Genomic DNA, 56,642 nt, shown 5'->3' on the forward strand with positions numbered 1-56,642 from the left:
CTCGGGGCGGCAGCACGCCGAGCGCATGACCGTGCCCCAGGGGGTGCGGGCGCTACGGGATGGAGCCGTCGGGAACACGCGGACGGTACGGGAGGTCAACCGGTTTCTCGGCGCGGTGCACGCGGTGGGGCGCTTCGCGCGATGACGGCGGACGTCGTCAGCTCACCGGCAGGGTGAGCGCCCCTCGGCCACTCACCTCCTGGGCAGCTCACCGGCAAGGTGAGCGCTCCTCGGCGGCTCACCTCCTGGGAGGCTCACCCGCAGGGGAGGCACTTCTCGCTCTCGCGCTGCCGCCAAAGCTCCGCCGCGTACGCCCGTAGCAGCCCGTCCAGCACGTACGTGTCGGGCGCGGGTCGCGTCAGCAAGTGGGCGCCCACGAGCTCGTCGAGCAGCAGACGCGCTCGATGTACGGCCAGGTTGGTCAGTTCCGCGGCGTGTTGCGCGGTGGCGGGGCCCGGATGCGGCCCGAGAGCGCGGAACAGCCTGGCCGCGTCGTACCCGAGTGATCGGTACGACCAGGAGAAGACGGCGCGCAGGTCCGTGGCGGGATCACCGCCGGTGAGAACGTCCAGGGGCGCCAAGCCCATGTCGGCGGCCAGCCGCGCGAGCGGCCGCACAGGGTAGGCGGCGGCCCGTGCGGCGACGATGGCCAGCGCCAGCGGTAGCCCGCCGCACCCCTCGATGATCTCCTCGGCGGCCTCGCGCTCCGCGCGCACTCTGTCCGCGCCGAGCCGACCGGCCAGCAGCGTGTACGCCTCGGCGGGCGGCAGCAGGCCGAGGGTCAGCTGCTGCGCGCCCTCGGTGATGACCAGCGGCGTCAGGTCGGTCCTGCTGGTCACCACGGCCACGCACCCGGGCGAGCCGGGCAGCAGCGGACGGACATGCGCCGTGTCCCTGGCATTGTCGAGCACCACCAGGATGCGCTTGCCCGCCAGCAGGCTGCGATAGAGCCCGACCTGGGCCTGGAGTCCGACGGGACTGCCGTGCGGCGGCACACCGAGGGCGTCGAGGAGGCCGCGCAGGGCGTCGGCCGGATCCATCACCGATCCGCTGGGATCGAACCCTCGCAGGTCGACGTAGAGCTGCCCGTCGGGGAACTGCCCGGCCACCCGCTGCGCCCAGTGCACGGCGAGCGCCGTCTTGCCCACTCCCGCCGTTCCCGACACGGTCAGGATGACGGTGCTGGGCAACTCGATCCCGCAGCCACGGCCCCGCGCCATCGCCTGGTCGAGCTGGTCGAGCTCGGCCAGCCGGCCGACGATCCGGCCTTCCCTGGGCGGCAGCTGCGCCGGGATGACCTGGCCGGGCAGGACGGGGAGGAGGTGCCCGGCCGTGACCGGGGCGGCCGGGCTCCCCGCGCGGGCGACGGGGACGGACATGGGCGGGTCCAGGGCGGCGTCGTGGTGCAGGATCGCCTCCTCCAGCGCGCGCAGCGACCGCCCGGGTGCGATGCCCAGCTCATCCCCCAGCCTGCTCCGGACCTGGTGGAAGACGGACAGGGCGTCGGCCTGCCGTCCGGTCCGGTACAGCGCGAGCATCAGCTGCCGGTGCACGGCCTCGTCGAACGGGTAGCGCCGGGTGAGATCCTCCAACTCGGGAATCAGTGAGGCGTGCTCGCCCAGGTCGAGCCGGGCGTCGGCGAGCATGTTGACCGCCATCAGCCGGACCCGTTCGAGGCGCTCGGCCTGCTCGTCCAGCCAAGGGTGGGCGCTGAGGTCGTCCAGCGGCCGTCCCCGCCACTGGGAGAGCGCGTCCCTGAGCCTGGCCGCGCGACCGCTCGCGTCCGCCGACTGCCGCGCCTGGTCGATGAGCTGCTCGGCCCGCTGCACATCCGTGGTGATCTCGCCCTGCTCCAGGCAGTATCCGGCCGGGCGCGTGACGATCGACTCGTTCGTCCCGAACAGTCGCCGCAGGTAGGAGATGTGGCTCTGCAAGGTGTTCACCGCGGTGACCGGCGACCGGCCGCCCCACACGACGTCGATCAGCCGATCGGTGCTTACCACCTCGCCCACCCTCAGGGCGAGCGTGGCCAGCGCGGTCTTCCTGCGCATCCCCGAGACGCATCGCACGGTGTCGCCGAAGATGACGTCGAGCGGCCCGAGCAGCCTGATCGTCACCGGTTCCGCCCCCGAGGCCGCCGATGTCGTCGTCACCGGCGGAGCCAGGAGGGCGGCCGTCGGCCCGGACGCCGCGTCCTCCGGGAGCAGCCTCCGGTCGGGTGATGCGAGAGCAAGGCGTCTCCTCATTCTGGTGGTCAAACCACGTCAGAATGTCGCCATCTACTTGCAACCGTCTTGAATGTCACTGAGCATCGCAAACCAAGTCCACCAGTGGGCCCAGATACGCGCCCGCCACCGGGATGGTGCACGAGGCGGGCTCACGGGCGCGCTCGGCCTCGATCTCCCGCAGGCGTTCGACGCACTCGGCGAGCGTCCGGGCGTCGGACTGCAGCACCACGGCATGGGCGGCGATCGCCGCGGCTTCGTCTGACATGGCTCCTCCAGCCAGAAGATCGGAACCAGGCAGCCGTCGCCGGGTTCGCCTGAGATGGGTCGTCGGCTCAAGGAGCGGCAGGACGACGGCCGCAACAGCCATCGCTCGCTTGCTGGGCGCCTTCACTACTCTGTGATACGGTATAGTGGTACTCGGTGGCACAGAGTACTAATGCCAGGAGGACCGGGGTGGACGACCTGACGGAGATGCTGAAGGGCACGCTTGAGGGTTGCGTGCTTGAAATCATCGGCAGCGAGGAGACCTACGGATACGCCATCACACGTCGGCTGAACGAACTCGGCTTCACCGATGTCATCGAGGGGACGGTTTACACCATCCTGCTGCGATTGGAGAAGAAGAGGCTCGTCCAGGTGACCAAACGACCGTCCGGGCTGGGCCCGCCGCGCAAGTTCTACGCGCTCAATGACGCGGGGCGCGAAGAACTCGCGACGTTCTGGGCGAAATGGGAGTACGTCTCATCACGGATCGACCACCTCAAGGAGGTGCGATGAACTTCTGGGAGACCATTACAGGCAGCGATCTCACCAGGGAATGGAAGACGTTCGAAGCCCGGGCCGCGACATTGCCGGCCGACTACCGGGCGGCGTGGGAGAAGATCAAGGGTCATCTTTTTCTCTACGGGGACTTCACTGGCCGCAACCTGATGCCGATTCTCGACGGTGCTCTGGGGCTACTCGAAGAGACGGCGTCCGATGGGCAGAGCATTCATGAGGTGCTGGGTGACGACATCCAGGGCTTCTGCGCGGCGCTGGCCGGCGGAGAAGGGGCCCGGACCTATCGCGACCGGTGGCGCAAGCAGTTGAACAGGAACGTCGCAAGGAAACTGGGCCGGCTAGGAGGCTGACGTGGGCATCCAGGACATCATCGAGGGTAAGAAGCAGTGGCGGGCGCACATGGCGCGGGTCAAGGCGCTCCCGCCGGATTACCAGATCGTCTACAAGGAGATGCAGAGGTACTTCTTCAAGGTCGGGCCGGTCGGGCTGGCTGACGGGTCCCTGCTCTCAGGGATCCTCGAGTTCTTCGAGGAGGGCGTCGCGGCCGGCAAGGGAGTCCTGGAGCTCATCGGCAACGACGTCGCTGCCTTCTGCGACGACCTGGTCAAGGACTCGCGCACCTACGCGGACCTCTATCAGGAGTCCATCAGCGGGGAACCCGGCACGGCCGGGAAGTAGCACCTGTCGACCCAAGGCGCTGGCGGACGCTGCTCATGCCGCCGAGCGCGCCTTCGTCAGGCCGGGTCGCCACCGCTGTGGGCGCAGTGGCGATCCCACCAGCAGGTCAGGCGGGCCGGGCGGAGGGCTCATCAGGAGGCGCCCGCCACGAGCGGTGCGGCTGGGCAGGCTCACGAGCGTGCCCGCTCGGCGTAGCGGTGCAGGTGCGCGGCGGCCACGCTCAGATCGGCGGCGGCGGCCGCACAGGCCGCGAGATGTGCGGTCACCGCCTCGCGCAGCCATGGTGGCGCGACGCCGCCGGCCTCCAGCCCGGCCTCGATCTCCCGCAGGCGTTCGACGCACTCGGCGAGCGTCCGGGCGTCGGACTGCAGCACCACGGCATGGGCGGCGATCGCCGCGGCTTCGTCTGACATGGCTCCTCCAGCCAGAAGATCGGAACCAGGCGGCCGTCGCCGGGTTCGCCTGAGATGAGTCCTCCGGTCAAGGAACGCAGGACGACGGCCGCCGGGCTCGCCTGAGATGGGTCCTCGGGTCAGGGAGCGGCAGGACGACGGCCGCCCGGCTGACAACGGCATTCCGGTCAGGGGGGCGGCATCGGGGTGGCGGCGGACCGGAGCGTCTGGCGGGCACCGGCCGACAGGCACAGCAGCGGGCGGGCGCCGTCGAGACCCAGCTCGCGAAGCCGGCGGGCCAGTGGGTGAGCCGACCGCGGCTCCACGGCCAGCCGCAGCCGTGGCACGGGATGCAGTCGGCCAAGGCCGCGGGTCCGCAGGCAGGAACGCAGCGTGGTGCCCGCTTCCCGCGTGTAGCCGACCAGGTCGGGGTCGCTCGCGGGCAGCCCGGGGCCGAGGAGGCCGCGCAGGGTCAGCACCCGGTCGTCGGCCGCGCCGGCGGTGACGCGCGCGGACCTGGCGGTGAGCTCGAACTCCAGAGGCGCGAGGTACGGCTCGCCACCCCACAACCGCGGCCCGATGGCCGAGACTGCGGCGTCGTCGACCACCGAGCCGGCCAGATAGCTGCCCGAGCGCCGCCGGTCGGCGCCGCGCAGCAGGTCGGGCCAGACTCGGGGCGACCGCGACCGCCACGGGCCGGGCACTACGACCCCCAGGTGGAGCTCGCGGTAGCCGCCCACGCTGGTGCGCCGGTTCCAGGACGCGTACAGGGCGACGAGGGCGCGACCCGCGAGCCGCACGGCGGGGCCGAACCCGGTGCCCGCCAGCAGACCCGCCGCCGCCTCCGGATCCGCGGCGAAGTAGGCCGTGAGCGCGCTGCCGTCGTGGCACCTGATCGGCAGCTCGACGGGGCCCTCCGGGCCGTCCACCGGGTAGGTGGGCACGGTGAGGAAGGGGAACCCCTCGGGGTCGGGCGAGCGGTCGAACAGAAGGTACGCCTGCGAGCGGACGACCGGCCCATGGTAGAGCGCGAGCTGCCCGTCGATCCGGTCACGGGCCTCGATCAGGTCGTCGGCGAGGTTGGCGATGTAGTGGTCGATGCTGTGGCAGAGCGGGAAGAGGTGGGTGGAGTCGAAGTAGTCGACCACATACCAGCCGGGGTGCAGGTCGAAGCAGCCGCCCGCGCCCTGCCCGTCGAGGGTGGGGATGATGTCGTGCTGGTTGGTGACGCTGGCGACCCAGGTGCGGGGGTCGGCGGGTGTCTTGAAGTCGATGGGCGAGCCGACCGCGACGGCGTGGGTGACGGTGTGGCGGGCGCAGAACTCCGGATCCTGGGCCAGGTTCATGATGGCCGCGCCGCCCGCGCTGTGCCCGATGAGAGCCAGCTCCGCGCCCTGGGGCAGGCCGTAGTCGGCCACGGCCTCGGCCAGCGCGCGACTGTAGGGGCTGCTGGCCAGCACGGCGCTGCTGAAGGCGCCGAGCAGGTCCTGGGGCGAGTCGTGGTCGGGCCGTCCCGCCCGCATGCCGGGCGCCTGGATGACGTGGCGTACCACCCCGTCGGGGCCCTCGACGCTCTGGATGAGCACCCGTCCCGTCGTGCCCACCGCGCTGATGTCGCGCAGGAACCCGAGCAGCGACCCTCGCGAGCACAGCCGCGCGGACTCGGCTTCGGTCAGGTCGACGCGGCGGGCGGCTCCCTCCCCTGTGTCGAGGACGGCGATGGCCCTGTTGCTCATGCCGGTGATCGGGTCGGCGGTGGCGTAGCCGCCTCCGGTCGCGATCAGCCAGGCGGCGGAGTCGTTGAGTGGGTTCTCGTCCAGTAGCGCCCGCAGCGCGAGGACCTCGCCGAAGACCGGGGCGAGCTCGCTGAGCGCGCGCACCGCGCCGCGATCCTTGAGCAGGGCGCGCAACGCGCGGAAGGCCGCCAGGTCGCGGTCGGCCGCGACCGCCTCGATGAGCCGGCCGAGCATGGGGTCGCCGGTCAGCTCGGGGTGGTCGACGGCCACGGCGGCGATCCGCAGCCGCAGCGAGGTGGCCAGCACGCGCACGGCCAGGCTCTCCGTGCCCGCCATGGCGCCGACCGCGGCCGCCAGCGCGCCCAACCGGCCGCCGGCGAGCGCGTATCCGAGGCCGTCGCCGTTGACGATCGAGCGCAGCAGCGCGCGGTGGGCCAGGAAGGCCGCCGAAGGGGCGTGTGGCAGGGCCCGGAGCAGGGCGCCGTCCGTGAGCGCGGCCGTGGCGTGGACCGACGCCTCCCTGATCACGACCCCGAGGTCGACCAGCTCGCGGGCCGCGGCGCGCAACGGCCCGGCGGCCGGACCGGTCTCCCCGCTCACCGCTCGGCCCGTCGGGACATGCTGACGAAGCGGGGGCGCGGATCCTCCGGGACGTTACGGCGCAGCACGTCGGACAGGGTCCGCGTGGTCGCGATGATCCGCAGGCCGTGCGGGGTGAACGTCTCGGCGTTGAACACCCGCGAGGACAGGAGCGGGTTGGTCAGCGCCTGGGAGAAGGCGTCGATGGCGATGATCTTCGTGAGGAGCGGCGGCAGGATGGCGTCGGGCGCGCCGGGTTCCTCGGCGAACAGGCCGACGTACAGATCGAGGTCGTCGACGCCGCGGTAGAGTTCGCGCAGCGCGCCGCTGACCTGCTCGTCACCGGAGACGTGCTCGAAGCGGCGAACCCGGGGAAAGCGGCAGTGCTCGCGGTAGCTGTTGTAGGAGGCCAGGCTGAGCGCGCGCGAGTCGGCGATGCTGGCCACGTCGACCTCCCGCAGGACGGGGTCGGTGTTGAACAGGCCGATGCGGCCGGCGCGCTGGCGGGAGGCGTCGTCGAACAGCCGGCCGAGGCCGGGCTCGGGGATCAGCGCACCGGCGACCAGGGTCTGCTCCATCGAAAGCTCGCGCCCGCCCACGGACAGCCGGGAGGGGATCAGGCTGTGCCAGCGGTAGACGAGGTTGAACTCCACCGAGGCCCAGTTCTCGCGGTGCCAGGACGCGCGCGCCAGCATCGACGACAGCCCCGAGTCCAGGGTGAAGCGGAAGTGGTAGGGGGTGATGTGATTGATGTACTCCTCGACCACCAGCTTGATCAGCAGCACGATGAGGATGTTGCGCGCGGTCTGGAACAGCCGCTCGTCGTCCCAGTGCGGATAGCAGGCGGCCAGCAGGCGGGCCACCCGGTTGTGCTCGCGCAGGAACAACACCGTGAGCATGGTGAAGCCGATCTGGATGTTGCCCCGGTCACTCCCGGTCGCGAACAACGTGTCGCGCTGCTCGTCGGTCATCTCCGCGAAGCGGATGACGCTCAGCGGCGCGAACTCCGGTTTGATCTTGCCGTTCTCGCACAGGTAGGGCGGGAACTCCCCGCCGTTGATGAGCTGGCTCTTGAGCAGCCCGCCCTCGAACGTGCGCAGCGCGGCCGTCATCTCCGCGTGCAGGCCGTAGACCTGGTTGAGGTCGATGTGGTGGTTGGAGGTGTTTCGGCGCGGGTCGCGCGGGATGTTGACGTCACCGCGCAGGAAGCCGTCGGTGAACCACTGGGCGAAGTAGGCGAACAGCACCGTGGAGCGTGGGCAAGGGATCATGGTGTCGCCACGGGTGAAGAGGTCGGCGGCGCGCTGCGGGCTGGGCCGGCCGCTCTGGTCGCCGGCGGACGGGGGCAGGTGCCTGCCGCTGAAGGTGCGGTCGGTCAGCGAGGCCCACGACGTGTAGTCGGCCATCGTGCTCAGCGGCTCCGGCCGTGGCGGCATCTCGCGGATCGCGTGGTCGATCAGCGAGGCGTTGAGCCGCCGCCGTAGCGGCTGAACGGTCTGTACGAGATCCCAGAACGGCCGGCCGCTGGTCAGAGCCAGAAACCTGAGCCGGTTGACCGCGCCGTCGGTGGCGATGCCGCGCGCCTTCGTCCTGCCTGCCGCCATCGTCATCCCTCCTGGCCGTCGGCACCGAACTGACCATCGGCACCGAACCGCCCGTCGGAACCAGGCTGCCCACCAGCACTGGGCCGCCCGTCGGAACCAGGCTGCCCATCAGCACCGAACCGCCCGTCGGCGCCGAGGCCGAGGAGGAACCGGTCGGGGAAGATCCCTTGAGACCGGGCGACCTGTCCTTCCGGTGGCGGCAGCAGGCGCACGCCGGGGCGCAGCAGCAGGCGGCGTACGGCCTCGCAGACGATGGCCCTGGCGGGATGCACGCCGAGGCAGGCGTGATGGCCGTAGCCGAAGAACAGCTGCTGGTGGGCCGGCCGGTCGAGGCGGAACTCGTCGGGCTCCGTCACCACGTCCGCGTCGAACATGGCCGAGGCCGGAGCCGCGAGCACGACCGTGCCGGCGGGGATCAGTGTGCTGCGCGGGGTGCCGGCGGCCAGCACGTAGTCGCGCTCGCACAGCCGGGGAAGCAGCTTGAAGAACGGGTTGAACCGCAGTGCCTCCCAGACGTAGCGGTCGAAGTGGCCAGAATCGGGGTCGGCGGCCGCCTTGACGGCCTCCGCCAGCACCTGGGGACGCAGAAGGAGCTGCTCGACGGCCTCGACCATGGCTCCGGGCCCGCTCTCCACGAACCCCAGGGGCAGGCCGGCCATGTTGATCAGGATGCGCTCGTCGTCGACGCCGATCCCGTCCGGCAGGGTGGTGCGGGCGAGCCGGGTGAAGACGTCGTCGGGCAGGTCGAGCCCCGCCCGCAGCGCGGCCCTGTGCTCGGCGAGCCGGCCGCGCAGGTAGTCGATCATCTCCGTGCCCGCACGGACCGACGCGGCCTGAATCTCCGGGTCACCCAGGAAGTTGGCGAAGCCGTCGGTGACGATGGCCCGGGTCCACCGCGACAGTGTCTGCTGGTCCGGGCCGGGGAAGCCGAAGTAGGTGGCGCACACGCCCAGAGCGACGGGGCGGAACAGCGCCTGGACCGCGTCGACGCGACCGTAAGGCAGGGCGGCGTCGAGCAGCTCGTCGGCCATGCGACCCGCCAGCTCGCGCGCACCGGCCGTGTCGCGCGGGTCGAGCATGACCCGCATCAGGCCCTTGTCTCGCCAGTTCATCGAGGTGGCGTCCCGGCCCAGCATGAACGGGCCACCCAGCGCGGCGTCGAGCCTTGGGCCGAAGATTCGGACCGAGAAGACCTCCTCGCGGGACAGCACCTCGGCGACGTCGGCGAAACGGGTCACGACCGTGAAGGCGGGGGTGACGAAGACCGGGCGTCGCTCGCGCAGCTCGGCGAACAGGGCGCGCCAGTCGGTGCGCATCCACTCGCGGACGAGGCCGAACGCGGACATCGGGTCGCGGGCCAGCGCCTCGTCGTATCTCTCCAGATGACTGCCCGTGGTTGCCTGATCGACAGCGCCCATGCCGTGGCCCCTTCCGTTGTGACGTCGGACCGAACAGAGATCATCACGTTGTGTGGCCACCACAATCTAGGCGGCCGAAACCCTCCCCCCTGATGGCTACCGTATGGAGTGTTTTGGTTCCTCTTAGTGACGACTTCGTCACTTGACGGCCATTGCCGTGGTCCGGGGAGACGGCCGTTGAATGAGGAGCCGTATCGTCCTCGCCGATCACGGGAGCAAGCGTGAACTCGTCCTCCATCCCGCAGCCGAGTTCGGGCACGGCGGAGACGGTGCTGGTCACCACCGGGCGCCGGACCGTCTACCTGGTCGTCCTCGTGGTGCTCCCGGTGCTGCTCCTCGCCCTGGCCGTGCCCGCCGCCTGGGGCTGGGGCATCGGTCCGCGCGACGTGGTCATCGCGGTGGTGATGTACCTGGTCAGCATCTTCGGGATCGCCATCGGCTATCACCGGCTCTTCACCCATCGGGCCTTCAAGTGCGCCAGACCGCTGCGCGTCGCGCTCATGCTGGCCGGCGGCCTGGCGGTCGAGGGCCCGGTCACCCTGTGGACGGCCGAGCACCGCCGCCACCACAAGTACGCCGACCGCGAGGGCGACCCGCACTCACCGTGGCGCTACGGAGACGACAGCCTGGCCCTGCTGCGCGGCATGCTGCACGCCCACGTCGGCTGGTTCTTCACGGCGCGCCGGCGCTCCAGCCCACGGCACTGGGTGCCCGACCTGCTGGCCGATCCGGACGTGCGCCGGTTCGACGCCGCCTACCCGGCCGTCGCGGCGCTGTCGTTCGCGCTACCCGCCGTGGTGGGCGGGCTGTGGTCGATGTCATGGACGGGCGCGTGGACCGCCCTCTTCTGGGGCGGGCTGGTCCGCTACGCCGTGGTGCACCACGTCACCTGGTCGGTCAACTCCGTCGCGCACACCTTCGGCGACCGTCCGTTCCGGACCAGGGACCGCTCGTCGAACGTGCGGTGGGTGGCGTTGCTGACGCTCGGCGAGGGCTGGCACAACTGGCATCACGTCGAACCCACCTGCGCCCGGCACGGGGTGCTCAGGGGCCAGCTCGATCCGAGCGCCCGGCTGATCCGCTGGTTCGAGCGGGCGGGCTGGGCGCACGACGTGCACTGGCCGTCCCCCGACCGCGTGGCCGCCCGCCGGGCCGACCTGCGCGACCCGACCGACCGAACCGACCCGGCTGACCGGACCGACCGGTGCGACCCGACCGACCGAACCGACCGGGCCGACCGGCGCGGCTGACCGTCTCTCCGATCACTGTCCCGGGCGCCGGAGCCGCAGCGGCCACTTTCCTCTACAACCTGTAGAGTATGCGCGGTATTCGACGGAAAGGGTGAAGCATGCTGCGCTGGTTCCGAGTCGTGGCGGTGGCCGAGGCGTGCTCGTGGGCAGGACTGCTGACCGGGATGTTCTTCAAGTGGGTGATCGCGACCGGGGAGCTCGGGGTGAAGGTGTTCGGGCCGATCCACGGGGCGCTGTTCGTGCTGTACGCGGTCGGTGTGGTGCTCGCGGCACGAGAGGCGGGCTGGAGCCGGGGCACGGTGCTACTGGGCCTGGCGTGCGCGGTCCCGCCGTTCACCTCGCTGTGGTTCGAACGGCGGATGGCGTCGCGCGCGGCCCGCAGTCCGTCCCCCGCACCGGCTGCCGGCTAGCGGCCGGCTCCCACCACGGCTGGGCTGGTCGTGTCGAGGATGTCGCCGGGGCGTACGAGTCCGTGCGTGACGTACGCCGTGGTGATCGCGGCGGCGACGGTGTGCGGGTCGAAGACGCCCGTCTCCTCCTCGACCGTGCCGATCGTCGAGGGGTCCAGTTCGAGGTTCAGCGCGTCGTAGCAGGCCAGGGCCACGTCGCGAAGGGCGGGGCCGCCGTGGACCTGCACGACGGAGCTGACCGGCCAGGAGCGCCCCCGGATGCGCTGGGCGATGCCGGCGATCTTGACTTGGCCGTCGGGCGTTGACGCTGTGGTCACCCGGGCAATACTCCCGGGGCACGGGACCGACGCGGGCATCAGCAGGACTGCGGCCCGCGAGGCGCGATCACGCGTCAAATAGGAAAAATGCCTAGCATCATGAGCATGAACGAGCCTCAGCCCGTGACGCTTCCCCACGGCAACCTAAAATGCGACACGTGCCAGAACGAGCTGTTCGAGCGCCATCAGTGGAAGCTCCAGACCACCGGAATGACATTCTTCAACCTTGACTGGGCCAACCGTGATGCGACCTGTTTCGTGTGCTCCACGTGCCGCCGTATCCACTGGTTCCATGTGTGATCGAGGACCGCTTGACTTACGGCGCGAACGCCCTGCTCACCGCCATTTCCCGGTGTCGCGCCGGCTTGTTCCGTTGCGCATCCCGAGCGGATGGGCGGTGGTGTTCAACATCTTCGTCGCATTCGATGACGACGAACCGATCACCTCACACGACGCCGACGCGTATCTCAGTGACGACATTCTGTCCATCGAAAGAATGGCCTTCTCCGGCGATCACTGGACGAGGCATCCGAGCGACTGGCTCCTCGATCTGAGTTGGAGTGACCCCGGTCGCGTCGAAGGTGAGTACGTGCTCAAAGCCTTACGCGGCGGCTGGGACGAGCCCACCGCGGGCTTTCGGAGCCGCAGCCGGCGCGCCGTCCAACAGGCCATCGATCTTACTTTCGAAATGATCGCCGATGGTTGCGGCGTGGAGGAGCTGTCGGAGGCGTACCGCCGGCTGGGCTAGCGGGCCACCCCGATGGTGACCATTGGTAGTACGGCGGCTTCGTTCCATAGTGCCGCCATACCCAAACGGTCATGGCTTGAGGAAGATGGACATCGCCGTACGTACCTCCCGATAGCAGATTCTGGTCTTCGGGAGGTACGTCATGCACCGCAGTGTCGCCCTGCTCTCCGCTGTCACGGTCGCCGTGGCAGGCGCCCTGGTCTCCACGGGCACCGCCCAGGCCAGCGGGAACGGGCTCGACCCCACACCCGCCAGGTGGTCAGCCACGGACTCCTGGTCGGAGCGCAGGACCGTGCTGTCGTACTGGACTTCACGGCGCATGCTGGCGGCGCAGCCGCTGGCCGCGCCCGCGCCCCGGCGCACGGCGCGGTCGGGCGGGCCGACCCAGGGCAACCCGTGGGCGACCCGGGGCGGCTCGGCGGGCGCGGGTCAGGGCACGAAGCAGGGCACGGGCCAGGGCACGCCGTGGACGATCCGCCGCTCCTCAGCCGGCACCGCCCAGCTGCAGGCCGTGGTGCCCAACAGTCCGGGCCTGCGCTGGACCGACGGCGGGGCCGTCGTGCGCACCGTCGGACGGGTCTTCTTCACCACCGCGCAGGGCCGCAACTCCTCCTGCTCCGGAACGGCCGTGACCAGCGCCAACGAGAGCGTCGTGATGACCGCCGGGCACTGTGTGAAGCTGAACGGCGCCTTCCACCGCAACTGGGTGTTCGTCCCGGCCTTCGACAACGGCCGGCGCCCGTTCGGCACCTGGGTGGCCAGCAGGCTGCTGACCACCCAGCAGTGGAACGTTCGCGAGGACATCAACTTCGACGTCGCCGCCGCCGTGGTCGCGCCGCTGCAGGGCCGCACGCTGACCGATGTCGTGGGCGGGCAGGGGGTGGCGTTCAACCAGCCGAGGCAGCGGCAGATGTTCTCGTTCGGCTATCCGGCGGCGGCGCCCTTCGACGGCTCGGCGCTGATCTACTGCAGCGGGCGCGCGTTCGACGACACCGTCATGACCAGGGACCTGGGGTTACGCTGCAACATGACCGGCGGGTCGAGCGGCGGCCCGTGGTTCCAGGGGTTCGACGAGTCCACCGGGCTCGGCTGGCTCAACTCCGTCAACAGCTTCAAGTACAACTTCGCCCCCGACTTCATGTTCGGCCCCTTCTTCGGAAACGAGGCGATGGCCGTCTACCAGGCCGCGCAGCGCACCAACGCGCTCTGACCCTCCCGGGGCGGCGTCAGCTGGTGCTGATCCGGTGGCGGAAGACCCAGTAGGTCCAGCCCTGGTAGATCAGCACCAGCGGCAGGAAGAACACCGCGACCCAGGTCATGATGCCGAGTGTCTTGTCGGTGGCCGCGGCGTTCTCGACGGTCAGGCTGTAGGCCGGGTTGATCGTCGACGGCATGACGTTGGGATAGAGGACCGCGAACAGCCAGATCACGGTCATGCCGATGGCGACCGCCGACAGCAGGAACGCCCAGCCCTGCCGGTGCCGGGCCAGGGCGACGAGCCCGAGCACGAAGGAGACGGCGACGACGGCGCCCAGGATCCAGGTGACGAGGTCGCCTCGCGTGAGCTGGGTCCAGACCAGGAAGACCACCCCGGCGACGGCGGCGGCCGCGCCCGTCTTCAGGCCCATGGCGGCGGCCCGCCGGCTGATGTCGCCTTTGGTCTTCAGCGCCAGGAACACCGCGCCGTGCGTGACGGACAGCGTCAGCGTGGCCAGCCCGCCGAGCAGCGCGTAGGGGTTGAGCAGGTCCCAGAACGTGCCGACGTACTCATGACGGGAGTCGAGCTTCACGCCGCGCACGAGGTTGGCGAACGCCACCCCCCACAGCAGGGCGGGCACGAACGAGCCCACGACGATGGCCGCGTCCCAGCGCCGTTCCCACCTCTTGTCGTCGTGTTTGGTGCGGTACTCGATCCCCACCCCGCGAATGATCAGCGCCAGCAGGATCAGCAGCAGCGGGATGTAGAAGCCGCTGAACAGCGAGGCGTACCACTCAGGGAAGGCGGCGAACGTGGCGCCTCCCGCAGTGATCAGCCACACCTCGTTGGCGTCCCAGACGGGGCCGATGGTGTTGAGCATCGTCTGGCGTTCGGCGTCGTTCCTGCCCACGACGGGCAGCAGCACGCCGACGCCGTAGTCGAAGCCCTCCAGGACGAAATAGCCCAGCCACAGGACGGCGATCGCCACGAACCAGACGTTGGTGAGCTCCATTATCCGATCTCTCCTGGTGGGCCTAGTAGGCGAACGACTCCTGGCCGGACTCGCCCGGCTCCTCGTCTTCGGGGGACGGCGGGGTCTTCCGCCCGTACTTGATCATGAGGCCGAGCTCCACCAGCGCCAGTGCGCCGTACAGGGCCGTGAAGACGATCAGCGAGGTGAGCACGGTGCCGCCGCCGACGCTGGGTGAGACGCCGTCGGCGGTCTTCATCTGGCTGAAGACGATCCACGGCTGCCTGGCCATCTCGGTGAAGATCCAGCCGAAGCTGTGGGCGAGGAAGGGCAGCGCGACGGACCAGACCGCGACGCTCCACATCCAGCCCCTGCCCCGGATCCCTCCTTTACGGGTCAGCCAGAGCACCACGAGCGCCACCAGCCCCGCGAGCATGCCGAAGCCGATCATCAGCCGGAAGCCCCAGTAGGCGACCGGGATGAAGGGGCGGTAGTCGCCGGGGCCGAACCTCTTCTGGTATTCGGCCTGGATGTCGTTGATGCCGTGGACCTTGCCGTCGAACGAACCCGTGGCCAGCTGCGACAGCACCCCCGGGATCGTCACCTGGAAGACCGGCTCGGTGCCGGAGAGGGTGCCGATGGTGAACAGGGAGAACGGCGCCGGTTGCTCGGTCTGGTAGAGCGCCTCGGCGGCGGCCATCTTCATCGGCTGGGTCTGGGTCATCACCTTGCCGAGGACGTCGCCGGTGATGAGGGTGCCGACCGCGCCCAGCACCACGACGACCGCGCCCAGCCGGAGGCAGGGGCGGAACACGTCGAGGTCTCTCTTCCTGGCGACATGCCAGGCGGAGACCGCCATGAGGATCGCCCCGCCGGACAGCCAGCTGCCGACGATCGTGTGCGGGAAGGCGGCCAGCAGGACCTTGTTGGTCAGCACCTCGCCGAAGTCGACCAGCTCGGCCCGCCCGTCGACCTTGAAGCCGACCGGCCACTGCATGAACGAGTTGGCGGCCAGGATGAAGTAGGCGGACAGCGTCGTGCCGATCGCGACCAGCCAGATGCAGGCGAGATGGACCAGTTTCGGCAGCCGGTTCCAGCCGAACAGCCACAGGCCGAGGAACGTCGACTCCAGGAAGAACGCCGTCAGCGCCTCCAGGGCGAGCGGGGCGCCGAAGATGTCGCCGACGAACCTGGAGTAGGTACTCCAGTTCATGCCGAACTGGAACTCCTGCACGATCCCCGTCACCACGCCCATGGCGAAGTTGATCAAAAGGAGGGTGCCCCAGAACTTGGTCGCGCGCAGGTAGGCCACCTTGCCCGTACGCACCCAGACGGTGTTCAGGATGGCCACCAGCAGCGACAACCCGATCGTGACCGGCACGAACAGGAAGTGGTAAACCGTGGTGATCCCGAACTGCCAGCGCGCGAGGTCCAAGGGATCCATGCCGCTGACCCTACGTGTCCGATCACGTACACATTGTCATGACACGCCGGTTGACCTGCCCCACACCGGACAAGAGTTACCCAGCTGGTCGGCTGAACCCGGTCAGTGCAGCTGGATGGCGACGATGCAGGTGTCGTCGTCGGTGTCGGAGTTGTTGTGCGTGAGCAGGTAGTCGAGGCGGTGCTCCAGCGTCTCGGTCGCATGCCGGGCCGTGCGCAGGAGTTCGTCCTGGGAGTGCTGGAGGGTCTGGTCGCGGCGTTCGATGAGGCCGTCGGTGTACATCAGGAGGATGTCACCCGGCGTCAGCTGGATCTGGCCCTCCACGTAGTCGCTTTCGGAGATGGCGCCCAGCAGGATCCCGCGTAGCAGGTCGAGCTCCTGCGCGTCGCCCTGCCTGACCAGGATGGGCGGCAGGTGACCGGCCCGGGCCCAGCGCAGGATGCGGGTCTCGGGGTCGTACAGGCCGAGGATCGCGGTGGCCGTCACGGTGTCCGTCAGGTAGTGGGCCACCAGGTTGAGCCAGGTCATGAGCTGGGCCGGCCCGGCTCCGGTGACGGCCAGCCCGCGCAGCGCGTTGCGCAGCACGACCATGACCGTGGCGGCCTTGATGCCGTGTCCGGCCACGTCGCCGACCGAGATCAGGATCTGCTTCGAGGGCAGCATGACGACGTCGTACCAGTCGCCGCCGACGAGGTGCTCCTTCTCGGCGGGGCGGTAGCGGACGGCGATGTTCAGGCCGGAGATCTCGATCGGCTCCCGGCTCGCGGGCATGATCGCCTGCTGGAGCTGGAGGGCCAGCCGGTTCTGCTCGGCAACCTGCTGCTCGGTCTCGGCGAGCTGGTCACGGGTGGCGGCGAGCGCGACCTCCGTCCAGTGCTGGGAGGAGATGTCCTGGTACGCGCCTCGGACGGCCATCAACCGGTTGTCGGCGTCGAAGACGGGCTCGGCGACGACCCTGATCTGCCGGGTGATGCCGTCGGGCCGCTGGAGACGGAACGCCGTGGAGGCCGATCGCCGGTGGTGCAGCACCGCCGCCAGGAACCGGCCGATGGCCACCCCGTCGTCTGGGTGGGCGTGGTCGGCGAGCCGGTCGAGCGGGATGGGCTGCTCGCCGCTCTCCATGCCGTACAGCGCGTAGAGCTGGCTGTTCCAGGTGATCTCGCCGGTCAGCGTGTTCTCCTCGAACCCGCCGATCCGGCCCAGGCGCTGCGCGTGGTGCAGGATGCTGGCCAGCCTGGCGGCCTCGTCCTGGATGCGCCAGATGAGCAGCACGTTGTCGCCGTGCCGGGTGATGCTGATGGCGGCGACGCTCGGCAGCGGCACCTGGTCGACCAGCGCGGTGAGCATCATCTGCTCGGAGCGGAACGGCTCGCCGGTGGCGTGCACGTACTCGATCTTGGTGAACAGGCCGTCGTCCACGGCGGCCAGCGGGTACGCCTCCAGGAGCAGCGAGCCGGTGACGGCGCTGCGCGGCCGGCCCGCCGGGTCGACGAAGTGGCCGTTGGTGTGGTGGACGCGGAAGTCGGTGAGCCGCCCGTCGGCGTCGAGGTGCGGGCGGAGCACCAGCGCCGGGTCGGGCAGCGCGTCGGCCAGGTCGATCAGCTCGGGCAGGACGCGCGGCTCGTGCTCCTGCCGCATGGGCGTGTCGAGGGTGTGCGCGCACAGCTCCGCGAGCGCCTCGATCTGCTTGCGGATCTGCGGCGGCTGGGGTGGCAGCGGGTGCGGCCAGGCGATCTCCAGCACCCCCATCACCCGCCCGCCGGTGCCCGCCGGCACGGTGACCCGGCCGCCCGAGGTCTCGCGTTGCCCGATCGAGGGCGGACCGCCGTCGGCGCTCTCCTCCATCCACACGGCCTGCCGCTCCACCAGCGCGCGACGGGCCGGCGTGACGACGCCCGGCGGCACGTAGCGCCACCGCCGGGCCTCCTCCTCGCTGAAGCCCGCGTAGCCCACCAGCGTGAACGAGGCGTCCGGCCCTGCCTCCCACACGGCGACGGCGGTCGCGCCGAGCGGCGCCAGGGCGTGCTCCAGCAGGGACTCCGCGACCGCCTGCGTGTCGGGCGCCTTCAGCGCGCCGCTCTCGGCGGCCCGCAGCCGGATCGCCACGTCCGACGCCTCGGGCGTCACGGTCCCGGACTCGGCGGCGGTCAGGAAGTCGCGCACCACGTCGCTGATGCGGTCCTGGGCTGCCTGGTTGATGATGTCGGCGGCCAGTTCGAGCTGCGTCACGCCGGCCTGTTCGGCCAGCGTGGCGAGCTGCTGGGCGGCCTTGGCCACGCCGCAGCGCAGCCGCTCGATGAGCACGCCCTTGGCGAGCTCGATCAGGGCCCGGCCCTCGGCGGCGTGCTGTGCCTCCTCGATCTCCCTGCGCAGCCGCTGGATGGTGGCCGCGAGCCGGCTGACGTTGGTGTCGGGCTGCGCCCCGGTGAGCTGGTACGCGAGCAGCGCGGAGTCCACCGGGTGCTGAGGGATGTTCACGGTGTGCGGCTCCTCGCGGGCGATACGGCGACCTGTGGCATCCCGGACTACGCGCTCATCCAGTGGCGAATGCAGGTGATGAGCTGGTCGGCGTCGACCGGCTTGGTCACGTAGTCGCTGGCTCCCGCGGCCAGGCTCTTCTCCTGGTCACCGGGCATGGCCTTGGCGGTGACCGTGATGATCGGCAGCTCCGCGTATTCGGGCATCTCCCGGATCTTCATGGTCGCGGTGTAGCCGTCCATCTCCGGCATCATCACGTCCATCAGCACCAGGTCGATGTCCGGGTGCGCGAGGAGCGCGTCTATGCCCATGCGGCCGTTCTCGGCGTGCCGTACGCGCAGCCCGTGGATCTCCAGCATGCTGGTGATCGCGAACAGGTTGCGCGCGTCGTCGTCGACCACCAGCACCGTACGCCCGGTGAGTGACCCGTCGACCGCGGCCTCCGGAGCCGCCACCTCGACGGTCTCGGTCCTGAGCAGCGGCAGGACGTCTCCCGGCTGGTCGGCCGAAAGGTGCAGCGCGATGCGCTCGCGCAGCTCGTCCAGGCCGGAGAGCAGTTCGAGCGGCTGGCGCGCGGCCCGCGCCTCCAGGTCGGCCTCGTGCTGCGGGTGCGCCCGCCGGTTGTGGTACGCCAGCACCGGCACGGTGCGCAGGGCCGGATCGCCGTCCATCGCCTCCAGCAGCCGGTAGGCCGCCTGCTCGGGCATGTCCAGGTCGAGCACGATGCAGTGGCACGGCTCGGCGGCCAGCGTGGCGGCCGCCTCCTCCCCCTCCGCGGTGACGATCTCGATGGACTTGTCCCGGTCGGGGGACAGCTCCGTCACCACGCTCTCGGCGACCAGCGACAGCAGCCCGCGGGGCCGGTGCTCGATCACCAGCAGCCGCCGCTGCTGCTGCGCCGGCCGCGGCGGGGCGGGCTCGTGCGTCTCGTCCTGCCCTTGCGCCGTGTCGGCGGACTCGACGGCGGCGGGCTTGATGGAGCCCTCCGCGAAGTCGGGCCGCGCGATGGGCAGGTAGAGCGTGAACTCGCTGCCCTGGCCCGGTGTGCTCCGCGCGGTGATGGCGCCGCCCAGCAGGTAGGCGATCTCGCGGCTGATCGACAGCCCCAGGCCGGTGCCGCCGTACTTGCGGCTGGTGGTGCCGTCGGCCTGCTGGAACGCCCCGAAGATCACTTCGAGCTGCTGCTCGGGGATGCCGATGCCGGTGTCGATGACCCGGAAGGCGACGGCCGCGCCGTGCGGGCGTACGGACACCGGCAGCTCGGACTGGGCGGCCGGCTCGATGCGCAGCTCGACGCTGCCCGTCTCGGTGAACTTGACCGCGTTGGACAGCAGGTTGCGCAGGACCTGCCGCAGCCGCGAGTCGTCGGTGACCACGTCGACCGGGACGCCGCTCGCGGTGGTGATGCGGAAGTCGAGGTTCTTCTGCGTGGTCATCGGCTGGAAGGTGGCCTCGACGTAGTCCAGCAGGTGGCGCAGCGACACCCGCTCGGGGTTGATGTCCATCTTGCCGGCCTCGACCTTGGACAGGTCGAGGATGTCGTTGATCAGTTGCAGCAGGTCGGAGCCGGCCGAGTGGATGATGCCGGCGTACTCCACCTGCTTCGGGGTGAGGTTGCGGGTGTGGTTCTGGGCGAGCAGCTGGGCCAGGATGAGCAGCGAGTTGAGCGGGGTGCGCAGCTCGTGGCTCATGTTGGCGAGGAACTCGCTCTTGTACTTGGAGGCGATCGAGAGCTGCTGCGCGCGGTCCTCCAGCTCCTGGCGGGCCTGCTCTATCTCCAGGTTCTTGGCCTCGATGTCCTGGTTCTGGCTGGCCAGCAGTCTGGCCTTCTCCTCCAGCTCGGAGTTGGAGTGCTGCAGCTCCTCCTGCTGGTTCTGCAGCTCCTCGGAGCGGGCCTGCAGCTCGGCGGTCAGCCGCTGCGACTCGACCAGCAGCTCGTCGGTACGCGCGTTGGCGACGATCGTGTTGAGGTTGACCCCGATGGTCTCCATCAGCTGGTCCAGGAACGCCCGGTGCACCGGGGTGAACGCGTACACCGAGGCCAGCTCGATCACTCCGAGCACCTGCTCCTCGACCACGATCGGCAGCACGACGACCGAGGCGGGCTGGGTGCGGCCGAGGCCGGAGGCGACCGTGATGTAGCCGGCCGGGATGTCGGTCATGGCGATGGTCTTGTGGCTGCGGGCGGCCTGGCCCACGAGCGTCTCGCCCATCCTGAACCGGGTGGGCCGGTCGGGGTCGGCGGGGTAGCCGTAGGCGCTGATCAGCTCCAGCTCCGACTCCTCGGCCAGGAAGAACGCTCCATACTGGGCGGAGACCAGTGGCGCCAGGTCGTTGAGCACCAGCTCGGCGACGGTGGCCAGGTCGCGGTGCCCCTGCATCAGCCCGGAGATGCGGGCCAGGTTGGACTTCAGCCAGTCCTGTTCCTCGTTGGCCCGGGTGGTCTCGCGCAGCGACTTGACCATCGAGTTGATGTTGTCCTTGAGGTCGGCCAGCTCGCCCTCGGCGTCCACCGTGATGGACCGGGTCAGGTCGCCGGAGGTGACGGCGCTGGTCACCTTGGCGATGGCGCGGACCTGGCGGGTGAGGTTGCCGGCCAGCTCGTTGACGTTCTCCGTGAGCCGCTTCCAGGTGCCGGAGACGCCCTCGACCTCGGCCTGGCCGCCCAGCCTGCCCTCGCTGCCCACCTCGCGCGCCACCCGGGTGACCTCGGCGGCGAACGACGACAGCTGGTCGACCATCGTGTTGATCGTGGTCTTCAGTTCGAGGATCTCGCCGCGGGCGTCCACGTCGATCTTGCGGGTCAGGTCGCCCTTGGCGACGGCCGTGGTGACCTGGGCGATGCTGCGCACCTGGTTGGTCAGGTTGTCGGCCATCGAGTTGACGTTGTCGGTGAGGTTCTTCCAGGTGCCGGACACACCGCGGACGGTGGCCTGGCCGCCCAGGTTGCCCTCGGTGCCGACCTCGCGGGCGACCCTGGTCACCTCGTCGGCGAACGCGGAGAGCTGGTCGACCATCGTGTTGATGGTCTCCTTCAGCTCCATGATCTCGCCGCGCGCGTCGACCCGGATCTTCTGCGTCAGGTCGCCCTTGGCGACGGCCGTGGTGACCTGGGCGATGCTGCGCACCTGGGCGGTGAGGTTGTCGGCCATGACGTTCACCGACTCCGTCAGCGCCTTCCAGGTGCCGGAGACGCCCTTGACGTCGGCCTGGCCGCCGAGCCGCCCGTCGGTGCCCACCTCGCGCGCCACCCTGGTCACCTCGTCGGCGAACGACGACAGCTGGTCGACCATGGTGTTCAGGGTGTTCTTCAGCTCCAGGATCTCGCCCCGCGCCGAGACGGTGATCTTCTGCGACAGGTCGCCCTTGGCCACCGCGGTCGCCACCTGGGAGATGTTGCGCACCTGGCCGGTCAGGTTGCTGGCCATGAAGTTCACCGAGTCGGTGAGGTCGCGCCAGGTGCCCGCCACGCCCTTGACGTCGGCCTGGCCACCGAGCTGACCCTCGGTGCCCACCTCGCGGGCCACCCGGGTGACCTCGGCGGCGAACGACGAGAGCTGGTCGACCATCGTGTTGACGGTGTTCTTCAGCTCCAGGATCTCGCCGCGCGCGTCCACGGTGATCTTCTGCGACAGGTCGCCCTTGGCCACCGCCGTGGTCACCTGGGCGATGCTGCGCACCTGGCCGGTCAGGTTGCCCGCCATGGCGTTGACCGACTCGGTGAGGTCCTTCCAGGTGCCCGACACCGACGGCACGTCGGCCTGGCCGCCGAGCTGACCCTCGGTGCCCACCTCGCGCGCCACGCGGGTGACCTCGGAGGTGAACAGCGAGAGCTGGTCCACCATCCCGTTGAACACCGACGCGATCTCCCCCAGCAGTCCGTCGGCGTCGGCCGGCAGCCGCGTCCGGAAGTCTCCGTCGCGGACCGCCGTCAGTCCGGCCAGCAGCTGCCGCAGCTCCGCCTCACCGACCCCGGTGCCGTTGGTGGTGGGACGTGGGCTGTCAGCCATGGTTCTCCCTATGTCCTTCCGTTCTCCAGGGGCCACCACAGAGACCAGCGGCGGAGCTAGCAGAATATGTGAATCCAGATCATAGGCGGCCAAACCAGACCCTTTTGCGGTGTATTGCACAATCGGATCACCACCGTCGGCCGTGCGCCGCGGGTGTCCGCGCGCGGCTGCCAGGCTTCCGCGTTGATCGTGACATTTTCGCTGATCAGGAGGGCCATCATCGGCTCTCCTTCCAGCTCTCCCGCCGTCACCCCGGCCCCCGACCTCACCCTCTGGTACGACGGGCCCGCGACCTCACCCTCTGCTACGACGGGCCCGCGACCGACCGGGAGAGCCGGGCACTGCCGATCGGCAACGACGCGCTCGGCGTGATGATCTTCGGTGGCGTGGCGGACGGCCGCCTCCAGGTCAACGAGAAGTCCCTGCGGACCGGCGGCCGACCGAGGCCTGATCGCAGGAGTCTCCCTCGCCGGTCCGGTCAACGATCGGCTTGTCACCTCGTGACCGTCGAGGGGTCACGGGCCGGTAAGGCGGCGCTCTCCGGTGGTGGTGATGACGTAGACCTGCCAGGCGTAGTAGGCGTAGAAGTTTCCGGCGTCGCGCTTGATCTGGCGGGCGTGCAACAGGATGGCGTTCACGTACGCCTGCGACGGGTTGTAGGCGTGCAGCGCGCGCCGGTAGTCGCCGGGCGCGCCGGTCGCACGCAGGTAGTTGGCGGCGGCCATCACGGCGTCGCGCGCGTTCTGGATGTCGCCGCCCATCCCATACGCCTTCCAGGTGGCGGGCATGAACTGCATGGGCCCCTGGGCGCCGACGTGACTCGCCGAGCACACCCGGCCGAACTTGGTCTCGGCGAACATCACCGCCGCCAGCACCTCCCACTCCACCCCGAAGCGGCGCTCGGCCTTCTTGAAGTAGCCGAGCAGCGTGCCCGCCGGCAACGGGTCCCGGACCTTGAACGTGGCCGAGCCCTTGATGGGGTGGGCCAGGGAGAGCAACTCGCGGATGGCGGCCGTGTTGTCCCTGGCCTGGGCCGCCGGCCCGGCGGGCAACCGGGCGAAGGCCCGGGCGGCCACCTTGGGATGGCGGGCGGCGTAGCGGTAGATCCGCTGCTGGTGGAGGGCGAGGAGTTCGACCTCCTCCGGAGGCGGGCCCTTCGCCGCCTTCCCGCCGGCGGTCCAGGCCTCGATGGCCTCGTCGAGCCGGCTGGTCGTCCGCTCCAGGGCCGCCGCCAGCTTCGCGGCGTCCGTGGGGATCTTGGCGTCGGGAGCCGGGAGGTCCGGCGGCGCGGGTGATCCTGTCGAGGCGGGAGTGGGGGTGGATGATCGTGTCGGGGTCGGCGCGGTGTCCGCCGTACGCGCTGGACCGGCATCACCGCAGCCCGCGGCGGCGACGAGAACGGCGACCGCCACCGCGGCGAGGGGCCTGGCACGTGTGCGGCGCCGGTCGCGAGACCGGGTGATCTCCGGGCGTTCTCCCATAGCGGGCCAACCTACCCGCATCGGGGTGTGAAAGGGCGTCACGGTGGTAGCCCCTCAGCGAGAGCGGCGAACACGAACACGGGGGGACATCATGCGTCTGACCAACGATGAGATCGACACCGCGCTGGCAGCCCTGGAAGGGTGGCACCGGGAGGAGAACGCCCTGATCAGGGACATCTCCATCACCCCCGACAGCTACCGCTGGCTGAGCGAGGCGGTGATGAACGAGGCGAACGCGCTCGACCACCACCCCGAGATCGAACGCACTCCTGACGGCATCCGGTTCCGGCTGTGGACGCACAGCGAGGACGGGGTGACGGCCAAGGACGTCGAGCTGGCCGCGCACATCGACCACGTCATCGACGGCGCGGCCCGCGATCGGGGCTGAGCCAGGCACGGCCCCGCACCAGCGGGCGCGGGTGCGATCTATGCCGGGGTGCGTGAGTCATGGCGGAAGCGTGCGCGGGATTCGTCCGGTTCGGTAGCTTACGTAGCCGACGTTTTCCACAGAAGGGATCAGCGCGTGCTCGACGATGCCGGCCTCCAGGCGCTTCGCGAGGCAGCGCTCCTGTCCCCGGACAACCTCCCTCTGCGGCGACACCTCGCCGGGCTGCTGCTGGAGAAGGGGTACCTCGCTGAGGCGGAGACCGAGTACCGCGCCGCGCTCATGCTCGCGCCCAAGGATGTGGACCTTACGACCGGGCTGGCGGAGGTGTTCGTCCGGCAGAGCGCCCACGGCTCCGCGCTGGCGGCGCTGGAGCCGTTCCTGGCCTCGCCCGGCTACCCGCCCCGGCTGGGCGTGATCGCGGCCCGGGCGCTGCTCGGCGAAGGCGACCCGGGCCGTGCGGCCTACCGCTATCACGAGGCGGTCTCCCGCGATCCGTCCGTCGGCGACCCCGGCCTGGCCGCCCGGCTGGCGTTGCCGCCCCTCCAGGCACCGGCCGCGTCCCACCCGGCAGCCGCTCCAACCGGATCACCGTACGGGACGCCTCCTCCGGCCGCGCCGCCGTACGGGACGGCGGCGTACGGGACGGCGGCGCCGCATTCCGGGGCGCCGGGCGGTGGGGAGGTGGAGCGGTCGGGGGTCACGTTCGCGGACGTGGCCGGGATGGAGGCGGTCAAGGAGGCGCTGCGGGTCAAGCTGCTGCTGCCGCTCCAGCAGCCGGAGCTGTTCGCGGCGTTCGGCAAGCGGGCCGGCGGCGGGGTCCTCCTGTACGGGCCACCCGGGGCGGGCAAAACCCACCTGGCCAGGGCCGCCGCCGGAGAGCTGGGCGCGTCGTTCGTGAACGTGGGGCTGGCCGACATCCTGGACATGTACATCGGCTCCAGCGAGCGCAACCTGCGGGCCACGTTCGAGCTGGCCCGGCGCAGCCGCCCGTGCGTGCTGTTCTTCGACGAAGTCGACGCGCTGGCGGCGCGCCGCTCCGACATGCGCCAGGCGCACAACCGGCAGTTGGTCAACCAGTTCCTGGCCGAGCTCGACGGCGTGGACCAGAACGCCAACGAGGGCGTGCTGGTTCTGGCCGCCACCAACGTCCCCTGGTACATCGACGTCGCGTTCCGCCGCCCGGGACGGCTGGACCGGCCGGTTTTCGTGCCGCCGCCCGACACCGCGGCGCGCGCGGCCATCCTGCGCATCCTGTGCCGTGACAAGCCGCTGGCCGAGATGGACTTCGACGCGGTGGCGCGGATCACCGAGCACTTCGTCGGCGCGGACCTGAAGGGCGTGGTGGACCGCGCGGTGGAGGCCAAGCTCCACCAGTCGATCAGCGCGGGCCGTCCCATTCCGCTGACGACGGCCGACATGGTGGCCGCCGCCAGGAGCACCAAGCCCACGGCGGTGCGCGAGTGGATGTCCACCGCGCGCAACTACGTGATGCACGCCAACGAATCGGGTGCCTGGGACGAGCTGATGCCCTGGATCAAGGGCAACAGGTGGTGATCGCCGCTGATTCGATCGAGCGGGCCCGCGCCCTGCTGGAGCTGCGCCGGCCCGCCGAGGCCGAGCGCGAGCTACGGGGGATGCTCGCCCGGCAGCCGGAGCACGCCGGGGCGCATTCCTTACTGGCCCTCGCCCTGTCCGCGCAGGGCAGCACGGCCGAAGCGATCGCCGAGGCGTCCGAGGGGGTACGACTCGCGCCCGAGCACTGGTTCACCCACTACGTGGCCGGACAGGTCTACTGCCGTGCCCACCTGGCCGACCAGGCGCTAGCCGCCCTCCAGGCGTCGTTGGCTCTCTCTCCCGAACAGGCGTCGAGCTGGGAGCTCCTGGCCCGCGCGCACCTGCTCAAAGCCCAGTGGCACCAGGTGATCGACGCGGCGCGGCGCGGCCTGGCGATCGATCCGCAGCAGTCGGACCTGACGAGCCTGCTGGCGCTGGCCCTCACCATGCTCGGCGAGAAGGAACCGGCCAGGGCCGCCGCCGCGCAGGCCGTACGGCTGGATCCGGAGAGTGCCGGGGCCCACCACGTGTACGGCACCGTGGCGCTGACCTTCGGCGAGCCCCGGCAGGCGGCCGACGCCTTCCGGGAGGCACTCCGCCTCGATCCCGGCCACGGCCAGGCCAGGGACCTGCTCGTCACCGCTCTGAAGCGGCGCAATCCCGTCTACCGGGTGCTGGAGCCGCTGCGAAACCGGTTCCGGGGCGGCTGGCGGCTGGTGTTCCTGCTGCCCGTCGCGCCGCCCATCATCGCCGTGTTCGTGCTCGTCGCGGTGCTGCACTGGGCGGCGTGGGTCGCCGAGTCGTGGACCACGCTGCGCCTGGCCCGCACCAGGGCCACCCGGTTGCTCTTCGAAGGCGTCGAGGCCCGAGTGGCCGTGCTGTGCTGCGGGCTGCTGGTCGCGGGCGCGGCGCTCCTCGGGCTGGGGATCGCGCTCGGGAACGAGGTCGTCGGCACCGCCGGTGTGGCCGTGATGGCGCTGATCACCGCCGTGCAGGAGGCCGCGCACACGGGCTCCGCTCGCGGACGGGCGATCCTGTACGGCTGGGCGAGCCTGCTGGGCCTGGCCGTCGCCGCGTCGGCGCCGCTGAACTCAATGGGCACCGCACTGTTGAGTGTCTACGCCGGACTGGCCACGATCTGGGTGGCGGCGGGCGTTCGGCGGGTGCTCCCGGCGCCCGCCTGAGCCCTGGAGTGACGGTCAGAGGTTGGAGTGGAGGACCTTCCACGTGCCGGCGTACAGGCAGATGTCGGACGGCTTGCTCGCCCTGCGCTCGTTGCAGACCTTGAGCTCGACCAGGGCCACGTTGCGGTCGGTGAAGGAGAAGGGCTTCGGCGTGCCGTAGGAGCAGTCGAGGTAGCTGCGGTGCTTGAACGGCACGCTGCCGTCGGACTTGCGGTAGGTGACGCGGAAGACGGCCCAGCCGCAGCCGCCGCCACGGGTCAGGTCGGTGACCTTCCCCTTGACCTTGACCTGGCTGATGTTGGGGATCGTCTGCTTGTTCAGCTGGGAGCTGGTCAGGCTGCCCTTGGCCACGGCCCGCTTGCCGGGCGCGTACTTCGGCCCCCAGGTGGTCGGCGCGCTCTGCTCGGTCGTGGTCGTGGTCGGGGTCGTGGTGGGGGCGGTGGCGGCCGAGGCGGCGGTGGCGGTGCCCGCGGCGGTCGCTGCCAGGAGCGCTCCAGTGGCGACGGCGATCGTGATCGTACGGCTGGCCTTCATGGGGGGTTCCTCTCTCTCTTGACGAGAGTGTGGAACACACCGCTTTCAAGCCAATTGATGCCCGCCGTACCTTGAATAACTTTCGCGGGAATTAGCGGCATTGGGCCTGTACGAACTCGCGCAGCCTCGTCACTCCGGGGCGGCCCACACTGTCAGCGTCTCAGCGGGTCCGCCGATGCGGCGCCAGGTTGGCAACATTCCCGACGATGGGCGCATGGCAGGTGTCCATATCCGCGCCTACGGCGGCTCGAAAGGCTTCGACCACTGCGGCGGAGAACATGCGGCTCGAAGGGGCATCCGCTAGGCACTTAGCTCGGGTCGTCGCGGCCGGACGAAGGCGGGGTGCCGTCAGGGGTGTCGTCGGGGGTGTCGTCGGGGGTGTCGTCGCGTTCGTCCTTGAGGTCCTGGGCGAAGCCGCGGGCCCACGCCAGCCGGTCCTCCTCGGACATGTCGAAATAGCCCTCAGGCGGCTGCGTGTGGACCTTCCTGCTCTTCCTAAAGAAAGCCACCGGCACCTCCCGTATCGATGGTGGTTCCCGCTCTGACATCGTAAATCGCGATCTGATCGGTCTCCCGGGCCAGCCTGACCGCGGCGGCGCGGTCCCGGACGTTGCGTGACGGCTCCAGCCAGAGCTTGCCGTCCTCGATCCAGCCGCCCAGGTAGACGTCTCGGTCGTTCTCGAACAGCGACCGCCTGCGCATGAGGTAGTCGTCGATGGCCACGGCCGAGGCGTCCAGGTCGTCGAGCAGGCTCGCGGGGTGCTGAACGGTGTGGCCGGTGAGCGCGACCATGTAGCCGTCGTCGGGCGGCCTGCGGGTGTGCGGCGACCAGGTGAACCCGCCGCGTTCCCTGGCGTCCCTGAGGAAGCCGCGCGGAGTGATCTCCTCGCGCTTCCGGGCCCGCCGGAAGAACCGCCCCGCCCGCCGCCCGAAGAAGCCGCCGACCAGCCTGGCCGCCTTGCCGCCCCTAGCCATGCCCGGCGCCCTCGGTCCGGCCGTTCTCAGCCAAGGAGGACCGTCGCCGTACGGTTGAACAGCGCGTTCAGCGCCATCGCGGTGAACTTCCGGTACACCGGGATCAGCAGGGCAGAGCCGGGCCCGGCGAGGAGCGCCTGGATGACCTGGGCGAGCAGCATGCTGAGCAGCACGATCACGGTGATCTTCAGGGCCAGGACGAGGCCCGCGCAGGCGAAGAGGCAGGCGCCCACGACGTACGCGCCGGTCGCCCCGTCGGCGAGGATCGCGTGGGGCGCGTCGTCCTCGGCCCAGGCCCCTGTGAACGCCTCGACCGACGACCCCGTGTTGACGGCGGACACCCGCAGCGCCGCGTCGTTCGCCTGCCGCGCCACCGTCCCGGCGTCCCCGCCGAACCGAACCCACAACAGGCCCGCTTCGTAGAGCTTCTCCTCGTCGACCGCGGGCCACAGGAAGCCGAGGTCGTAGAGCAACCCGGCCAGTTGGTCCGGAATCTGGAGTCCCATGCGTCATGTCCTCAGGGAGTCGATGCTCTGCTCGGTCGATCGCTCCTGGACGCGGAAGGTCACGCGCATCGCGTCGAGCGTGTTCCCGTCCTGGGCGAGGGCGTCCATGGCGGTCTGGAGGGACTCGAACGCGGCAGTGTGGATGGCCTCGTAGGCTTCGCCGATCAAGGCGCTGATGTCATCGGCACCACCCAGCGGCCCCAGAGCCTCGATCGACGTGGCCAGCGCCTCGATCCGCGATCTCAGCTCGGTGGCCGCCGTGTGCAGCCCGTCGCGTCCGTCCCGCAGGCTGGAGTGGTGAACGCCGAGCTCTGGGGGTGTCGTGCTCATCGCGCCTCGACTCGGGCGAGCGCGTCCTCGACGGCCTTGGTGAAGACGTCGAGGCGGAGCACGGCCTCGTCCTGGATCCGGCGCAGGTGCGCCGCCGGATCGCCCTCCCCGGAGGAGGCGGGCGCCGCGCGTAACTCGTCGAGGGCGGCGTTGACCGCGATCACGATCTGTTCGCCGAGCGTCTCGGAGCCCAGCTTCATCGCGCGAGGGTCGATGCGTACGGCCGCCAGCCGCCCTCCCGCCACCACGGTGGCGCGCACCCTGCCGTCGTCGGCCGTGCCCTCCGCGCGCGCCGGCGCCTCCCCCTCCGGCTCCGCCGTGGACTTCAGCGCGCGCAGCGCGGCCCCCACCAGGTTGTCGAAGCCCTGCGCTTCCAGGTTCGCGTCCAACAGCCCTCCCCAGCCGGGTTCGCGTGCAGCCCAAGATCATGCTGGGAGGAGAGTAGCATATTCATATATTTTCGGTAGGAATACTTCATAACCCGAAATAGGTGGCTCTGATCTGGTTCGAGGGTTCCTTCCTGACCGGCAGCCCGCCCGCGGCAGGATGAGGGGTTGACCTCGACTTTGGTTGAGCTCTCATCCTGAGATCATGAACGTCATCACCACGGGAAGGCGGGAGTGGATCGGCCTCGCCGTGCTCACCCTGCCCGCCCTCCTCGCCTCGCTCGAACTGACCGTCACGAACCTCGCGTTACCCGCCATCGGCCGGGATCTGGGCGCGAGCGGCACCCAGTTGCTGTGGATCGTGGACATCTACGCCTTCCTGCTCGCCGGGTCGCTCATCACCATGGGCGTCCTGGGCGACCGGATCGGCCGCCGCCGACTGCTGCTCATCGGCGCGGCGGCATACGGGACGGCCTCGGTCCTGGCGGCCTGCGCCCCCGACGCCGGGAGTTTGATCGCCGCCCGGGCGCTGATGGGGGTCGCCGGGTCCACCCTCATGCCGTCCACCCTGTCGCTGGCCACGGCCCTGTTCCCCGAGCCGAGGCGGCGGGCGGTCGCCATCGGGGTCATCGTCGCCAGTGTCTCCGGAGGGACCGCCATCGGCCCGCTGGTCGGCGGCTGGCTGCTGGCCCACTTCTGGTGGGGGTCGGCGTTCCTGCTCGCGGTGCCGTTCATGGCGGTGCTACTCGTCATGGCGCCGCTGCTGCTGCCGGAGGTCCGTGACCCCGGCGCCGGGCGGCTGGACCTCGTCAGCGCGCTGCTGTCGCTGGGCGCGGTGCTGCCGTTCGTGTACGGGCTCAAGCAGATCGCCGCCGACGGCCCGGACGTGACGTCGTCGGCCGCGGTCGCGGCCGGGGTGGTGCTGGGCTTCGCGTTCGCACGCAGGCAGCGGGGGCTCGCCGTACCCTTCGTCGACCTGCGGTTGTTCGCCGACCGGACGTTCGGCGTGGCCGCCGCCACACTGGCGCTCGGCATCTTCGTGCTGTGGGGCTCCAACTACGCCATCGCGCAGTACCTGCAGCTCGTGCATGGCCTGGCCCCGCTGGAGGCGGGCCTGTGGACGGCTCCCTCGGCGGCCGGCGTCATCGCCGGGTCCCTGCTGGCCCCCCGCCTGGCGCGGACGATCCGCCCGCCCGTGGTGATCGGCACCGGCCTGGCCATCTCCGCCGCCGGTTACCTCGTACTCACCCAGACCGGCGGGCTGGCCGTCCTCGTGACGGGGGCCGTCGTCGTCTCGGCGGGCCTCGGCCCGATGATGGCTCTCGCCACCGACCTGGTCGTCGGCTCGGCGCCGCCCGATCGGGCAGGCGCGGCGGCGGCCATCTCCTCGACCGCTCCCCAGCTCGGTGGCGCGCTCGGCATCGCGCTGCTCGGCAGCGTCATCACCGCCGTCTACCGGGACGAGGTCTCCTCGTCCGTCCCGCCGGCCGCCCGCGACAACCTCACCGCCGCCGTGGCCGTGGCGGACGGCCTTCCCGAACGGCTCGCGGCCGAGCTTCTCGGCGTCGCCCGAGCCGCCTTCGTCCAGGGCTTCCACCTGGCCGCGGCGATCAGCGCCGTCCTGATGGCCGGCATCGCCCTCCTCGTCGTCACCCTCCTCCGGTCCCGGCGGTGACAGGGGCGCGGGCACAATCGTTCAAGACCGGCCGCCGCGTCCCCGGATAGAACCGGGCCGGGAGGTGGGTTCATGGTGTGGGATGGCCGGCGACGTCTCGCGGGTGAACGCGGCCAAGCTGGTCGGACGGGACTTCGCCGCGCAGGCGTCGATCGCCGACGTGCTGATGAACAACCGGCTCATCGCCGAGGCCGCCCGTGCCTCCGGCCTGGCCTCACCCCTGCTGGACGTCTGCCACGCTCTGTACGGCGAGGCCCTGGCGCTCGGGCACGGCCGGTTCGACATGGCGGTTGTGCCGGGAGGCGGCCCGGCGCTGGACCGGCGGGGACGAGGTGATCGTCAACGTCTCCTCCGTCGCCGCGCGCACCGGGTCGCCGCACGAGTACGTCGCGTACGCCGCCACCAAAGCCGCGGTCGAGACCCTGACGATCGGGCTGGCCAAGGAGCTCGCGACGGCGGGCATCCGCGTCAACGGCGGGCTGTGACGCGGCGAGCGCGGCGGGCGTGAGGCCGTACGCCCGCTTGAACATCCGCATCAGGTGGCTCTGGTCGAGCGGCGACCGCCTGCGCACGGGCACGGACGCGTGCCTGTTCAACGCTCCCGCGACCAGCAGGGTGACCTCCAGCCGCTCGAAGTCGCCGATCGGCTCGTCGATGTCGCGCAGGCACGCCCCGAGGGCCGGAACCATCTCCCGGCGGCCGACGACCGGATCCGCCACGAACGGCAGCGGCGCCCCGCCCAGCGCCTCCTGAACCAGGAACGGATCAAGGTAGATGATCCGGTAGCCGAACCCCTCCTCCGTGCCCGCCACCCCGCTCCGGGCAGAGCCCCGCAAGCGACGGTAGGGACATATGAGCAGACCGTCATCGTCGTCGCGGACAACCCGGATGGCCTACTTCAGGTTGATCTACCTGGATGTCCCCCTTGCCGACCGTCATCCTGGGCGTAAGTAATCACCACTTGAGGAGTCAGAATGCGCAAGCTGACCGTCGTCGCCCTCGCCGTCGCAGCCTTTACCGCTCTGGTCGCCAGTCCCGCCTCGGCGGCGGTGGCCACGTTCATCTACATGGTCTGACGCCAGGTCCGGTGGATTCGGCGATTCCTTGCCGAATCCACCGGCTGGACATCTGCGTCCCATAGGGTCCCGTCACGACCAGGGCGATGAGGCACACCCCCTACCCATGCGGGGTTTCGCGTGCTTCGGTGCCTAGTGTCCGATTTGCGGGTAAGAGGGAGGTGTGCGCACCGTAACCGGAGTTAACGCTCCGGAACAGACGAGGCCGGACCGTCTCTGGGGGCTCGTGCCGTTCACGCTGGCGAGGATGGCCGCGTGGTGCGCGTGCCTGATCCTCATCGGCATCGTGGCCAACTTCGTGGTCAACGTCGTGTCCACGATGCGGCTGGTCGCGCTTCCGGTCGCCGTCGCCCTGTTGCTGACCGCGCTGATGTTCCCGCTCACCGGGGCACTGCGCAGGCGGGGGCTCCGGCCGATCTGGGCCACGTGGGTCACCATGTTCGTCGCGTTCGCGTTGCTCGGCGGAATCGGATCCATCATCGGAGTACGGGGCAACGCGGAGTTCCCCGGCCTGGTACGGCAGATGCGGCAGAGCGTCAAGTCGGTGGAGAACTGGCTCTACACCGGCCCGTTGCACCTGAAACCGAGCCAGCTCGGCACCTGGCTCGACGAGGCGGCCAAGCAGGTGACCGAGCGGCAGCAGCAGATCACCTCCACGGTGCTGGCCGGCACCGTGGTGCTGATCGAGGCGCTGGCCTCCATCGTGCTGCTGCTCTTCGTGACGTTCTTCCTGCTGAAGGACGGTGACCGGATCTGGGCCTGGTTCCTCAAGGCCTTCGGCGGGGCGGCGCCCCGGGTCGACCGGGCCGGCCGGACCGCCTGGAGCACGCTCTCCCACTACGTGCAGGGCACCGTGGCGGTGGCCGCGGTGCACGCAGTTCTGCTGGGCATCACCCTGGCGGTCATGGGAGTGCCGCTCTGGGCCCCACTCGCCCTGCTGATCTTCGTGTCCAGCTTCATCCCGATCATCGGCATCTTCTTCGCCGGAGCCGTCGCGACACTGGTCACGCTCGGCACGAAGGGCCCGATCTACGCGCTCATCTTCCTCGGCCTCCTGATCCTCGAACAACAACTGGAGAACCACGTCCTCCAGCCGCAGATCGTGGGCCGGCGCCTGCACTTCCACCCCTTGGCGATCATCCTCGTGCTCGCCGTCGGCGGCCTCCTGGCCGGGATCGCGGGCGCGGTCGTGGCCGTGCCGATCGCCGCGATCATCTATCGGGCGATACCGGAGCTCTTCCGGTCCGAGCCGCGCGCGCTCCCACCTGGATCGAAGGAACCAGAAGAACCGGCCGAACCCGATGGACCAGGGACGCCTGGCGACCGGCCGCGAGGCGTACCGGACGAGAGCGAGCCGCGGCAGGAGGGCGGCGAGCCGCCCGCGCCCGCGCCGGCGTCCTGATCGCCGTCCGGCGCCCACGTCACGGCCGCTCGGACGTGCGCGGCAGGAGGCCCTGGGTAGGAAGGTGGATGCCGCGCAGACCTCGCACGAAGACGACGGGAGGACGTCTCATGGCGAGCGGATCCCTCGACTTCGATCCGTCGGTCGTCGACGCGCGCACCGTCGCCGAGTCGATGGGCACGGATCCCGAGCGGGGCCTGACCGGGGGCGAGGCCGCACGCCGGCTGGCGTCGGGCGGCCCTAACGAGATCACCTCCACCAGGCCGGTGCCGAAGTGGCGCAAGTTCGTGGAGCAGTTCCGCGACCCGCTGATCTACCTGCTGTTCGCGGCGATCGTCATCTCGCTCGCGGCCTGGCTCATCGAGGGGGGCGAGGGCTGGCCGTTCGACGCGATCGTCATCACCGTCATCGTGGTGCTGAACGCGATCCTCGGCTACTGGCAGCAGGCCAAGGCCGAGCACGCCGTCGAGGCGCTGCAACGGATGAGCGCCAGCACGGCGACCGTGCTGCGCGACGGCGCGCAGTCGCGGGTGCCCACCCGCGAGGTGGTGCCCGGCGACATCCTGGTGCTGGGCGAGGGCGACACCGTGGCGGCCGACGCGCGGCTGCTGTCGGCCGCCACGCTGAAGGTCTCGGAAGCCTCGCTCACCGGGGAGAGCGAGGCGGTGCTCAAGGACGCCCACACCCTGCCCGAGCCCGCGGCGCTCGGCGACCGGCTCGACATGGTGTTCAACGGCACCGCGGTCACCCAGGGCGTCGGCCGGGCGGTGGTGACCGCCACCGGGATGGCCACCCAGATGGGGCAGATCGCCGACCTGCTGCACGCCACCCGCGAGGACCCCACTCCGCTGCAGCGGGAGATCGCCCGCGTCGGCCGGATGCTCGGCATCGCGGTGATCGTGATCGCCGTGGTGGTGATGGCCACCATCTTCCTGTTCTTCGGGGTCAACAGCATCGATGACGTCGTCACGGCCCTCCTTCTCGGCGTGTCGCTCGCCGTGGCCGCCGTGCCCGAGGGGCTGCCCACCGTCCTGTCGGTGGTGCTCGCGCTGGGCGTCCAGCGGATGGCCCTGCACAACGCGATCGTCAAGAAGCTCTCCTCGGTCGAAACGCTCGGTTCGGCGTCCGTCGTCTGCTCGGACAAGACCGGCACGCTGACGAAGGGCGAGATGACCATCGGCCGGGTGGTGACCGCGTCGGGCGAGGTCATGGTGACCGGCGCGGGCTACCGGCCCGAGGGGCGGATGACCCACGACGGCGCGCCGCTGGAGGAGGGCGGTGTCCTGTGGAGTCAGACCGCGTTCGTACTGGTCGGCGGCAGTCTCGCGAACAACGCCACCCTGCGCGAGGAGGACGGCGAATGGCTGGTCCAGGGCGACCCGACCGAGGCCGCGTTCCTGGTCGCCGAGGCGAAGCTCGGTGCGAGTGACCGGCGTACGTCGAGATTTCGGCGGGTGGGCGAGATCCCGTTCACCTCCGAGCGGAGGATGATGACCAGCGTCGAGGCCGACGCCGAGCGGGCCGGCAAGCTGGCCGTGGTCGCCAAGGGCGCCCCCGACGTGCTGCTCAGGCGCTGCACGCACGTGCGGGTCGGCGACGCGGCCGAGCCGCTGGACGACACCTGGCGGGCCCGCATCCTGGACGACGTCGAACGCCTGTCCGGCGAAGCCTTCCGCACCCTGGGCGTGGCCTACCGGCGACTGGAGGTGACCGAGCCGCCCGAGCTGGACGATTCGCTCGAGGAGAACCTCGTCTACGCGGGCATGGTCGGGATCATCGACCCGCCGCGCCCGGAGGCGGCCGTGGCCATCGCCGAGGCGCACCGCGCGGGCGTCCGGGTCATCATGATCACCGGTGACCACCCCCGCACCGCGGCGCGGATCGCCGAGGACCTCGGCATCGTCGAGCACGAGGCGGTCGCCGTGTCGGGAGCGGAGCTGGACCGGCTGGACGAGGAGGGGTTCCGCGAGATCGTCCGCCGGAGGTCGGTCTACGCCCGGGTGACGCCGCACGACAAGCTGCGCATCGTCGACGCGCTCCAGGACGACCACCGGGTGGTGGCCATGACCGGAGACGGCGTCAACGACGCGCCGGCCCTGAAGTCGGCCGACATCGGCATCGCGATGGGCCGCACGGGCACCGAGGTGACCAAGGAAGCGGCGAAGATGATCCTCGCCGACGACAACTTCGCCACCATCGTGCAGGCCATCCGGGAAGGCCGCCAGATCTTCCTGAACATCAAGAAGTTCCTCCGCTACCTGCTCTCCTCGAACATGGGCGAGGTGCTGACCGTCTTCCTCGGCGTCGTGCTCGCCGGGGTCATCGGCCTGTCACACGGCGAGGACACGATCGTGCTCCCGCTGCTGGCCACCCAGATCCTGTGGATCAACCTGCTGACCGACAGCGCCCCGGCCCTCGCCATGGGCGTCGACTCGGAGATCGAGGACGTGATGAACCGTCCGCCGCGTTCGCTGCGGGACCGGGTCATCGACCACCGGATGTGGGCCGGCGTGATCGTGATCGGCCTCGTCATGGCGGTGGCGACGCTCGCCACCATCGACCTCTTCCTGCCCGGCGGGCTCATCGAGGGCTCGCAGTCACTGGACAACGCCCGGACGGCGGGCTTCACGGTGCTCGTGCTGGCCCAGCTGTTCAACGCCCTCAACGCCAGGTCCGAGACCGGCAGCGCCTTCCACCGGCTGTTCGCGAACCCGTGGCTGTGGGGGGCCATCGGGCTTTCGCTGCTGTTGCAGATCGCCGTGGTCCACGTGCCCTTCCTCAACACCGCGTTCACGACCTCGCCGCTCTCGTTCGGGCAGTGGCTGGTCTGCGTCGCGATGGCGAGCGCGGTGCTGTGGGCCGGCGAGCTGCGGAAGCTGATCCTGCGGCGGGCCGGCGCTCAGCCGGGCTGACCTCCCGCTCGCGTACGTCCGCCCGGCGATGCGGGCGCGCGGGGCCTCAGACCAGGCGGAGGCCGGTGGGGCGCAGGGTGGACGTGACGAAGGCGTGGACGAGGCGCATGATCAGCGCTTCGAGCAGCAGGAACGCCGCCTTGGCCAGCACGGAGGCCAGGAACTCGGACATAGAGCACTCCATCGGGAGGAAATAGCTTTTACTGGCATATTTCACCACAAGATGGTTGTGGAGAGGAAGGCCAGGCGACGACCGGGTGAACTGATGGTGTCTATCCGGCGACGGCCTTCTCGATAAGACCGGCCACGACCGCCGCCACCGCCCCGCAACCGAGGCCGATCCCCCAGCCCACCGGGCCGACCGGACGGCTGCCGAACACCTGGCTGACGCCCGGTATCGAGATGATCAACCCCAGCGCGGCCAGCGACGACAGCGAGGCCAGCACCACCGTGCGGTCGCGGTGCCCCAGGGCCAGCGTCTGCAGGAGCTGAGCCGCGACCAGGCCGATGAGTCCGACCGTGTCCGCCCGGCCCCGGGTGCCGGTGGCGCGGGCGAAGATCCACGCCGCGATGGCCCCTCCTGCCGTGGCGAGGGCGCGCAGGTAGATGTCGCGGGTCAGCGCGGCGCCGAGTGAGGCCTCCGGCCCCTCGGCGAGCAGCTTCTCGGGGCTGGTGGCGCTCGGCGGCCGGACGGCCACGGCCATCGCGGGCAGCATGTCGGTCAGCAGGTTGACCAGGAGCAACTGGCGGGCGTTCAGCGCGCTGCGCCTGGTCAGCAGGCTGGACCCGAGCGTGAAGACGATCTCGCCGACGTTGCCGCCGAGCAGGATGCCGAGCGAGTCGCGGACCGAGCCCCACATGGCCCGGCCCTCGACGATCGTGTCGATGATGGTCTCGATGCGGTCGTCGGCGACGACGATGTCCGCGGCCGACCGGGCGGCGGGAGTGGCGCGGGCGCCGAGGGCGACGCCCACGTCGGCGAGCCGGATCGCCGGCACGTCGTTGGCGCCGTCGCCCGTGACGGCCACGACCTTGCCCGTGCTCCGCAGCACGGTGACGATCCGCGCCTTGTGCTCGGGGGTGGTCCGCGCGAAGACCGCCACGTGCGGCAGCACCTCGGCGAGCGCGTCGTCGTCGAGACGGTCGATCTCGGGACCGGTCATCACCCGCAGCCCGTTGACCGCGTTGATCTCGGCGGCGATGGCCTCTGCCGTACTGGGGTGATCTCCGGTGATCATGACGACGCGGACGCCGGCCCGCACCAGCTGCTCCACGCTGCGCTTGGCCGTCGGCCGCACCGGATCCGCCAGGCCCAGGAAGCCGAGGAAGGACAACCGCTCGATGCGGTCCTCGTCGAGATCCGCGCGGCTGGAGGCCGGCCGCTCGGCCACCGCGAGCACCCGGTAGCCCCGCCGGGCGAGCCGGTCCACCTCCTGCTCCAGCTCACGCATGATCGCGTCGTCCAGCGGGATCGTCCGCCCGTCCCTGACGAGCGACGTGCAGCGGCCCAGCACCACCTCGGGCGCGCCCTTGACGCTCAGCAGGTGGCCGGTGCCGGACAGGCCGAGCACCGCGTGATAGCCGCGCGCCGGCTCGAAGTGCAGCTCGTCGACCCGGCGCCACTCCGTCAGGCCCTCGTCGGGGGTGACGCCGGCGCTCTGGGCTCCCTCCACGACGGCCCGGTCCGTGGGATGGGGGATCACCCGCCCGCCGCCGAACCGGGGCCCCGCGCGGAGCGCCCCGGCGACGATGCCTCTCATCTCGGGCTTCAACTCGGCCAGCGGCTGCTCGTACCACCCGTCCGACACCTGGCCCAGGCTGATGTGGCCCTCGGTCAGGGTGCCGGTCTTGTCGAAGCAGAGCACGTCGACCCGGCCCAGCGCCTCGATCGTCGACGGGTTGCGTACCAGGGTGTTGTGCTTCGCCAGCCGCTTGGCCGAGGCGAGCTCCGCCACAGTGGCGACGAACGGCAGTCCTTCCGGCACCGCGGCCACCATCATGCTCACCGCGGGACCGAGCGCGGTGGCCAGCGGCGTGCCGCGAACCAGGTCGATGCCCATCAGCGCCACGCCGGAGCCGACGGCGGCGGGCAGGATGCGGCGGCTCAGCGCGCGCAGCCTCAGCTCCACGCCGCTGAGCGGCGCCTCCTGCCGGGCCAGCCGGGCGGTCCGGCCCGACTCGGTCAGGTCGCCCGTGGCCACGACCACCGCGCGGCCGCTGCCCGCCGCGACGGTGGTGCCGAGGTAGACCATCGAGCTCCGCTCGGCGACGGCCGCCGCCGCGGTCGGCGTCGTCGTCTTGGACACGAGCTGCGACTCGCCGGTGAGCGTCGACTCGTCCACCTCCAGGCTGGACGCCTTGATCAGCCTGGCGTCCGCCGGCACGGCGTCGCCGGCCCGCAGCTCGATCACGTCTCCCGGTACGAGGTCATCGGCCAGGGCCTCCTCGACGCCGCCGGGCCGGCGCAGGCGCGCGGTCACCGCCGTCGCCTCGGTGAGGCGGTGCAGCGCCCGGTCGGCGCCCCGCCGCTGAGCCCCGCCGATCAGGGCGTCGACGCCCAGCACGCCGCCGATCAGGAGCGCGTCCACGACCGAGCCGACCAGGGCCGACACCCCGGCGGCAGCGCCGAGAACGGGGGTCAGCGGGTTCGCCAGCTCCTCCAGGGCCGCGCCGAGCAGCGACTTGGGATGGAACTCGTCCTTCATCGCCGGTTTCACCCGGCGGCTCGCGGCCTCCGCCTCGGTCAGGCCGTTGGGCGAGGTCTCCAGCCGGGCCAGGACGTCGCGGGCGGCCATCGCGTGCCAGGGCGTGGTGTCGGCGTAGATGGGCGGCGCTCCCCTCCCGACGACGCGGCCCGCCCAGTGGCCGACGACGAACGCGACCGCCGACGTGCAGTCACGCACCACCTGGGCGCGCCAGACCACCCTGGGCGCGGGCCCCGCGAACGACAGAGCCGTCCCGACGACCGCGCCCGTCGCGGCCACCCATGCGGCGCGCCCGCTCACCCGCCGGGCCAGCGGGAGGTTCCGGAGCAGCAGATGCACCCCGTCGAGCTCCCCCATCACGTCCGCGTCCCACGGGATCCACCGCGACCGGCTGAGCACCCCGATGGCCAGATCGGCCTGGGTCAGCCCGCGCCTCGACCGCTGCGAGACCAGGGCCACGCCGCGGCCCTCCAGCTGGAGCTCCCGCACCGACGTGACCAGCCGGGATCCGCCCTCGACGGTCCGGCCCACGCCGAGCCGTCGGCCGATGCCGGGCTCCCCACCGGCCAGGATCACCTCACAGACGTCCTTCGGCGCGGCGACGAGGGCCTCGGCCATCGGGTGGAGCTCCCTGGCCAGGCCCACCAGGGCGATCTCCGTGCCCTCGTGGGACACCACGACCGTGCGGCTCCCCTCCTGCCACCGCTCCGGTGGCGCGGGGCCGTCCGAGGCGTCCCACGGCACGGCGGTCCACCCGTCGTGCTCGCGCCGCGCCGAAGGGTCGGCGAGGTCGAGAAGCGTGTAGAGGCGGGCGTGCAGATCGTCCAGATCCACGTCCGGGAGCAGGGTGTGGACATCGTCGATCGTCCACGCGCCCGTCATGAGCGCGGTGGCGTCGATCACCACCGTGTCGACGCGGTCCATGCGGTGCAGCGCGTACAGGTCGAGCACGATCGCGCCGCGCGCCGACAGGGCGCGCACCAGCCCGCTGACGAAGGCGTCCCTGCAGATGCGGGTCGCCTTGGGCATGCCCCCGATGAGCAGCGACAGCCCTTTCTCGTGGTCGCCGCCCACCGCCGCGGTGACGGTGTACACGGCCAGTGCCGTCGCGCTGGCCAGGTCGGCGTACCGCTCGACGGGGCCGCGGGCGAGCGGGACCGGGCGCGGCAGTTCGGGCACCGGGATGTTCCGGTACGTCCCGGTCATGGCGGCCAGTTCCTCTTCCCGGTCCGCCCAAGCTCGGGCACCGGCGCGCATGGCGAGGTACCGGCTCATGGCGGCGGTGGAGTCGATCAGCATCGACACGGGCCGCGCGGCCAGGGTGGTGCCCACGATCCGGCCCGTGGCCAGCACCGTGTCCGCGACGGGCTTGCCGAGGCGACGCTCCAGCTCATGGCGCAGGCGCGGGGTCTCGTCGACCGCCGCGAGAAAGGTGGGCACCACCATGGGCAGCATCGAAACGCGCGCGAGCCGGCCGGTGACCGCCAGCCCGGTGCCGACGAGGTTCAGGGCCAGGCTCGCCGCCGCACGGGCCTGCTGCTCCATGCCGTCGAGCACCCGGGCGACGCCCGCCGTCCCGCCGTCCTCGTCGTACTCCTCGATCACCGCGAGGAGCTTGTCCAGGTCGACGTCGCCCGCCTCGCAGCCCACGAAGACGCCGCCGAGCGTGCCGTTGACCTCGGCCCGCGCCACCCCGAGCGCGAGCAGCCGCTCCTCCAGAGCGCGCGCCTCCCGCTCGGTGCCCGGGCCGCCGATGTTCCGCAACTCGACGCGGACTCCCCCCGGGCAGTCCCGTACGTGGCGGGGGCGCGGGACGAGGCCGCGTATCGGCTCGGGGAGGATGTTCAGCAGGGTTTCGACGGACAACAGATCGAACACCGCCATGCGGCCTCCTGTCGACGGTGTTCTCGTATCGGATCGGCTGCCTCAGGTTCAGCCGGCCGTGCGCGCGGCCGTTCGCTTCTGCCCGCTCGTGGTGGCCGAAGCGGGCTTGGCGGAAGCAGGCTTGGCCGATGCGGGCTTGGCGGAAGCGGGCTTGGCCGAAGCAGGCTTGGTCGAAGCAGGCTTGGCCGATGCGGGCTTGGCCGATGCGGGCTTGGCCGATGCGGGCTTGGCCGATGCGGGCTTGGCCGATGCGGGCTTGGCCGATGCGGGCTTGGCCGATGCGGACTTCCGCCGTGCGGTGGACGCGGTCTGCTTGGCCTGTCCCGCCGCCTTGCGCGCGGCGGCCGTCGCCCTGCTCCGTACGGCCGACGTCCGGCTCGGGGACGAGGAACCGCTCCGCGCGGCCGGCGTTCTGGTCGTGGACGAGGAACCGCTCCGCGACGCCGACGTCCTGCTCGCTGCGGTAGATGCCCGGCTCGCTGCGGTGGACGTCCGGCTTCGGGAGGTCGAGGGCTTCCGCGTCGTCGTAGCCTTCTCTTCGGCCTTCTCGCCGGCCTGGCCGGTCCTGCTCGCGGTGCCGGGCGTCGTCGCCGGCGTCCGGCGCAGCGGGGATCTGGTCACTCGGTCCGAACGCGAACGCTGCGCGATGATCGCGCCCGCCCCGATCGCGGCCGCCACGGGCCATTCGAGCACGCCGAACACCGCGAGCGCGCCGAGCGCGCCGTAGTAGGCGATCCGCTCCGGCGGCGGCAGGAACGACCTGGCGATGTCCATGGCCTGGTCGAGCTCCTGCTTGCTGATGCGCGGCAGCTGGACGTGAGGCATGGGGGGCGCGCTGATGTGCGGCATGTGAACGTCCGGCGGGCGCACCTGGATGGTCATCATGGGCAGGCCCAGGGTGTATTCCTTCTTGTGGCCGTTCTTTGACCCGGAACGCTCCTGAGATGGGCGCGTCTTGGTTTCCGCCATGGCTCCTCCTCCGACGCCTATCCCTGGCCCAGAGCCAAGGACGGCGAGACCCGCGGCAGCGACTCTCCGTATGTCCCTTTCCTACGCCGGTCGCGTTATTCCGGATGGAAGGTATTCGGCGTTCTCTGCAGACCTAAACTTCGATCTACGCCACCACCCCTCACTTGCTGGACAGGATTCGCCCCTTGAACATCGGGTGCTTGGTCTCCCAGTAGCGCCAGCCCTCCACCCGCGACGGAATGTTGGCTATGCCGGTGTTGACCCGGACCTGCCGGCAGTTGTCGAGCCGCTGCCACGCCGACCAGCCGACGCGGTAGCCGAAGACGCGGTACCACATGTTGCCGTACATGCCCTTGCTGATCTTCTGCGTGTAGTCGTGGCCGACGAAGACCATGTGCCGCACCTCAAGATGGGGAAGCAGCATCTGGCGCAGTTGTCTGACGACATCGTCGGTGGTGATCGACTTCAGCTTCTCGTTCTCGGTCTCGATGAAGGCGCGCACCTCGTGCTCCCGGGTGACCGAGACCGTCATCTCGCCACCTGGGCCGTCGATGAAGCGGGTCCGGGGGATGAAGAAGTTTCTCGGCTGCAGGGAACGGACCCTGAAGAAGACGTGCGGCGCGCAGGCGATGTCTCGGACCTTGCCCACCCTCTTGGACTTCTTCTTGGTGTTGGTCGTCGTCTCGCTGGTCGTCGTCTCGTCAGTCGTCGTCTCGTCCGTTGTCGTCTCGTCGGTCGTCGTCTCGTCATCGCGAGGTATGGCCCCGGCAGGCACGGCAAGGGCCACGGACAGCGAGCCCACCATGGTCAACATCGCCAGCCCGCTGATCGATCGGTTCCTCGTCGGCCGGGCACGCGGAGCCGGGGCGTTGGTTCGGGGACTGAGTGTGGACATGAAGTACCGCTCCTTCCGGAACGCGGCCCGTGGCCGCGACTAACCCGCTGGCCGGACGTACGGCCCATGCCAGTCCCCGCCGGACGAACCGAACGTGACGGTTCAGATGCTTACAGTTGCCTCAAGTGGCCCCGCGACGCCACACCGAATCCGACTTCCCGGAACCCGGAAAGAGTCGGAAAAACCGCAGGCCGCCCACCCTCCTTCCGGTACGACGGCATGGAGGGACCCCACTCCCCCGGCCGCTCCGACGACGCGGGGAGAGCAGCCATACGTAGATCGCCCGATGCGCTTCATGCCTGATGTGCCTACTCTCGGCCCGATTCAGCATCGTCCGAGAAGGTGGGTCCATGCGCACACTGCCCGTGTTCGTCTCCACCGTCCTGCTGGCCACGGCGCTGACGGCGCCCGTCTCGGCCGGGGTCAAACCCGCGGCCGAAACCACCGACGTCGTCTTCCAGCGGGCCGACTTCGCCGCCGGCACCGCCGAGGGCACGACGTCCGGCAACGGGCTGTCGTTCGCCACCGCGGCCGGCACCACCTCCTATACCGACGCGCTCGGCACCAAGCAGTGGGAATACGCCCGCTGGACCGGCCCCGAGCGGGCGGTCGGCTTCGCCGCCACCGAACTGATCGCCTCCTGGACGGCCCACGTCCCGCGGGGCAGCTGGCTGCAGGTCGAGGCGCGCACCCGCCACGCGTCCGGCCTGACCAAGTGGTACGTGCTCGGCCGCTGGGCCTACGAGGAGGCGGACATCCGCCGCACCTCGGTGCCGGGACAGGGCGACGCCGACGGCACCGTGGCGGTCGACACGCTCGTCGCGGCGGCGGGCAAGCGGATCGAGTCCTACCAGCTGCGCCTCACGCTCTATCGCACGCCCGGTTCCACCATCCAGCCGCGGGTGCGGACCCTCGGCGCGATGGCCTCGTACGTGCCCGAGCGCAAGACCGTCCCGGTCAGCCCCGGCGGCGGCGCGTGGGGCACCGAGCTGGCCGTGCCGCGCCGCTCGCAGAACGTGCACGCGGGCCACTACCCGGAATGGGACGGCGGCGGCCAGGCCTGGTGCAGCCCGACGTCCACCACGATGGTCCTCGGCTTCTGGGACCGGTGGCCGAGTGCCGAGGACACCGCCTGGGTGAACCCGTCGGACCCCGATCCCGAGGTCGACTACGCCGCCCGCTTCACCTACGACCACGCCTACGAGGGCGCGGGCAACTGGCCGTTCAACACCGCCTACGCCGGCCGCTACGGGATGGACGGCTTCGTCACCCGGCTCCGCTCGCTCACGGAGCTGGAGCGCCTGATCAGCGCGGGCATCCCGGTGATCACCTCGCAGTCGTTCAAGAAGAATGAGCTGCCGGGGGCGGGATACGGCACCAACGGGCACATCATGGTGGTGGTCGGCTTCACCGCCGAGGGTGACGTGATCGCCAACGACCCCGCCTCCTCCAGCAACACCGCCGTGCGCCGGGTCTATCCGCGGGCCGCGTTCGAGAACGTCTGGCTTCGCAGCTCCAGCAGTGGCGGCATCGTCTACGTCATCCGCCCTCCCGGCCACGCGCTGCCCGCCTCGACCCCGGGCCTGCCCGCCAACTGGTGACGCGCGCCGGTGGGCGCCCGGTCGCGGCGCCCACCGGTGACTCCGGCGTCAGGGGCGGCCGCAGGCGCGGCGCAGGCCGTAGAACCAGTTCAGGTACGTGGTGTGCGGCAGTCGGCCCGAGATCCGCACCTGGGCGTCGTCCGCGTTCTCCAGGTGCGTGAAGTTGGCGCTGCCGGTGTAGACGCGCGGGGTGATGTCGTCGTCGTAGAAGCCGTCGATCATCATGAGCTTGTTGTGCGGCACCACGTCGCGGCTGCCGACCCTGATCCGGCACGGCGTGACCTGGATGTACCTGCCGTTGGCCGGCTGGGCCAGCACCTGCCGGACGGTGTCGTCGACGTTCCGGTCGTCGCCCGGGGCGTTGTCGTAGTAGACGATGTCGATCCAGCAGTTCTCGCCACGGAGCCTGCGCAGCTCGTTGGCGATGGCGACGCGGTTCTTGTTGAAGGCGGTCAGCGCCAGGCGGATGTCGGTCTGCCGGTAGACGCCGTCGGTGTCCTGGTAGGAGCACCGGATCAGCTTGAGGATGTTGACGATGGGGTCGCCGGCGGCCACGCGCCTCGGCAGGAAGCTCGCCCGGTACGTCGACCCGGTCGTGGTGGTCCAGTAGTAGCCGGGGTTGACCGCGACGCGGCGGCCCGCCCGCAGGTCCTCGAAGTAGCGCCCGTAGCCGGTGTAGACGGCGGCGTCGGAGAAGGTGTAGGCGTCGTTGAAGGAGTTGTACAGGTACCAGTCGGACAGGTTGGACGAGGTCTGGAAGACCACGTTCGGATACGTGACGTCGTCCACCACGACGCTGGAGAACAGCGCGAACTTGCTGTGCAGGTAGTTGCGGGCGATGCAGCCGCGGTTGACCGTCGCGGGGTTCGGATACTCGCACTGGACGAACCACGAGCCGGCCGTCTCGGAGGTGCCGAGGGCCGAGGCGAGCTGGGCGGCGATCACGTCGTTGGCGCCGTTCTCCATGCTGTCGAGGATCACCTTGACCCGCACGCCCCGGCCGCGGGCGGCGACGAGCGCGGCGGCCACCTCGCTCGACCGCTGACCGGGCGAGAACTGGTGGTTGACGAAGCGGATCTCACCGTCTGACGGGGTCGCCTGGATCAGCCGGATCAGCTGGTCCATGACGGCCGACTGCGCGGCGCTCGGTGTGCCCGGGGTGCCGGTGTCGGCCGTGGGGTCGTTGAAGACGGGGCCGTTCATGACGGGCGGGCCGCTGACGGCCGCGGCCCGCCGGGCGGCCTGGGCGCCCGGTCCGGTGACCAGAAACGAGGCGACCAGGCATAACGCCACGATGACAGTCGAACTCTTCGTCGGCATGCGGGGAGTCCCTTCCCGTGAGGATGCACAGGGTGTGGTGACTCCGAATGTCATGCCGCTGACGATCTACTGTCAACGTGGTTCCGTGATCTCGCCCCGCCCGGTTACCGAGTGGGGTCGAACTCCCTCAGGGCCGCGGGCTGCTTGCCGGTCGTGATCTGCTCGGCGAGCATCCGCCCGGTGGCCGGGCCGTGGGTGAGTCCCCACATGCCGTGACCGCCGGCGACGTAGATCCCGGGAACGTGGGTGGCCCCGATGAGCGGCCGTCCGTCGGGGGTGACGGGCCGCGGGCCGACCCAGGTGTCGGTGCGCTCTTCCCAGGAGACGCCGCTGAGCAGCGGCTTCGCCGACGCGATGATCGCGTCGACGCGCCTCTGGTAGAGCGGGGCGTCGGCGTCGCGGAACTCCATCGTGCCCGCCACCCGCAGCTTGCCCTGGTACGGCGTGCAGGCCACCCGTACGGCCGGCAGGTAGATCGGCCCGGGCACGGGCTGGTCGGTGGGCACGGTGAACGAGTAGCCGCGGCCGGCGCGCACCGGCACCCGGACACCCCACTCCTTGGCGAGCTGGTTGAGCCAGGCGCCGGTGGCCACGACGACGGCGTCGGCGGCGACCGACTCGCCCGTGTCCGACCAGACGGTGAGCCCGCCGCGGTCCTCACTCACGCCGGTCACCCGGAAGCCGGACCTGATCGTGGCGCCCCGCTCGGTGACGGCGCCGGCCAGCGCGTGGGTGAAGGCGCCCGGGTCGACGTAGCGCTGGCCGTCCAGCCGGATCCCGGCCCTGGCCGTCTGGGAGAGCTGCGGCGCCTGGGCGTAGAGGTCGTCGCCTTCGAGCGCGGCGTACTTGATCTCCAGCCCGGAGTCGTTGATGCGGCGCAGCTCGTGCAGGAGCGCGACGGCCTGGCGGGTGGTCTGGAACGCGGCCATGATCGGCGCCTCGTGCGTGGGGGCCTCGACGCCGTTGGACGTGAGCACGTCGAACGCTTCCAGGCACTCCTCGTTGAACGGCAGGTTGGCGCGTACCGCGCGGCCCCAGTCCTTCCAGTTGCAGTGCAGGGCGAACGTGGTGAGGAAGGACCACAGGCCCACGTCGGGGGTGAAGGGCATGTGCAGCGGGGCGTCCCGGTCGAGCAGGGAACGCAGGCCGTAGCGCAGGACGCCGGGCTCGTTCAGCGGGATGGCCAGCCCCGGGGAGAGCCAGCCCGCGTTGCCCCACGACGCGCCCGAGGCGACGCCGTCCCGATCCACCACGGTGACGTCGACACCGCGTTCCTGCAGGAACCAGGCGGTGGACAGGCCCACCACACCGGCGCCGACGACCACGACCGTACGCGGCCCACCGTCGATGCTCATTGCCACTCCGCTCTCGCATGTCCGTATACGAGCGAGCATCGCCCGTATGGAGCGGAAATGGGCTGTACATCTCGGACAAGCCCTAATGCGGCTTTTGTTCGGCCGCGACAATCACCCGCCCCGGTGGACCGCCAGCGCGATGATCATGGCCAGTCGCTTCTCCGGCAGGTCGAGCCGCAGGTTGGTGATGGCGTCCATCTTCCGCAGCCGGTATCTGACCGTGTTGGGGTGGACGCCGAGGCGGCCGGCGGCGACGGCCAGATCTCCCTGCGCCTCCAGCCAGGCGCGCAACGTCTCGATGTAGCGGGTGCCGTGCTCGGCGTCGTGCCGGGTCAGGTCGGCCACCGGCCCGCGCGCCGGAGCGCGCCCGGCCGAGGCGGCCGCGCGCAGCCGTTGCAGCAGAATCTCGTCCCACGACTCGTCGTAGACGACCGCCGGATCTCCCCCGGACCGGGACGCCCGCAGGGCGAGGCTCTCATCGGCCTCCTGCCTGCTCGCCGGGAGCTGCGCGGGCGTCGCCGGGCCGCCCACCCCGGCCAGCACGGTGACCTGGCGCGGCAGCACGGCCACGATGGCGGCGAGCCAGTCGAGGGCGGCCGTGACGTCGCCCCCCGAGGGCAGCACCGTGTAGAGCGTGTTGCCGAACAGCGCGCTGCGACCGGGCCGCGACCAGCCGAACCCCGTGGTCGCCCGCTCGAAGGCGAGCAGGATCGCGGCGTGCCTCTCCTCGGCGATGTGCGCCTGTAGCGCGATCACCCGGAACTGCCCGCCAGGCAACCCCAGCCGGCTGATCACGGCGGAGACGTCGGCCGTGCCCTCCAGCAACTGGATGACCAGGTCGGACTCGACCCGCCGCTCCAGGTCGGCGCTGACCCGGGAGCGCAGCAGGTGCAGCGCCACCGCTCGCGCCCCGTCGGCGAGGACGGTGCACTGCGCACCGGCCAGCGGCTGCTCGCACTCCACCCAGATCGAACCCAGCAGCTCGCGCCCGGCCCGGACGGCGACCACCATGCGGCCACGCAGCCCGTGGGCCGGTGACGGCTCGACGAACACCGGCTCGTCGGAGATCGCCAGGTGCGCGAAGACACCCTTGCTCTCCAGCAGCCGGTGCATGGCCTCGGAGACCCGCCTGCCGAGGATCGTCTCCAGGCGCACCGGGTCGGCCGTCTGCTGGGAGCCCGAGTAGGCCAGCACCCGCGACATCTGGTCCTCGATCGTCACCGGGTAGCCGAGCTCGCCGGCCAGCGTGTCGGCGAACGCGAACAGGTCGGTCGGCCCCCGCCCGGCCTCGGTCTCGCGCCCTTCGAGCACCAGCCCGTACACCACGCCGAAGAGCTGGCTCCAGGACACCTCGGGATCGACCAGCAGCACCGCGACCCCGCCGTCACGCGCCTCGGCCAGCACCGTCTCATCCAGCGCCGTCTCGCCCAGCGCCCTCTCGCCCAGCGCCGTGCCCTCGCGCACCAGCACCACCGTCGCCCGCGCGGCCCGCGACAGCCGGACGGCCTCGGCCGCCGACTCCACTCCGACGGCCAGGAACACGTCACCGGTCGCCGCCCGAGGGTCGGTCGGGTCGTGCACCACCACGCTGCGCAGCGCGACGTCACGCGACGCGGGCGCGCTCCACAACCTCGCCCCGTAGCCCCCGAGAACGTTGACCAGCCGATCCAGCTTCAGCATCGCCGCGCTCACCTGCCCCGTCGTCGCGCCGCATCCGCGCAGCGTACACGTGACGGCGGACCGGACACCGCCCGACGCTCACCACGCGTCCGGGTCTTCGTCCCTGGTGACGCACGGTCTCCGGTCACTGGTGGCGCGGCCTTCGCCGGGCGCTCGTGACGCGCGGCCTCCGGGAACTGGTGACGCGGCCTTCGCCGGGCGCTCGTGACGCGCGGCCTCCGGGAACTGGCGGCGCGGGCTTGGGCGCTGGTGGCGCGGTCTTGGGCGCTGGTGGCGCGTGGGCTCCGGGCGCTGCTCAGCGCGTGGCCGGTGTCGCCTGGGCGGCCGCGCCCAGCTGCGGGATCACCCGGTCGTACCAGCCGTCCAGCACCTCGGCCAGGCGCAGCAGGTCGGACTCGACCAGCGCGAGGCCAGGGGTGGGCACGAAGGCGCCCAGCTCCACCAGCAGCGGCCGCAGATGCACCTCGACCGCCAGGGCGTGCCGGGGATCACCCATGACGAGCAGGGGCAGCGCCACCGTGCCCGCCAGCGCGTCGGGCCGCAGCCGGTCGAGGAACGCCTTGAGCAGACCGGTGTAGGTGCCCTTGTACGTCGGGCTGGCGACCACGACCAGGTCGGCTCCGGCCACGAGTTCGAGTGCCACCTCCACCGCGGGCGACGGCAAGACGGCGAGCAGCTGCGGGCCGAGCGCCGACAGGTCGATCAGGTCGGGAGCGTCGGTGTGGCCGAGACGCCGGCCGAGGGTCTCGGCCGCCTCCACCGCCCCGGCCAGGGTCTTGGACCCGCTCCTGGGGTTGCCGACCAGCGCCACGATGCCGCTCACGAGACCACCACCCCGCCCGACGACCCGGCCGCCACGGACCTGGCGTCGGACCGAACCCCGGACCGAACCCCAGACCTGGCGTCGGACCTGGCGTCGGACCGAACCTCGGACCTGGCGTCGGACGGAACTGCGGCTCGGGCCGCGGTCAGGGCGGCGGTCAGGGCGGCGGTCAGGGCCGTGATCGGGGCCGTGATCGGGATCCGCCACGGGCGCCTGCGGGCTCGGGGCTGCTCGGCGTCTTCGTCCGGCTCCGCGTCGTCGTCGGGCAGGTCGTACCTGTGGACGTCACCGGACTCCGGCGGCGCTTCGGTACGGGTGGCGGCTTCAGGCAACGGAAGTCGCCTCCTCTCGCTGGGCCGCGGCGACCTTGTCGCGCAGCAGGGTGCAGATGCGGTGACGGTGCTCGCCGTCCCGTAGGCGGCCCGAGTCTGGCATGACCTCGGCCATCTGCTTGATCCGTCCGGCGTGGGAGGTCAATACGGCGACCCGCCGCCAAACGTACGCTCCAGTCCGAACTCAAGTCAATATTCCCTACTTGTTTTACATGGAAGCTTACGGATTCTGGTGGGGACGCAGGGTGGTGGTGGGGACAGGGATGGCCGGAAACGGATTGTCCGGGAGGAGGATGACGCGGCGGGCCTCGTCCGGCCGCGTCGCCGCGTCGAAGTGCAGCAGGGCGGCGCCGATCCCGGCGGCCCCGACCAGGTAGCCGGTGTCCGCCGTCACCTCGCCGGGCCGTAGCCGGCGGTACGCCTGATACCACCGCAGCCCCTGGTCATCGTGGCCGGTGGCGCGGCCGACGAGATCGCTCGCGAGCGTCGCGGCGTAGGTCAGGTACGACTCCCGCCCGGTCGCCGCCCATAACCCGACGAAGAGCTCCAGCAGGCCGGCCGAGCCGCAGCACTGGCAGGCGACGTTCCAGAACCCGGCCGTGCGCCGGCGCGGTACGCCGCTCTCGGTCACGCCACGGGCGAGGCGCACCACCCAGTCGAGGTCGCCGGCGTCGCCGGTCACCCGGTACAGCTCGTAGAACATCCGCGCCACCCCGGCCGAACCGGAGCAGAACCCCAGGTAGTGCAGCCCTCGCGCCTGCGGCACGTGGTGCGGCACGACGGCGCACCGGCCGGTCACGACGCTGACCGTGCGGACGAAGTCGGCTCCCCTGCGGGCGGCGTCGAGGAAACTCCGCTCACCCGTGGCGCTGTGGAGGCGGGCCAGGAGGAAGGCGGTGCCCGCCGTACCGGAGAGGAACCCCGGGGTGACGGCGTCGGTGGGCAGGTCGGCGCAGTCGCCGAAGCGGTGACCCGGGACGGCCCGGCCGGCGATGCGCGCGCCGGCCTCGGCGGCGAGCTCCTCGTAGGCGGGCACGCCGAGGACCGCGGCGGCCCGCAGCAGGCCGAGCACAATCCCGCCGTCGCCCCGCTGGGCGGGATCCCCCGTCCAGCCGGGGCCGCCGTCGAGGGGCCGGGCCGCGCGGACGATCCGGTCGGCCATCTCCGCGACCGTCTCCTCGAAGCCGCCGAGCGCCCAGCCGGCCTCGGTCAGCGCCACGAGCATTCCGGCCAGACCGTGGTGGAAGGTGAGATCTCGCTGGTCCCGCCAGGTGGCGGCGAGGTAGCGGGCACCGGCGCGAGCGTCGTCCAAATAGGCCTCGTGCCCGGTCGCCGCGGCGAGTTCGAGGAAGAACAGCACGATGCCGGCGGCTCCGGCGTACAGGGACGCGGGCTCCGTGCCGACGGCGGACCTGCCCCGGGAATCGGGGTTGGCCTGCCAGTGCCGCCCGCGATGGTCGTCGACGGCCGCCGACCGGATCCATCTCCCGGCCAGGATGGCGGCGTTCAACGGTGTCTCATGCTCGCTCGGTGAGCGGGTTCCATCCAAACCCATACTTGAAGCATCCCACATATTTGGTAGGAAAATAGGTATAGATACCGTTGAGATCGGGAGGTCGTCTGTGCCCATGCCGGATTTCTTGATCATCGGAGTCCCCAAGGCCGGGACGACGGCCCTGCATGCCGCTCTCCATCGGCATCCTGACCTCTTCCTGTCGCCCGTCAAGGAGCCGAAGCACTTCCTCACCGACGGGCCTCCCCCGACCACGGGCGGTCCCGGCGATGCCGAAACCTACCGCGAGCACGTCTGGCGGCGCACGGACTACGAGAAACTGTTCACCGTGGCGCCCCCGGGGACCCTCACCGGCGAGGCCACTCCCTTCTACCTGTACGACCTGGCCGCGCAGCGGCGCATCCGCGAGGCCGTTCCGCACGCCAGGCTGATCGTGATCCTGCGCGATCCCGTCGAACGGGCCCACTCCAACTGGACGCACCTGTGGTCGGCCGGGCTGGAGCCGATCGGCGACGTGGTGCGCGCCTGCGCGGAGGAGGAGCGGCGGATCGCCGCCGGGTGGGCGCACTTCTGGCACTACGTGGCACTCGGCAGGTACGGCGAGCAGCTGGCTCACCTGTTCACGCTGTTCGCCCGCGAGCAGGTGCTGATCTTCCGCTACCGCGACCTCGTCGACCGGCCCGCCGAGACCCTCGACCGGATCTGCGCCTTCCTCGGCGTACGCCAGGGCCTGGTCAGTGTGCTCCCGAGGGAGAACGTGACGGCGCATCCCGACGCGAGCCCGCGGCACGCGCTGCTGGCCTCGTTCCGGCGCCGGGTGCCCTCCGGCCTGGCCGAGCCCATCGAGAAGCTGCTCCAGCACCGCGGCGACTCCCGCCGGCCGCTGACCTGGGAGCAGCGGCAACTGCTCATCCCCTACTTCGCGGCGGACGTCCACCTGCTCCAGGAGGTCACCGGCCAGGACTTCGGCGACTGGCTGCGGCCCAGGGAACGCTCGGGCGGCCTGGTCGGGACCCGGCCGCCCGGTCAGCGCCAGTCGCGGAACGGCCGGCCGCCCCCGGCGTGATCCGTCAAGACCCGATCAGCGCAGTTCGGTGCGCAGCTCGTGGGCGCCGTCGGGGCGGGTGTACTCGTAGTAGAGCCGGATCCCGCCCGACGGCAGCTCGACGAGGTCGAGGTAGCGCAGGCCGCCGCCCCGGTGGGCCGACTCCGCTGCCGGGGCGTCGCCGAGCGGGGTCAGCGCGGCCGGATCGGTGCCCGCGGCGATGCCGGTGCGCTCCTCGTAGTTCTCCGCCGCCGTGGCGCGGCCGTCGTAGAAGGCCACCACCCGATCGCCCTCGAACCGTACGGCGCTGACGCGGGTGCCCCGCGCGTCCCACATTCCCGGGCGACCGCTGAGCGCCGTGCCGTGCCACGTCCACTCCAGGCCGTCGGCGCTGGTGGCGTAGTCGGTCACCATCTGGTCGGCCTCGTCGGGGTCGGCCAGCGGATGGCAGGAGGCCCACAGGTGCCACGTCGCGCCCCGCCGTACGATCACGGTGTCCTTCACCCCCGTCTTGGGGTCACCTGGGAGGACGGTGGTGCGCGAGCCCGGGTCGAACTCCGAGGGGTCGCCGGCCTCGAGCACCTCCACCCGCCAGTGCTTGGTCCCCTCGGTGGCGCAGCTCAGGTAGAGCCGCCAGCGGCCGTCGGCCACGCGCACCAGCGTGGGCCGCTCCAGCGACTCGGCGTCCATCTGCTCACGGGTGATCGTGGTCAGCGTCTCGAAGCGCTCGCCGTCGGCCGACCGGGCGACGGCGACCGCGTAGCCGCGGCCCTCGCCCACAGGTCTCCGCAGCCGGTAGGCGAGATAAACGAACCCGTCGGCCGCGACCGCGCTGGGGGCGCCCGCCCAATGGCCATCGGCCGAGACCGGGGGCACGACCGCGACAGCCGCGCGGTCGGGGTCGGGCAGCAGACCGGCAAGGTGGCGAACGTCCTCATCCATCGACATGGGCACGAGGTTAGGCCACCAGACGGGACCGGACACGGCTTCTCGCCTCCCCTTTAGAATTCCATGCATTTCAAGGGGATTTTACGTGAACAACAGGGTGATCCGCCCGCCTTCCCGTACGGCAAGGACGGTCCTAGGGTGGGAGATCGCCTGTGTCGGAAAAGGGGGAGCCGCATGCCGGACGTACGCCCGCTGCGGCCCGGCGATCCCGAGTGGATCGGTGACTACCGGCTCGTCGGCGTGCTCGGCTCGGGCGGGCAGGGCGTGGTCTACCGCGCCGTCACCGGCTCGGGCCGCGAAGTCGCCATCAAGCTGCTGCACAGCCATCTGAGCCATGACGACGACGTCAGGCGGGGCTTCCTGCGCGGGGTGGAGGCCGCGCAGCGGGTGGCGGCGTTCTGCACGGCCAGTGTGCTGGACGTCGGGGTGCTGGACGAGCAGCCCTACATCGTGAGCGAGTTCGTCCCGGGGATCACCCTGCAGGAGCTCGTACGCGCCTCAGGGTTCCGGACGGGCGGCGGGCTGGACCGGCTGGCGATCTCCACCCTGACCGCGCTCACCGCCATCCACCAGGCCGGGATCGTGCACCGCGACTTCAAGCCGGCCAACGTCCTGATGGGCCCCGAGGGCCCGATCGTCATCGACTTCGGCATCGCCAAGGCGCTCGACGGCACCACGCGCGCCTCGGGTCCGGTCGGCACACCCGCCTACATGTCGCCCGAGCAGATCAGGGGTGAGGCCGTCCTGCCCGCCTCCGACGTCTTCAGCTGGGCGGGCACGATGGTGTTCGCGGCCACCGGTCATCCGCCCTTCACCGGCGAGACGATCCCGGCCGTGCTCAACGGCGTGCTGAGCGGCGCTCCCGACCTCGCCGGCCTGCCGCCCCACCTGGCCGACCCGATCCGCGCCTGCCTGGCCAAGAATCCCGCCGCCCGCCCGACACCCCTCGCCCTGCTCCAGCGGCTGACCGGCCGCGCCCGCTCACTCCCCCCGCCCACCACTCCCGGTGCCGCTGCCACGCCCACGGCTGCGGCTGCGGCTGCGGCTGCGCCCGAGGCCGCCCCCATGGCCGCGTCCGCGCCAGGGGACGGGGCCGCGCCTGAGACCGGGGCCACACCCATGGCCGGGGCCGAGGCGGCGTCCGTGCCCGGAACCGTGCCCAGGGCCGTGCCCGGAACCATGCCCAGGGCCGAGGTCGCGTCCAGGCCCGGGGCCGTGTCCAGGCCCGGGGCCGTATCCGGGGCCGGGGCCGTGTCCGGGGCGGCGACCATGCCCCGTGGTGCCAGGTCCATGAGTCGCAGGGTGATGATCGGTGGCGTCGCGGCGGCCGCCGCCGCGGCGGTCTCCGCTGTGGCCCTCATCCGCTCGGGAGGCGGGCAGGGCATCCCCGCCTCGCCATCCACCTCGCCCGTCGCGGCCGGCACCGACCGGCCCGCCACGCCCACGCCGACCTCCACCCCCGGCCCAACGTCCGGCCCAACGTCCGGCCCGACGACTGGCCCGACGACCGGTGGCCTGCCGCTCGGCACCCCGATCGGGGAGCCCGTCTCCCTGAACGGCACACCGGTCGCCATCGCTTCCGCCGGCTCCACCGTGGTCTGCGGCCTGGCCAAGGGGCCGGCGCTGGCCTGGGACCCGGCCACCGCGACAGCGCCCCACCGACTCGGCGGCTCGGGCACGAGAACGACCTCGGTGGCCTGCGGCACCGTCGCCGGGAAGGCGGCGGTGGCCACCGGGCACCCCGACGGCACGGTCCGGCTGTGGACACCGACCGGGGAGCCCGACGGCACGGGCCGGCTCTGGGTACCGGACGGCGATCCCAGCGCCGAGCGCCGGCTGCGCGACCCCGTCCTCGCCCTGACCCTCGGCTCCGCACCGATCGCGATCACCGAGAAGTACGACTCCCTGACCGACCTGACCAGCTCCGTACGGTTCTGGAACATCGCCACCGGAAGGCAGATCGGCTCCACGATCACCAGCCACTTCCAGGGCGTCAACGGCGTGGCGTTCGGCCGGCTCGGCGACGACGACGTGGCCGTCACCGGAGACGGCCGCAACCAGGTCCGGGTGTGGCGGCTGGCCACGGGCAAGCACATACGCACGTTCGGCACCGGCGAGGTCGGCGGCATCGAGCGGCTGGCCTGCGGCCAGCTGAAGGGCCGGCCCGTCGTCGTGTCCACGCACCTGGACGCCACCCTGCGCGTCTACGACCTGGCCACCGGCAGGCGTACGGGCAAGTGGACGTTCAGCCGCCGGAGCCCCGACGACCGGGGCACCAGCGCCCTCGTCGCGGGCGAGCTCGACGGCGTGCCCATCGCCGCCACCGCCCACAGCCCCGCCTCCGGTGACTCGTTCCTGCGCGTCTGGAACCTCGGCGACGGCAAGACGATCGGCAGGCTGAACGTCGAGCCGATCCGGGCGCTGGCACTGACCCGGCTCGCCGGACGCCCCGTCGCCGTGGCGGCGACCGACGACTACCTACGAGTCTGGAGCCTCGGCACCGCCTGACTCCCCCGGCCTCGCTGGGGCTCCTCCCAGGAACCGGCGATCCGCCCGTCGGGCTCAAGACCGCACAACGGATTTACTTCGGAACGTGTTCCGAAGTAGCATGCGGCATGACCACGCCCACTGTCCCGTTCTCCGATCTGTCCAAGCATTCGAAACGGGTGGCCGAGACCATCGACCGATTCCATCGCGTGCACATCAAGCGCCGCGACGGAGAGGACCTGTACATCTCCACAGCCCAGCACGACCAACAACGGGAAGAGACCGCCGACGTCGCGGCCCGCATGATCACCGCGCTCCTCGCCAGCGACGAGGGCATGGGCGTGGTCCTGCACGCCCTGACCACTGTCTTTCCGTGGGCCCGGCACCTTTCCGCAGAGGAGACACAGGAATTCGTCCAGGAACTCCTCGACGCCACGCGGGA

Annotated in this window: 52 protein-coding genes and 1 pseudogene (2 of these 53 only partly in view); 23 read left to right on the forward strand and 30 right to left on the reverse strand. The window is 71.0% G+C overall.

Annotated elements, in window-relative coordinates; translation table 11 throughout:
• Positions 1-145: the final stretch of a glycosyltransferase family 2 protein gene (locus AB0I38_RS01050; protein WP_358459825.1), read on the forward strand. It extends 662 nt beyond the left edge of the window; only the last 145 of its 807 coding nucleotides appear in the window; its start codon lies off the left edge, out of view; it ends in the stop codon at positions 143-145.
• A gap of 109 nt (positions 146-254) precedes the next feature.
• On the opposite strand, the gene AB0I38_RS01055 is transcribed toward AB0I38_RS01050, so the two are convergent.
• Together AB0I38_RS01055 and AB0I38_RS01060 are read right to left on the reverse strand one after the other, a co-directional pair.
• Positions 255-2,153, reverse strand: coding sequence for an AfsR/SARP family transcriptional regulator (locus AB0I38_RS01055; RefSeq protein ID WP_358459828.1), 1,899 nt, complete (start codon positions 2,151-2,153; stop codon positions 255-257).
• Positions 2,154-2,301: 148 nt separating this feature from the next.
• Positions 2,302-2,493, reverse strand: a complete 192-nt coding sequence (locus AB0I38_RS01060) for a hypothetical protein (RefSeq protein ID WP_358459831.1) — start codon at positions 2,491-2,493, stop codon at positions 2,302-2,304.
• Positions 2,494-2,681: 188 nt separating this feature from the next.
• Between AB0I38_RS01060 and AB0I38_RS01065 the strand changes: the two genes are divergently transcribed.
• The 3 genes from AB0I38_RS01065 to AB0I38_RS01075 are packed head-to-tail and all read left to right on the forward strand — an operon-like array spanning position 2,682 to position 3,686.
• On the forward strand, positions 2,682-3,005 hold the full coding sequence (locus AB0I38_RS01065) for a PadR family transcriptional regulator (RefSeq protein WP_358459834.1): 324 nt from the start codon (positions 2,682-2,684) through the stop codon (positions 3,003-3,005).
• On the forward strand, positions 3,002-3,358 hold the full coding sequence (locus AB0I38_RS01070) for a DUF1048 domain-containing protein (protein WP_358459837.1): 357 nt from the start codon (positions 3,002-3,004) through the stop codon (positions 3,356-3,358). Before AB0I38_RS01065 ends, AB0I38_RS01070 begins: the two co-directional genes overlap by 4 nt.
• A 1-nt stretch (position 3,359) precedes the next feature.
• Positions 3,360-3,686: a DUF1048 domain-containing protein gene (locus AB0I38_RS01075; protein WP_358459840.1), complete on the forward strand. Its 327-nt coding sequence runs from the start codon at positions 3,360-3,362 to the stop codon at positions 3,684-3,686.
• 170 nt (positions 3,687-3,856) lie between these two features.
• Here the strand turns inward: AB0I38_RS01075 and AB0I38_RS01080 are convergent, their stop codons facing one another.
• From AB0I38_RS01080 to AB0I38_RS01095, 4 genes are all read right to left on the reverse strand, one after another.
• Positions 3,857-4,099, reverse strand: a complete 243-nt coding sequence (locus AB0I38_RS01080; protein ID WP_358459844.1) for a hypothetical protein — start codon at positions 4,097-4,099, stop codon at positions 3,857-3,859.
• A 167-nt stretch (positions 4,100-4,266) separates the two neighbouring features.
• Positions 4,267-6,414 carry a hypothetical protein gene (locus tag AB0I38_RS01085; protein ID WP_358459846.1) on the reverse strand — a complete coding sequence of 716 codons (2,148 nt, stop codon included), beginning with the start codon at positions 6,412-6,414 and terminating at the stop codon, positions 4,267-4,269.
• Positions 6,411-8,003, reverse strand: coding sequence for a peroxidase family protein (locus AB0I38_RS01090; RefSeq protein ID WP_358459849.1), 1,593 nt, complete (start codon positions 8,001-8,003; stop codon positions 6,411-6,413). The genes AB0I38_RS01085 and AB0I38_RS01090 overlap by 4 nt, the downstream gene beginning before the upstream one ends.
• Positions 8,000-9,415, reverse strand: a complete 1,416-nt coding sequence (locus AB0I38_RS01095; protein ID WP_358459852.1) for a cytochrome P450 — start codon at positions 9,413-9,415, stop codon at positions 8,000-8,002. Before AB0I38_RS01095 ends, AB0I38_RS01090 begins: the two co-directional genes overlap by 4 nt.
• A 221-nt stretch (positions 9,416-9,636) precedes the next feature.
• Here AB0I38_RS01095 and AB0I38_RS01100 point away from each other — a divergent pair, with 221 nt between their 5' ends.
• Positions 9,637-10,665, forward strand: coding sequence for an acyl-CoA desaturase (locus tag AB0I38_RS01100; protein ID WP_358459855.1), 1,029 nt, complete (start codon positions 9,637-9,639; stop codon positions 10,663-10,665).
• Positions 10,666-10,763: 98 nt separating this feature from the next.
• The gene (locus AB0I38_RS01105; protein ID WP_358459858.1) at positions 10,764-11,075 is read left to right on the forward strand and encodes a DUF3817 domain-containing protein; all 312 of its coding nucleotides are present in this window, start codon (positions 10,764-10,766) and stop codon (positions 11,073-11,075) included.
• On the opposite strand, the gene AB0I38_RS01110 is transcribed toward AB0I38_RS01105, so the two are convergent.
• Positions 11,072-11,392 carry a hypothetical protein gene (locus AB0I38_RS01110; RefSeq protein ID WP_358459861.1) on the reverse strand — a complete coding sequence of 107 codons (321 nt, stop codon included), beginning with the start codon at positions 11,390-11,392 and terminating at the stop codon, positions 11,072-11,074. The two genes, AB0I38_RS01105 and AB0I38_RS01110, sit on opposite strands and share 4 nt — an antisense overlap.
• 105 nt (positions 11,393-11,497) lie before the next feature.
• Here AB0I38_RS01110 and AB0I38_RS01115 point away from each other — a divergent pair, with 105 nt between their 5' ends.
• From AB0I38_RS01115 to AB0I38_RS01125, 3 genes are all read left to right on the forward strand, one after another.
• Positions 11,498-11,692: a hypothetical protein gene (locus tag AB0I38_RS01115; RefSeq protein ID WP_358459864.1), complete on the forward strand. Its 195-nt coding sequence runs from the start codon at positions 11,498-11,500 to the stop codon at positions 11,690-11,692.
• A 52-nt stretch (positions 11,693-11,744) separates the two neighbouring features.
• A complete protein-coding gene (locus AB0I38_RS01120) occupies positions 11,745-12,140 on the forward strand; it encodes a hypothetical protein (RefSeq protein WP_358459867.1) in 396 nt (131 codons plus the stop codon).
• A gap of 142 nt (positions 12,141-12,282) precedes the next feature.
• Positions 12,283-13,350: a trypsin-like serine peptidase gene (locus AB0I38_RS01125; RefSeq protein WP_358459869.1), complete on the forward strand. Its 1,068-nt coding sequence runs from the start codon at positions 12,283-12,285 to the stop codon at positions 13,348-13,350.
• 16 nt (positions 13,351-13,366) lie between these two features.
• On the opposite strand, the gene cydB is transcribed toward AB0I38_RS01125, so the two are convergent.
• The 5 genes from cydB to AB0I38_RS01150 form a co-directional block, all read right to left on the reverse strand.
• Positions 13,367-14,350, reverse strand: coding sequence for a cytochrome d ubiquinol oxidase subunit II (gene cydB / locus AB0I38_RS01130; protein WP_358459872.1), 984 nt, complete (start codon positions 14,348-14,350; stop codon positions 13,367-13,369).
• 22 nt (positions 14,351-14,372) lie between these two features.
• Entirely contained in the window at positions 14,373-15,752 is a 1,380-nt protein-coding gene (locus AB0I38_RS01135) for a cytochrome ubiquinol oxidase subunit I (RefSeq protein ID WP_358459875.1), read from the reverse strand.
• 102 nt (positions 15,753-15,854) lie between these two features.
• A complete protein-coding gene (locus tag AB0I38_RS01140; RefSeq protein ID WP_358459878.1) occupies positions 15,855-18,230 on the reverse strand; it encodes a SpoIIE family protein phosphatase in 2,376 nt (791 codons plus the stop codon).
• A gap of 47 nt (positions 18,231-18,277) precedes the next feature.
• Positions 18,278-22,240, reverse strand: coding sequence for a HAMP domain-containing protein (locus AB0I38_RS01145; RefSeq protein ID WP_358459881.1), 3,963 nt, complete (start codon positions 22,238-22,240; stop codon positions 18,278-18,280).
• A 56-nt stretch (positions 22,241-22,296) separates the two neighbouring features.
• Entirely contained in the window at positions 22,297-22,461 is a 165-nt protein-coding gene (locus AB0I38_RS01150; RefSeq protein ID WP_358459884.1) for a hypothetical protein, read from the reverse strand.
• Between the two features lie 51 nt (positions 22,462-22,512).
• Between AB0I38_RS01150 and AB0I38_RS01155 the strand changes: the two are divergent.
• A pseudogene (locus AB0I38_RS01155) lies at positions 22,513-22,680 on the forward strand (glycoside hydrolase N-terminal domain-containing protein); the annotation flags it as partial.
• 75 nt (positions 22,681-22,755) lie between these two features.
• On the opposite strand, the gene AB0I38_RS01160 reads toward AB0I38_RS01155, so the two are convergent.
• Positions 22,756-23,721, reverse strand: a complete 966-nt coding sequence (locus tag AB0I38_RS01160) for a lytic transglycosylase domain-containing protein (protein WP_358459887.1) — start codon at positions 23,719-23,721, stop codon at positions 22,756-22,758.
• Positions 23,722-23,812: 91 nt separating this feature from the next.
• On the opposite strand from AB0I38_RS01160, the gene AB0I38_RS01165 reads away from it, so the two are divergent.
• The 3 genes from AB0I38_RS01165 to AB0I38_RS01175 all read left to right on the forward strand — a co-directional run bounded on the left by AB0I38_RS01165 (position 23,813) and on the right by AB0I38_RS01175 (position 26,847).
• Positions 23,813-24,109: a 4a-hydroxytetrahydrobiopterin dehydratase gene (locus tag AB0I38_RS01165; RefSeq protein WP_358459890.1), complete on the forward strand. Its 297-nt coding sequence runs from the start codon at positions 23,813-23,815 to the stop codon at positions 24,107-24,109.
• Positions 24,110-24,244: 135 nt separating this feature from the next.
• A complete protein-coding gene (locus AB0I38_RS01170) occupies positions 24,245-25,663 on the forward strand; it encodes an AAA family ATPase (RefSeq protein WP_358459893.1) in 1,419 nt (472 codons plus the stop codon).
• Positions 25,660-26,847 carry a tetratricopeptide repeat protein gene (locus tag AB0I38_RS01175; protein ID WP_358459896.1) on the forward strand — a complete coding sequence of 396 codons (1,188 nt, stop codon included), beginning with the start codon at positions 25,660-25,662 and terminating at the stop codon, positions 26,845-26,847. Before AB0I38_RS01170 ends, AB0I38_RS01175 begins: the two co-directional genes overlap by 4 nt.
• A 15-nt stretch (positions 26,848-26,862) precedes the next feature.
• Here AB0I38_RS01175 and AB0I38_RS01180 read toward each other — a convergent pair whose 3' ends face one another.
• The 6 genes from AB0I38_RS01180 to AB0I38_RS01205 form a co-directional block, all read right to left on the reverse strand.
• A complete protein-coding gene (locus AB0I38_RS01180; protein ID WP_358459899.1) occupies positions 26,863-27,381 on the reverse strand; it encodes a hypothetical protein in 519 nt (172 codons plus the stop codon).
• 308 nt (positions 27,382-27,689) lie between these two features.
• The gene (locus AB0I38_RS01185; protein ID WP_358459902.1) at positions 27,690-27,890 is read right to left on the reverse strand and encodes a hypothetical protein; all 201 of its coding nucleotides are present in this window, start codon (positions 27,888-27,890) and stop codon (positions 27,690-27,692) included.
• The gene (locus tag AB0I38_RS01190; protein ID WP_358459905.1) at positions 27,877-28,356 is read right to left on the reverse strand and encodes a hypothetical protein; all 480 of its coding nucleotides are present in this window, start codon (positions 28,354-28,356) and stop codon (positions 27,877-27,879) included. The genes AB0I38_RS01185 and AB0I38_RS01190 overlap by 14 nt, the downstream gene beginning before the upstream one ends.
• A gap of 26 nt (positions 28,357-28,382) precedes the next feature.
• Positions 28,383-28,862 (reverse strand): hypothetical protein, encoded by a 480-nt coding sequence (locus tag AB0I38_RS01195; protein WP_358459908.1) that lies wholly within the window; start codon positions 28,860-28,862, stop codon positions 28,383-28,385.
• Between the two features lie 3 nt (positions 28,863-28,865).
• Positions 28,866-29,192: a hypothetical protein gene (locus AB0I38_RS01200; protein WP_358459911.1), complete on the reverse strand. Its 327-nt coding sequence runs from the start codon at positions 29,190-29,192 to the stop codon at positions 28,866-28,868.
• Positions 29,189-29,581, reverse strand: coding sequence for a YbaB/EbfC family nucleoid-associated protein (locus tag AB0I38_RS01205; RefSeq protein WP_358459914.1), 393 nt, complete (start codon positions 29,579-29,581; stop codon positions 29,189-29,191). The genes AB0I38_RS01200 and AB0I38_RS01205 overlap by 4 nt, the downstream gene beginning before the upstream one ends.
• A 202-nt stretch (positions 29,582-29,783) precedes the next feature.
• On the opposite strand from AB0I38_RS01205, the gene AB0I38_RS01210 reads away from it, so the two are divergent.
• A complete protein-coding gene (locus AB0I38_RS01210) occupies positions 29,784-31,253 on the forward strand; it encodes an MFS transporter (protein WP_358459917.1) in 1,470 nt (489 codons plus the stop codon).
• A gap of 214 nt (positions 31,254-31,467) precedes the next feature.
• Here the strand turns inward: AB0I38_RS01210 and AB0I38_RS01215 are convergent, their stop codons facing one another.
• Positions 31,468-31,596 (reverse strand): hypothetical protein, encoded by a 129-nt coding sequence (locus AB0I38_RS01215; protein ID WP_358459920.1) that lies wholly within the window; start codon positions 31,594-31,596, stop codon positions 31,468-31,470.
• Here AB0I38_RS01215 and AB0I38_RS01220 point away from each other — a divergent pair.
• The 4 genes from AB0I38_RS01220 to AB0I38_RS01235 all read left to right on the forward strand — a co-directional run bounded on the left by AB0I38_RS01220 (position 31,586) and on the right by AB0I38_RS01235 (position 36,643).
• The gene (locus AB0I38_RS01220) at positions 31,586-31,738 is read left to right on the forward strand and encodes an SDR family NAD(P)-dependent oxidoreductase (protein ID WP_436838700.1); all 153 of its coding nucleotides are present in this window, start codon (positions 31,586-31,588) and stop codon (positions 31,736-31,738) included. The two genes, AB0I38_RS01215 and AB0I38_RS01220, sit on opposite strands and share 11 nt — an antisense overlap.
• Positions 31,739-31,775: 37 nt before the next feature.
• Positions 31,776-32,006: a hypothetical protein gene (locus tag AB0I38_RS01225; RefSeq protein WP_358459923.1), complete on the forward strand. Its 231-nt coding sequence runs from the start codon at positions 31,776-31,778 to the stop codon at positions 32,004-32,006.
• Between the two features lie 570 nt (positions 32,007-32,576).
• Positions 32,577-33,731: an AI-2E family transporter gene (locus tag AB0I38_RS01230; RefSeq protein ID WP_358459926.1), complete on the forward strand. Its 1,155-nt coding sequence runs from the start codon at positions 32,577-32,579 to the stop codon at positions 33,729-33,731.
• Between the two features lie 110 nt (positions 33,732-33,841).
• Positions 33,842-36,643, forward strand: a complete 2,802-nt coding sequence (locus AB0I38_RS01235) for a cation-translocating P-type ATPase (RefSeq protein ID WP_358459929.1) — start codon at positions 33,842-33,844, stop codon at positions 36,641-36,643.
• A gap of 46 nt (positions 36,644-36,689) precedes the next feature.
• On the opposite strand, the gene AB0I38_RS01240 is transcribed toward AB0I38_RS01235, so the two are convergent.
• Together AB0I38_RS01240 and AB0I38_RS01245 are read right to left on the reverse strand one after the other, a co-directional pair.
• Positions 36,690-36,815 (reverse strand): hypothetical protein, encoded by a 126-nt coding sequence (locus AB0I38_RS01240; RefSeq protein ID WP_263647436.1) that lies wholly within the window; start codon positions 36,813-36,815, stop codon positions 36,690-36,692.
• Between the two features lie 100 nt (positions 36,816-36,915).
• Positions 36,916-41,232, reverse strand: coding sequence for a cation-translocating P-type ATPase (locus AB0I38_RS01245; RefSeq protein WP_358459933.1), 4,317 nt, complete (start codon positions 41,230-41,232; stop codon positions 36,916-36,918).
• A 58-nt stretch (positions 41,233-41,290) separates the two neighbouring features.
• On the opposite strand from AB0I38_RS01245, the gene AB0I38_RS01250 reads away from it, so the two are divergent.
• Complete coding sequence (locus AB0I38_RS01250; protein WP_358459936.1) at positions 41,291-41,959, forward strand: hypothetical protein; 669 nt, start codon at positions 41,291-41,293, stop codon at positions 41,957-41,959.
• A gap of 402 nt (positions 41,960-42,361) precedes the next feature.
• On the opposite strand, the gene AB0I38_RS01255 is transcribed toward AB0I38_RS01250, so the two are convergent.
• Positions 42,362-43,096, reverse strand: a complete 735-nt coding sequence (locus AB0I38_RS01255; RefSeq protein ID WP_358459939.1) for a hypothetical protein — start codon at positions 43,094-43,096, stop codon at positions 42,362-42,364.
• A gap of 350 nt (positions 43,097-43,446) precedes the next feature.
• On the opposite strand from AB0I38_RS01255, the gene AB0I38_RS01260 reads away from it, so the two are divergent.
• A complete protein-coding gene (locus AB0I38_RS01260; RefSeq protein ID WP_358459942.1) occupies positions 43,447-44,697 on the forward strand; it encodes a C39 family peptidase in 1,251 nt (416 codons plus the stop codon).
• A gap of 48 nt (positions 44,698-44,745) precedes the next feature.
• Here AB0I38_RS01260 and AB0I38_RS01265 read toward each other — a convergent pair whose 3' ends face one another.
• From AB0I38_RS01265 to AB0I38_RS01290, 6 genes are all read right to left on the reverse strand, one after another.
• Positions 44,746-46,017 carry a phospholipase D-like domain-containing protein gene (locus tag AB0I38_RS01265; protein WP_358459945.1) on the reverse strand — a complete coding sequence of 424 codons (1,272 nt, stop codon included), beginning with the start codon at positions 46,015-46,017 and terminating at the stop codon, positions 44,746-44,748.
• A gap of 104 nt (positions 46,018-46,121) precedes the next feature.
• Positions 46,122-47,372, reverse strand: a complete 1,251-nt coding sequence (locus tag AB0I38_RS01270) for an NAD(P)/FAD-dependent oxidoreductase (RefSeq protein ID WP_436838701.1) — start codon at positions 47,370-47,372, stop codon at positions 46,122-46,124.
• A gap of 111 nt (positions 47,373-47,483) precedes the next feature.
• Positions 47,484-49,052, reverse strand: a complete 1,569-nt coding sequence (locus AB0I38_RS01275; protein WP_358459951.1) for a PucR family transcriptional regulator — start codon at positions 49,050-49,052, stop codon at positions 47,484-47,486.
• Positions 49,053-49,347: 295 nt separating this feature from the next.
• Entirely contained in the window at positions 49,348-49,875 is a 528-nt protein-coding gene (locus AB0I38_RS01280; RefSeq protein ID WP_358459954.1) for an NADPH-dependent FMN reductase, read from the reverse strand.
• On the reverse strand, positions 49,872-50,207 hold the full coding sequence (locus AB0I38_RS01285; protein WP_358459957.1) for a hypothetical protein: 336 nt from the start codon (positions 50,205-50,207) through the stop codon (positions 49,872-49,874). Before AB0I38_RS01285 ends, AB0I38_RS01280 begins: the two co-directional genes overlap by 4 nt.
• Positions 50,208-50,427: 220 nt before the next feature.
• Positions 50,428-51,717 carry a lanthionine synthetase LanC family protein gene (locus AB0I38_RS01290; protein ID WP_358459960.1) on the reverse strand — a complete coding sequence of 430 codons (1,290 nt, stop codon included), beginning with the start codon at positions 51,715-51,717 and terminating at the stop codon, positions 50,428-50,430.
• Positions 51,718-51,835: 118 nt separating this feature from the next.
• Here AB0I38_RS01290 and AB0I38_RS01295 point away from each other — a divergent pair, with 118 nt between their 5' ends.
• On the forward strand, positions 51,836-52,786 hold the full coding sequence (locus tag AB0I38_RS01295) for a sulfotransferase family protein (protein ID WP_358459963.1): 951 nt from the start codon (positions 51,836-51,838) through the stop codon (positions 52,784-52,786).
• Between the two features lie 15 nt (positions 52,787-52,801).
• Here the strand turns inward: AB0I38_RS01295 and AB0I38_RS01300 are convergent, their stop codons facing one another.
• Complete coding sequence (locus tag AB0I38_RS01300; RefSeq protein WP_358459966.1) at positions 52,802-53,713, reverse strand: hypothetical protein; 912 nt, start codon at positions 53,711-53,713, stop codon at positions 52,802-52,804.
• Positions 53,714-53,887: 174 nt separating this feature from the next.
• On the opposite strand from AB0I38_RS01300, the gene AB0I38_RS01305 reads away from it, so the two are divergent.
• Positions 53,888-56,221, forward strand: a complete 2,334-nt coding sequence (locus AB0I38_RS01305) for a WD40 repeat domain-containing serine/threonine protein kinase (RefSeq protein WP_358459969.1) — start codon at positions 53,888-53,890, stop codon at positions 56,219-56,221.
• A gap of 107 nt (positions 56,222-56,328) precedes the next feature.
• Positions 56,329-56,642 carry the 5' portion of a hypothetical protein gene (locus AB0I38_RS01310; RefSeq protein ID WP_358459972.1) on the forward strand. 148 nt of this gene lie beyond the right edge of the window, so only the first 314 of its 462 coding nucleotides appear in the window; it begins with the start codon at positions 56,329-56,331; the stop codon falls past the right edge of the window.

This window comes from Nonomuraea cavernae (assembly GCF_040655715.1).
Lineage (GTDB): Bacteria > Actinomycetota > Actinomycetes > Streptosporangiales > Streptosporangiaceae > Nonomuraea > Nonomuraea cavernae_A.

Coding starts and splice junctions, on each gene's coding strand:
- AB0I38_RS01060 (WP_358459831.1), bottom strand. CDS start 2,493: ATGTCAGACGAAGCCGCGGCGATCGCCGCCCATGCCGTGGTGCTGCAG.
- AB0I38_RS01070 (WP_358459837.1), top strand. CDS start 3,002: ATGAACTTCTGGGAGACCATTACAGGCAGCGATCTCACCAGGGAATGG.
- AB0I38_RS01080 (WP_358459844.1), bottom strand. CDS start 4,099: ATGTCAGACGAAGCCGCGGCGATCGCCGCCCATGCCGTGGTGCTGCAG.
- AB0I38_RS01090 (WP_358459849.1), bottom strand. CDS start 8,003: ATGACGATGGCGGCAGGCAGGACGAAGGCGCGCGGCATCGCCACCGAC.
- AB0I38_RS01095 (WP_358459852.1), bottom strand. CDS start 9,415: ATGGGCGCTGTCGATCAGGCAACCACGGGCAGTCATCTGGAGAGATAC.
- AB0I38_RS01105 (WP_358459858.1), top strand. CDS start 10,764: ATGCTGCGCTGGTTCCGAGTCGTGGCGGTGGCCGAGGCGTGCTCGTGG.
- AB0I38_RS01115 (WP_358459864.1), top strand. CDS start 11,498: ATGAACGAGCCTCAGCCCGTGACGCTTCCCCACGGCAACCTAAAATGC.
- AB0I38_RS01125 (WP_358459869.1), top strand. CDS start 12,283: ATGCACCGCAGTGTCGCCCTGCTCTCCGCTGTCACGGTCGCCGTGGCA.
- cydB (WP_358459872.1), bottom strand. CDS start 14,350: ATGGAGCTCACCAACGTCTGGTTCGTGGCGATCGCCGTCCTGTGGCTG.
- AB0I38_RS01135 (WP_358459875.1), bottom strand. CDS start 15,752: ATGGATCCCTTGGACCTCGCGCGCTGGCAGTTCGGGATCACCACGGTT.
- AB0I38_RS01145 (WP_358459881.1), bottom strand. CDS start 22,240: ATGGCTGACAGCCCACGTCCCACCACCAACGGCACCGGGGTCGGTGAG.
- AB0I38_RS01150 (WP_358459884.1), bottom strand. CDS start 22,461: ATGATGGCCCTCCTGATCAGCGAAAATGTCACGATCAACGCGGAAGCC.
- AB0I38_RS01160 (WP_358459887.1), bottom strand. CDS start 23,721: ATGGGAGAACGCCCGGAGATCACCCGGTCTCGCGACCGGCGCCGCACA.
- AB0I38_RS01165 (WP_358459890.1), top strand. CDS start 23,813: ATGCGTCTGACCAACGATGAGATCGACACCGCGCTGGCAGCCCTGGAA.
- AB0I38_RS01180 (WP_358459899.1), bottom strand. CDS start 27,381: ATGAAGGCCAGCCGTACGATCACGATCGCCGTCGCCACTGGAGCGCTC.
- AB0I38_RS01190 (WP_358459905.1), bottom strand. CDS start 28,356: ATGGCTAGGGGCGGCAAGGCGGCCAGGCTGGTCGGCGGCTTCTTCGGG.
- AB0I38_RS01195 (WP_358459908.1), bottom strand. CDS start 28,862: ATGGGACTCCAGATTCCGGACCAACTGGCCGGGTTGCTCTACGACCTC.
- AB0I38_RS01200 (WP_358459911.1), bottom strand. CDS start 29,192: ATGAGCACGACACCCCCAGAGCTCGGCGTTCACCACTCCAGCCTGCGG.
- AB0I38_RS01210 (WP_358459917.1), top strand. CDS start 29,784: ATGAACGTCATCACCACGGGAAGGCGGGAGTGGATCGGCCTCGCCGTG.
- AB0I38_RS01230 (WP_358459926.1), top strand. CDS start 32,577: ATGGCCGCGTGGTGCGCGTGCCTGATCCTCATCGGCATCGTGGCCAAC.
- AB0I38_RS01235 (WP_358459929.1), top strand. CDS start 33,842: ATGGCGAGCGGATCCCTCGACTTCGATCCGTCGGTCGTCGACGCGCGC.
- AB0I38_RS01240 (WP_263647436.1), bottom strand. CDS start 36,815: ATGTCCGAGTTCCTGGCCTCCGTGCTGGCCAAGGCGGCGTTCCTGCTG.
- AB0I38_RS01245 (WP_358459933.1), bottom strand. CDS start 41,232: ATGGCGGTGTTCGATCTGTTGTCCGTCGAAACCCTGCTGAACATCCTC.
- AB0I38_RS01255 (WP_358459939.1), bottom strand. CDS start 43,096: ATGTCCACACTCAGTCCCCGAACCAACGCCCCGGCTCCGCGTGCCCGG.
- AB0I38_RS01260 (WP_358459942.1), top strand. CDS start 43,447: ATGCGCACACTGCCCGTGTTCGTCTCCACCGTCCTGCTGGCCACGGCG.
- AB0I38_RS01265 (WP_358459945.1), bottom strand. CDS start 46,017: ATGCCGACGAAGAGTTCGACTGTCATCGTGGCGTTATGCCTGGTCGCC.
- AB0I38_RS01270 (WP_436838701.1), bottom strand. CDS start 47,372: ATGAGCATCGACGGTGGGCCGCGTACGGTCGTGGTCGTCGGCGCCGGT.
- AB0I38_RS01275 (WP_358459951.1), bottom strand. CDS start 49,052: ATGCTGAAGCTGGATCGGCTGGTCAACGTTCTCGGGGGCTACGGGGCG.
- AB0I38_RS01295 (WP_358459963.1), top strand. CDS start 51,836: ATGCCGGATTTCTTGATCATCGGAGTCCCCAAGGCCGGGACGACGGCC.
- AB0I38_RS01300 (WP_358459966.1), bottom strand. CDS start 53,713: ATGTCGATGGATGAGGACGTTCGCCACCTTGCCGGTCTGCTGCCCGAC.
- AB0I38_RS01305 (WP_358459969.1), top strand. CDS start 53,888: ATGCCGGACGTACGCCCGCTGCGGCCCGGCGATCCCGAGTGGATCGGT.